General features: G+C 66.8%; 39 protein-coding genes, 1 tRNA gene and 18 pseudogenes (2 of these 58 only partly in view). 25 read left to right on the top strand and 33 right to left on the bottom strand.

The genetic code is table 11. The features are described 5' to 3' along the window. From ACPEE0_RS04805 to ACPEE0_RS04775, 7 genes and pseudogenes are all read right to left on the bottom strand, one after another. Positions 1–35: the start of an SDR family oxidoreductase gene (locus ACPEE0_RS04805; protein ID WP_424574067.1), read on the bottom strand. 736 nt of this gene lie to the left of the window's left edge; 35 of the gene's 771 nt are visible here — the first part of the coding sequence; it begins with the start codon at positions 33–35; its stop codon lies beyond the left edge, outside the window. 25 nt (positions 36–60) lie between these two features. After that, positions 61–1,407, bottom strand: coding sequence for an MFS transporter (locus tag ACPEE0_RS04800; protein ID WP_424574066.1), 1,347 nt, complete (start codon positions 1,405–1,407; stop codon positions 61–63). Beyond that, positions 1,404–1,913 (bottom strand): winged helix-turn-helix transcriptional regulator, encoded by a 510-nt coding sequence (locus ACPEE0_RS04795; RefSeq protein WP_424574065.1) that lies wholly within the window; start codon positions 1,911–1,913, stop codon positions 1,404–1,406. The genes ACPEE0_RS04800 and ACPEE0_RS04795 overlap by 4 nt, the downstream gene beginning before the upstream one ends. 58 nt (positions 1,914–1,971) lie before the next feature. After that, positions 1,972–3,135 carry a cystathionine gamma-synthase gene (locus ACPEE0_RS04790; protein ID WP_424574064.1) on the bottom strand — a complete coding sequence of 388 codons (1,164 nt, stop codon included), beginning with the start codon at positions 3,133–3,135 and terminating at the stop codon, positions 1,972–1,974. A 9-nt stretch (positions 3,136–3,144) separates the two neighbouring features. Then, positions 3,145–4,529: pseudogene (locus ACPEE0_RS04785) on the bottom strand (cystathionine beta-synthase). Positions 4,530–4,563: 34 nt separating this feature from the next. Beyond that, positions 4,564–4,941, bottom strand: coding sequence for a DUF1304 family protein (locus ACPEE0_RS04780; RefSeq protein WP_424574063.1), 378 nt, complete (start codon positions 4,939–4,941; stop codon positions 4,564–4,566). A 31-nt stretch (positions 4,942–4,972) separates the two neighbouring features. Beyond that, entirely contained in the window at positions 4,973–5,404 is a 432-nt protein-coding gene (locus tag ACPEE0_RS04775) for a VOC family protein (protein ID WP_035752183.1), read from the bottom strand. A gap of 166 nt (positions 5,405–5,570) precedes the next feature. On the opposite strand from ACPEE0_RS04775, the pseudogene ACPEE0_RS04770 reads away from it, so the two are divergent. From ACPEE0_RS04770 to ACPEE0_RS04760, 3 genes and pseudogenes are all read left to right on the top strand, one after another. Then, positions 5,571–6,577 (top strand): annotated as a pseudogene (locus ACPEE0_RS04770) (DNA-3-methyladenine glycosylase family protein). 115 nt (positions 6,578–6,692) lie between these two features. Continuing rightward, a pseudogene (locus ACPEE0_RS04765) lies at positions 6,693–7,660 on the top strand (ATP-binding cassette domain-containing protein). Positions 7,661–7,701: 41 nt separating this feature from the next. Further along, complete coding sequence (locus ACPEE0_RS04760; protein WP_354175369.1) at positions 7,702–8,481, top strand: ABC transporter permease; 780 nt, start codon at positions 7,702–7,704, stop codon at positions 8,479–8,481. A 234-nt stretch (positions 8,482–8,715) separates the two neighbouring features. On the opposite strand, the pseudogene ACPEE0_RS04755 reads toward ACPEE0_RS04760, so the two are convergent. Continuing rightward, positions 8,716–10,394: pseudogene (locus ACPEE0_RS04755) on the bottom strand (AMP-binding protein). A gap of 93 nt (positions 10,395–10,487) precedes the next feature. Between ACPEE0_RS04755 and ACPEE0_RS04750 the strand changes: the two are divergent. Beyond that, positions 10,488–10,766 carry a putative quinol monooxygenase gene (locus ACPEE0_RS04750; protein ID WP_009357160.1) on the top strand — a complete coding sequence of 93 codons (279 nt, stop codon included), beginning with the start codon at positions 10,488–10,490 and terminating at the stop codon, positions 10,764–10,766. 60 nt (positions 10,767–10,826) lie between these two features. On the opposite strand, the gene ACPEE0_RS04745 is transcribed toward ACPEE0_RS04750, so the two are convergent. Continuing rightward, positions 10,827–11,252: a thioredoxin family protein gene (locus ACPEE0_RS04745; protein WP_009357161.1), complete on the bottom strand. Its 426-nt coding sequence runs from the start codon at positions 11,250–11,252 to the stop codon at positions 10,827–10,829. A 158-nt stretch (positions 11,253–11,410) separates the two neighbouring features. On the opposite strand from ACPEE0_RS04745, the gene ACPEE0_RS04740 reads away from it, so the two are divergent. After that, positions 11,411–12,334 (top strand): ABC transporter ATP-binding protein, encoded by a 924-nt coding sequence (locus ACPEE0_RS04740; protein WP_424574062.1) that lies wholly within the window; start codon positions 11,411–11,413, stop codon positions 12,332–12,334. Next, positions 12,331–13,131, top strand: coding sequence for an ABC transporter permease subunit (locus ACPEE0_RS04735; protein WP_009357163.1), 801 nt, complete (start codon positions 12,331–12,333; stop codon positions 13,129–13,131). Before ACPEE0_RS04740 ends, ACPEE0_RS04735 begins: the two co-directional genes overlap by 4 nt. Before the next feature lie 31 nt (positions 13,132–13,162). Here the strand turns inward: ACPEE0_RS04735 and ACPEE0_RS04730 are convergent, their stop codons facing one another. Further along, on the bottom strand, positions 13,163–13,714 hold the full coding sequence (locus ACPEE0_RS04730; protein WP_009357164.1) for an acyl-CoA thioesterase: 552 nt from the start codon (positions 13,712–13,714) through the stop codon (positions 13,163–13,165). A 70-nt stretch (positions 13,715–13,784) separates the two neighbouring features. Between ACPEE0_RS04730 and ACPEE0_RS04725 the strand changes: the two are divergent. Both ACPEE0_RS04725 and ACPEE0_RS04720 read left to right on the top strand, forming a co-directional pair. Continuing rightward, positions 13,785–14,518, top strand: a pseudogene (locus tag ACPEE0_RS04725) (potassium channel family protein). 350 nt (positions 14,519–14,868) lie between these two features. Then, a pseudogene (locus ACPEE0_RS04720) lies at positions 14,869–15,847 on the top strand (LysM peptidoglycan-binding domain-containing protein). Positions 15,848–15,928: 81 nt separating this feature from the next. On the opposite strand, the gene ACPEE0_RS04715 reads toward ACPEE0_RS04720, so the two are convergent. Together ACPEE0_RS04715 and ACPEE0_RS04710 are read right to left on the bottom strand one after the other, a co-directional pair. Then, positions 15,929–16,354, bottom strand: a complete 426-nt coding sequence (locus tag ACPEE0_RS04715; protein ID WP_009357167.1) for a CBS domain-containing protein — start codon at positions 16,352–16,354, stop codon at positions 15,929–15,931. A 228-nt stretch (positions 16,355–16,582) separates the two neighbouring features. Continuing rightward, positions 16,583–19,033 carry an Ig-like domain-containing protein gene (locus ACPEE0_RS04710; protein ID WP_083875016.1) on the bottom strand — a complete coding sequence of 817 codons (2,451 nt, stop codon included), beginning with the start codon at positions 19,031–19,033 and terminating at the stop codon, positions 16,583–16,585. 267 nt (positions 19,034–19,300) lie between these two features. Here ACPEE0_RS04710 and ACPEE0_RS04705 point away from each other — a divergent pair, with 267 nt between their 5' ends. Further along, the gene (locus ACPEE0_RS04705) at positions 19,301–19,945 is read left to right on the top strand and encodes a hypothetical protein (protein ID WP_424574061.1); all 645 of its coding nucleotides are present in this window, start codon (positions 19,301–19,303) and stop codon (positions 19,943–19,945) included. A gap of 66 nt (positions 19,946–20,011) precedes the next feature. Here ACPEE0_RS04705 and ACPEE0_RS04700 read toward each other — a convergent pair. Together ACPEE0_RS04700 and ACPEE0_RS04695 are read right to left on the bottom strand one after the other, a co-directional pair. Next, positions 20,012–20,093: transfer RNA gene (locus ACPEE0_RS04700), tRNA-Tyr, on the bottom strand. Positions 20,094–20,261: 168 nt separating this feature from the next. Beyond that, positions 20,262–20,516, bottom strand: a complete 255-nt coding sequence (locus ACPEE0_RS04695) for a hypothetical protein (protein WP_009357170.1) — start codon at positions 20,514–20,516, stop codon at positions 20,262–20,264. Positions 20,517–20,706: 190 nt separating this feature from the next. On the opposite strand from ACPEE0_RS04695, the gene ACPEE0_RS04690 reads away from it, so the two are divergent. Beyond that, positions 20,707–21,198, top strand: a complete 492-nt coding sequence (locus ACPEE0_RS04690) for a YajQ family cyclic di-GMP-binding protein (RefSeq protein ID WP_009357171.1) — start codon at positions 20,707–20,709, stop codon at positions 21,196–21,198. Between the two features lie 140 nt (positions 21,199–21,338). Here ACPEE0_RS04690 and htpX read toward each other — a convergent pair whose 3' ends face one another. After that, entirely contained in the window at positions 21,339–22,208 is an 870-nt protein-coding gene (gene htpX, locus ACPEE0_RS04685) for a zinc metalloprotease HtpX (RefSeq protein ID WP_424574060.1), read from the bottom strand. A gap of 131 nt (positions 22,209–22,339) precedes the next feature. Here htpX and ACPEE0_RS04680 point away from each other — a divergent pair, with 131 nt between their 5' ends. The 3 genes and pseudogenes from ACPEE0_RS04680 (at position 22,340) to ACPEE0_RS04670 (ending at position 25,075) form a co-directional block, all read left to right on the top strand. Beyond that, the gene (locus ACPEE0_RS04680) at positions 22,340–22,825 is read left to right on the top strand and encodes a Fur family transcriptional regulator (protein ID WP_009357172.1); all 486 of its coding nucleotides are present in this window, start codon (positions 22,340–22,342) and stop codon (positions 22,823–22,825) included. Positions 22,826–22,832: 7 nt separating this feature from the next. Next, positions 22,833–24,313 (top strand): annotated as a pseudogene (locus ACPEE0_RS04675) (catalase). 126 nt (positions 24,314–24,439) lie between these two features. After that, entirely contained in the window at positions 24,440–25,075 is a 636-nt protein-coding gene (locus tag ACPEE0_RS04670) for a DUF2461 domain-containing protein (RefSeq protein WP_424574059.1), read from the top strand. A 48-nt stretch (positions 25,076–25,123) separates the two neighbouring features. Here ACPEE0_RS04670 and ACPEE0_RS04665 read toward each other — a convergent pair whose 3' ends face one another. From ACPEE0_RS04665 to ACPEE0_RS04640, 6 genes and pseudogenes are all read right to left on the bottom strand, one after another. After that, positions 25,124–25,726: a TetR/AcrR family transcriptional regulator gene (locus tag ACPEE0_RS04665; RefSeq protein WP_009357174.1), complete on the bottom strand. Its 603-nt coding sequence runs from the start codon at positions 25,724–25,726 to the stop codon at positions 25,124–25,126. Positions 25,727–25,813: 87 nt separating this feature from the next. Further along, positions 25,814–27,378: pseudogene (locus tag ACPEE0_RS04660) on the bottom strand (amino acid permease). 173 nt (positions 27,379–27,551) lie between these two features. After that, on the bottom strand, positions 27,552–27,959 hold the full coding sequence (locus ACPEE0_RS04655) for a DUF779 domain-containing protein (RefSeq protein WP_424574058.1): 408 nt from the start codon (positions 27,957–27,959) through the stop codon (positions 27,552–27,554). Further along, the gene (gene adhP, locus ACPEE0_RS04650) at positions 27,959–28,981 is read right to left on the bottom strand and encodes an alcohol dehydrogenase AdhP (RefSeq protein WP_424574057.1); all 1,023 of its coding nucleotides are present in this window, start codon (positions 28,979–28,981) and stop codon (positions 27,959–27,961) included. Before adhP ends, ACPEE0_RS04655 begins: the two co-directional genes overlap by 1 nt. Before the next feature lie 37 nt (positions 28,982–29,018). Continuing rightward, positions 29,019–30,542: an acetaldehyde dehydrogenase ExaC gene (gene exaC / locus ACPEE0_RS04645; RefSeq protein ID WP_407709867.1), complete on the bottom strand. Its 1,524-nt coding sequence runs from the start codon at positions 30,540–30,542 to the stop codon at positions 29,019–29,021. Positions 30,543–30,678: 136 nt separating this feature from the next. After that, a pseudogene (locus tag ACPEE0_RS04640) lies at positions 30,679–31,694 on the bottom strand (LacI family DNA-binding transcriptional regulator). 166 nt (positions 31,695–31,860) lie between these two features. On the opposite strand from ACPEE0_RS04640, the pseudogene ACPEE0_RS04635 reads away from it, so the two are divergent. Together ACPEE0_RS04635 and ACPEE0_RS04630 are read left to right on the top strand one after the other, a co-directional pair. Beyond that, positions 31,861–32,795, top strand: a pseudogene (locus ACPEE0_RS04635) (dihydrodipicolinate synthase family protein). Positions 32,796–33,048: 253 nt separating this feature from the next. Next, positions 33,049–34,221: an Nramp family divalent metal transporter gene (locus tag ACPEE0_RS04630; protein ID WP_424574056.1), complete on the top strand. Its 1,173-nt coding sequence runs from the start codon at positions 33,049–33,051 to the stop codon at positions 34,219–34,221. Positions 34,222–34,285: 64 nt separating this feature from the next. Here ACPEE0_RS04630 and ACPEE0_RS04625 read toward each other — a convergent pair whose 3' ends face one another. The 3 genes and pseudogenes from ACPEE0_RS04625 to ACPEE0_RS04615 all read right to left on the bottom strand — a co-directional run bounded on the left by ACPEE0_RS04625 (position 34,286) and on the right by ACPEE0_RS04615 (position 38,226). After that, a complete protein-coding gene (locus ACPEE0_RS04625; protein ID WP_424574055.1) occupies positions 34,286–35,623 on the bottom strand; it encodes a GAF domain-containing protein in 1,338 nt (445 codons plus the stop codon). 92 nt (positions 35,624–35,715) lie between these two features. Continuing rightward, a pseudogene (locus ACPEE0_RS04620) lies at positions 35,716–37,145 on the bottom strand (FAD-dependent oxidoreductase). Positions 37,146–37,226: 81 nt separating this feature from the next. Then, positions 37,227–38,226, bottom strand: a pseudogene (locus tag ACPEE0_RS04615) (DNA topoisomerase IB). Positions 38,227–38,330: 104 nt separating this feature from the next. On the opposite strand from ACPEE0_RS04615, the gene rarD reads away from it, so the two are divergent. After that, positions 38,331–39,380, top strand: a complete 1,050-nt coding sequence (rarD, locus tag ACPEE0_RS04610) for an EamA family transporter RarD (RefSeq protein ID WP_424574054.1) — start codon at positions 38,331–38,333, stop codon at positions 39,378–39,380. 83 nt (positions 39,381–39,463) lie between these two features. On the opposite strand, the pseudogene gabT reads toward rarD, so the two are convergent. Both gabT and ACPEE0_RS04600 read right to left on the bottom strand, forming a co-directional pair. After that, positions 39,464–40,833, bottom strand: a pseudogene (gene gabT / locus ACPEE0_RS04605) (4-aminobutyrate--2-oxoglutarate transaminase). 76 nt (positions 40,834–40,909) lie between these two features. Continuing rightward, a pseudogene (locus ACPEE0_RS04600) lies at positions 40,910–42,339 on the bottom strand (gamma-aminobutyraldehyde dehydrogenase). Between the two features lie 156 nt (positions 42,340–42,495). On the opposite strand from ACPEE0_RS04600, the gene ACPEE0_RS04595 reads away from it, so the two are divergent. Continuing rightward, complete coding sequence (locus ACPEE0_RS04595) at positions 42,496–43,932, top strand: PucR family transcriptional regulator (protein ID WP_009357185.1); 1,437 nt, start codon at positions 42,496–42,498, stop codon at positions 43,930–43,932. A 15-nt stretch (positions 43,933–43,947) separates the two neighbouring features. Here the strand turns inward: ACPEE0_RS04595 and ACPEE0_RS04590 are convergent, their stop codons facing one another. The 3 genes and pseudogenes from ACPEE0_RS04590 to ACPEE0_RS04580 form a co-directional block, all read right to left on the bottom strand. After that, the gene (locus ACPEE0_RS04590; RefSeq protein WP_424575328.1) at positions 43,948–44,118 is read right to left on the bottom strand and encodes a hypothetical protein; all 171 of its coding nucleotides are present in this window, start codon (positions 44,116–44,118) and stop codon (positions 43,948–43,950) included. Between the two features lie 39 nt (positions 44,119–44,157). Beyond that, positions 44,158–44,508: pseudogene (locus ACPEE0_RS04585) on the bottom strand (CHAD domain-containing protein); the annotation flags it as partial. Between the two features lie 83 nt (positions 44,509–44,591). Then, positions 44,592–45,485: pseudogene (locus tag ACPEE0_RS04580) on the bottom strand (CHAD domain-containing protein); the annotation flags it as partial. 203 nt (positions 45,486–45,688) lie between these two features. Between ACPEE0_RS04580 and ACPEE0_RS04575 the strand changes: the two are divergent. The 4 genes from ACPEE0_RS04575 (at position 45,689) to ACPEE0_RS04560 (ending at position 50,315) form a co-directional block, all read left to right on the top strand. Next, positions 45,689–47,017: an MFS transporter gene (locus ACPEE0_RS04575; protein WP_424574053.1), complete on the top strand. Its 1,329-nt coding sequence runs from the start codon at positions 45,689–45,691 to the stop codon at positions 47,015–47,017. A gap of 6 nt (positions 47,018–47,023) precedes the next feature. After that, positions 47,024–47,704 (top strand): FadR/GntR family transcriptional regulator, encoded by a 681-nt coding sequence (locus ACPEE0_RS04570; protein ID WP_424574052.1) that lies wholly within the window; start codon positions 47,024–47,026, stop codon positions 47,702–47,704. An 84-nt stretch (positions 47,705–47,788) separates the two neighbouring features. After that, positions 47,789–49,042, top strand: a complete 1,254-nt coding sequence (locus ACPEE0_RS04565) for an AI-2E family transporter (RefSeq protein ID WP_424574051.1) — start codon at positions 47,789–47,791, stop codon at positions 49,040–49,042. A gap of 88 nt (positions 49,043–49,130) precedes the next feature. Continuing rightward, positions 49,131–50,315, top strand: a complete 1,185-nt coding sequence (locus tag ACPEE0_RS04560) for an IS30 family transposase (RefSeq protein WP_424574050.1) — start codon at positions 49,131–49,133, stop codon at positions 50,313–50,315. 159 nt (positions 50,316–50,474) lie between these two features. Here the strand turns inward: ACPEE0_RS04560 and ACPEE0_RS04555 are convergent, their stop codons facing one another. Further along, complete coding sequence (locus ACPEE0_RS04555; protein WP_424574049.1) at positions 50,475–51,011, bottom strand: hypothetical protein; 537 nt, start codon at positions 51,009–51,011, stop codon at positions 50,475–50,477. A 156-nt stretch (positions 51,012–51,167) separates the two neighbouring features. On the opposite strand from ACPEE0_RS04555, the gene ACPEE0_RS04550 reads away from it, so the two are divergent. The 4 genes and pseudogenes from ACPEE0_RS04550 to ACPEE0_RS04535 all read left to right on the top strand — a co-directional run bounded on the left by ACPEE0_RS04550 (position 51,168) and on the right by ACPEE0_RS04535 (position 53,543). Beyond that, entirely contained in the window at positions 51,168–51,458 is a 291-nt protein-coding gene (locus ACPEE0_RS04550) for a hypothetical protein (RefSeq protein ID WP_009357191.1), read from the top strand. Positions 51,459–51,461: 3 nt separating this feature from the next. Beyond that, positions 51,462–52,288 (top strand): annotated as a pseudogene (locus tag ACPEE0_RS04545) (DUF1206 domain-containing protein). A 28-nt stretch (positions 52,289–52,316) separates the two neighbouring features. Beyond that, a complete protein-coding gene (locus ACPEE0_RS04540; protein WP_424574048.1) occupies positions 52,317–52,886 on the top strand; it encodes a hypothetical protein in 570 nt (189 codons plus the stop codon). 216 nt (positions 52,887–53,102) lie between these two features. Continuing rightward, positions 53,103–53,543: an SRPBCC family protein gene (locus ACPEE0_RS04535; RefSeq protein ID WP_424574047.1), complete on the top strand. Its 441-nt coding sequence runs from the start codon at positions 53,103–53,105 to the stop codon at positions 53,541–53,543. Positions 53,544–53,620: 77 nt separating this feature from the next. Here ACPEE0_RS04535 and ACPEE0_RS04530 read toward each other — a convergent pair. From ACPEE0_RS04530 to ACPEE0_RS04520, 3 genes and pseudogenes are all read right to left on the bottom strand, one after another. Then, positions 53,621–55,086, bottom strand: a pseudogene (locus ACPEE0_RS04530) (FAD-dependent oxidoreductase). Between the two features lie 21 nt (positions 55,087–55,107). After that, entirely contained in the window at positions 55,108–56,367 is a 1,260-nt protein-coding gene (gene cobA / locus ACPEE0_RS04525) for a uroporphyrinogen-III C-methyltransferase (protein ID WP_424574046.1), read from the bottom strand. Positions 56,368–56,574: 207 nt separating this feature from the next. Beyond that, positions 56,575–56,950, bottom strand: partial view of a hypothetical protein gene (locus ACPEE0_RS04520; protein WP_424574045.1) — the 3' portion only. Its footprint extends 62 nt past the window's final position; the window shows 376 of its 438 coding nt (coding positions 63–438); its start codon lies off the right edge, out of view; its stop codon occupies positions 56,575–56,577.

Genomic DNA, 56,950 nt, shown 5'->3' with positions numbered 1-56,950 from the left:
GTGCTGCGGGCGGCGCTTTGCTGTGGGGTCTGCATGCAGCCAGCCTAGTAGGCGGCCCTGCTAGGCGGCGGACGGCGCCGCGTCCCGCGCCCCGCTGTTCCGGCGGATGGTTGCGCTGATGACCGCGGCAACAGTGCACATTGCGGCAGCCCCCAGCCAGGCGTAGGTGTAATGGCCGGTGGCGTCGCGCACGGCGCCGGCGGCGAGGGCTGCAGCGGCAGCGCCCAGCTGGTGCGCCGCAAAGACCCAGCCGAACACCACGCTGCCGTCCGCGCCGAAGGTTTCCCGGCAGATGGCGGCGGTGGGCGGAACGGTGGCCACCCAGTCCAGGCCGTAGATCACCACGAACACGATCATGCTCGGCTGCACCTCGGCGCTCAGGAGAAGGGGCAGCACCAGCAGGCCGATGCCCCGGAACTGGTAGTAGACGGCCAGCAGGATGCGCGGGTTGAAGCGGTCCGTGAGCCAGCCGGAGGCGATGGTCCCCACGATGTCGAAGATGCCGACGACGGCGAGCAGGCCCGCGGCGGTGGTTTCCGGCATGCCGTGGTCATGGGCGGAGGGAATGAAGTGGGTGCCGATGAGCCCGTTGGTGGTGGCACCGCAGATAGCGAATCCGGCCACGAGCGCCCAGAACGTCCTGACCCGGCTCGCCCGGCGGAGCACCTGGAGTGCCCGGACGGCGGCATTCGCCCGCGGGCCCGTGGCTGCAGGGGCCTGGGCGGCGCTGCCGGCTTCCGCACCGTACGGCAGGACCCCGGCGTCGGCCGGGAAGTTCTTGAGGAACTTCAGCACGAGCGGGACCACCGCCAGGGCGCCGGCCGCGATCAGGAGCGAGGCCTGCCGCCAGCCGGGATCCTGCGCGAGCACGGCGATGAACGGCAGGAAGACCAGCTGTCCGGCAGCGCTGCCGGCGGTCAGGATGCCGATGACCAGGCCCCGGCTCTTGACGAACCAGGTGTTGGCGATGGTGGCGGCGAACACCAGGGCCATGGATCCCGTGCCCAGCCCGATGAGCAGGCCCCAGGTCAGCAGGATCTGCCAGGACTGGTTGACCAGGACGGTCAGCGCGCTGCCCATGCCGATCAGGACCAGTGCCAGGGCAGTGACCTTCCGGATGCCGAAGCGTTCCATCAGGGCGGCGGCGAACGGTGCGGTCAGGCCAAACAGGACCAGGTTGATGCTGACGGCCGCCGACAGCACCGTGGTGGACCAGCCGAATTCCTGTTGCAGCGGCACCATCAGCACGCCCGGGGCAGCCCGGAATCCTGCCGCCCCCACCAGTGCCAGGAATGCTACGGCGGCGACGATCCAGGCGGGGTGCAGCCGGCGCCGGGACGCGGGCGGCGGAACAGCCGCCGCTTCACGTTCACCAGGAACGGCGGCTTCATCGGATCGTGTGCTCACGCGGCGGCTCCTGCACCGGGCATTGCGGTGGCGAGTTTGATCGGGTGCCCGGACCTGGCCTCGCTGTGCCAGCTGGTGTTGGCGGCAGCCAGCCGCTCCCCGCAGGCGGTGCAGGTATCGGCGGACGTGGTGCGCTGGCCGCAGCCGGAGTGGATGACGTGGAGGTGGGCCTGCTCGGACGGGGCCGCAAGGTGTTTCTCCGACCACAGCGTCACCGCGTTCAGGACCGGCAGGACGTCCTCGCCCATGGCGGTCAGGACGTACTCCTGGCGGGTGCGGCTGCCGTCGTCGTAGGCCCTTTTCTCCAGCAGCCCGGCCTCCACCAGGCCGGCCAGGCGCTTGGTGAGCACCGAGTCCGCCACCTTCAGGCGCGCACGGATGGCGTCAAAGCGGCCGTTGCCGAAGAAGAGCTCGCGGAGGACGAGGATGGTCCAGGGGTCGCCCAGGATGTCCACGCCGCGCGCAATGCTGCAGTTGTGGCCGGACCAGTCGGATCGGAGTGCCATGGAAGGAGCGTAGCTGGCTTTCTTGAAGAAAGCCAGCTACCTGCCTCGTTGCACACCGCTACGGGATGGCGGTGAAGGCCTGCTCCAGGTCCGCGATCAGGTCCTCCACGTCCTCGATGCCGCAGGAGAGCCGGAGCAGGTTCACCGGAACGGCCAGTTCGGTGCCCTTGACCGAGGCATGGGTCATCTCCGACGGGTAGTTCATCAGCGACTCGATGCCGCCCAGCGACTCCGCCAGGATGAACACCTTGGTGGATTCGGCCACCTTCCGGGCCGCGGCCTCACCGCCCTTGAACTGGACGGACACCATGCCGCCGAAGCTGCGCATCTGCCGTTTGGCCAGCTCGTGGCCGGGGTGTGTGGGCAGGCCCGGGTACAGAACGGCCTCCACCTCGGGGCGTTCCTGCAGCCACTCGGCGACGGCCTGGCCGTTGAGGCTGTGCCGGTCCATCCGCACGCCCAGGGTCTTCAGGCCGCGCGTGGTGAGGAAGGCGTCCATGGGCCCGGACACCGCTCCGACGGCGAACTGGATGAAGCCGATCTTTTCGGCCAGCTCCGCATCCTTGACGACGACGGCGCCACCCACCACGTCCGAGTGCCCGCCGATGTACTTGGTGGTGGAGTGGATCACGATATCAGCGCCCAGGGCGAGCGGGGTCTGCAGGTACGGGGACGCGAAGGTGTTGTCGACGACGAGGAGGGCGCCGGCGTCGTGCGCTATCCCGGCGAGCGTGGCGATGTCCGTGATTTTCATCAGCGGGTTGGACGGCGTCTCCACCCACAGCAGGCGGGTCTTGTTCGCGGCGACGGCCTGCCGGACGGCGTCCAGGTTGGCCATGTCCACGGGGGTGTTGCCGATCCCCCACTCGCCCAGCACGCGGCTGATGAGCCGGTAGGTCCCGCCGTAGGCGTCGTTGCCGAGCACGATGTGGTCCCCCGGGCGGGTCAGCGCACGGATGAGTGCGTCCTCCGCGGCGAGGCCTGACCCGAAGCTGTAGGCGTGGGTGCCAAGCTCCAGCGCGGCCAGCTGCTCCTGCAGGGAGTCGCGGGTGGGATTGCCGCCGCGGCCGTACTCGTAGCCGTCGCGGAGGCCGCCGATGCCGTCCTGCGCATACGTGGTGGCGAAGTGCACGGGCGGCACCACGGCACCGGTGCGGGGCTCGAAATCCTGCCCGGCGTGGACGGCGCGGGTGTTGAAACCTTGGTTTGCAGAGGCTGACATGGTGCTCCTTTAGTTGCTGAGGTAGGCGAGGAGGTCGTGGCGGGTCAGGATGCCGATCGGGGCGCCGACGAACGTGACCATGACAGTGTCCACATCCGACAGCAGCTCGCGGGCGGCGCTGATGGTTTCCAGCGAGCCGATCACGGGGAGCTTGGGGCCCATGTGCTCGGAGATCTTGTCCGTCAGCCTGGCTTCGCCGCGGAAGAGCTTGGCGGTCAGGGTTCGCTCGTCCACGGCGCCCAGGACCTCGCCCATGACCACCGGCGGTTCCTGTGACAGGACCGGGATGTGGCTGACGCCGAACTCGTTCATGATGTTGATGACGTCTCGCACGGACTCGTTCGGGTGGATGTGCACCAGGTCCGGCAGTTCGCCGTTCTTGGACTTGATGACCTCGCCCACGGACGTCTCCTCGCCGCCGGACAGGAAGCCGTAGGAGCGCATCCATTGGTCGTTGAAGATCTTGGCAAGGTAGCCGCGGCCCGAGTCCGGCAGGATTACGACGACGACCGCGCTTTCGGGCAGGTCCCGCGCCGCCTGCAGCGCGGCCACCACGGCCATGCCCGAGGATCCGCCCACCAGGAGGCCTTCCTCGCGGGCCAGGCGCCGGGTCATGGCGAAGGAATCGGCGTCGCTGACGGCGATTACCTGGTCAGGGACGGACTTGTCGTAGTTCGCCGGCCACATGTCCTCGCCAACGCCCTCGACGAAGTACGGGCGTCCGGTGCCGCCCGAGTAGACCGAGCCTTCCGGGTCGGCGCCGATGATCCGGACGACGCCGCCGTCGGACTCCGGCCGGCTGGCCGAAACCTCCTTCAGGTAGCGGCCGGTGCCGGTGATGGTCCCGCCGGTGCCGGCACCGATAACGCAGTGCGTGACCCTGCCGTCGGTGTCCCGCCAGATTTCCGGGCCGGTGGTCCGGTAGTGGCTTTCGGGGGCTGCGGGATTCGAGAACTGGTCCGGCTTGTACGCCCGGGGGTTTCCCGGACGATCCGGTCCGAGACACCGTAATAGCTTTGCGGACTGTCCGGGGGCACGGCGGTGGGCGTCACCACGACCTCAGCGCCGTAGGCCTGGAGCACTGCGCGTTTGTCCTCCCCCACCTTGTCCGGCACCACGAATACGCACTTGTAGCCCTTCTGCTGGGCCACCAGCGCCAGGCCGACGCCGGTGTTTCCCGAGGTGGGCTCCACGATGGTCCCGCCGGGCTGGATCTTGCCGTCCCGCTCGGCGTCCTCCACCATCTGGGCGGCGATGCGGTCCTTGATGGATCCGCCCGGGTTCAGGTACTCCAGCTTCACCAGGACTGTGGCTTTGATGCCCTCGGTCACGTGGTTGAGTTTGATGAGCGGGGTATTGCCGATGAGGTCCAGGATGGACTGGGCGTACTTCATAGGTACAAAGCTACCGCTTCCTGCCCGGCCGCTTTCAGGCCGCGAACATCAGCACGAGGATCACCGCGGGAAAAAGCGACTGTCCGATGCCGCTGATCCACAGCCGGGGTTCGCTGACGATCAGCACGATGCCCAGAATGAAGTGCGCGATGCACATCAGGGTCACCGTGGTACAGCCCGCGGTCACCTCGCCGAGGTTGGCGAGCACCACGCCGGCAATGCCGAACAGGCCCCAGACGATGTTGTAGAACCCGACGTTGACCGTCCAGAGCCGGACGGCGGCGGTGTCCTCCGGCTTGATCAGGAAGATGGGGTGGAGGCGCTGGTCCTTGTACCGGAAGGCTTCCAGCAGTCCGACGGTGATCAGGACCAGCCCGGTAATGACAGCCAGCACCTGCACGGGGATACTCATGGCGACGCCTTTCCTGCTGCGTGCCGTGCAGCTAGGCGGGAGCGGCGTCGCCAGTGGCGTCCGGCGCCTGGCCCGCCCCGTCGGCCGGAAGGTTCTCCCAAAGGCCCATCACATTGCCCTCGGTGTCCTTGAAGTAGGCGAAGGAACCCATCCCGGGGATGGTCTCCCGCGGCTTCACAACGGCACCGCCCAGCGACTCCACGGTCTTCAGGGTGGCGTTGATGTCCGCCACGTCCACGGTGATCACCGGCGTCTTCAGGTCAGGATCCCTGGCGAACATGCCGCCGTTGATGGCACCGGGTTCCAGGGGCGCGCCGGTTGATTCGTCCATCGGCGTTGTGAGCACCATGTTGTAGTCCATGCCCGGGACGGGGTCGATCCGCCAGCCAAGGGCCTCCTGGTAGAACTTCTTGGCCCGTTCCTGGTCGTCCGCGGGGATTTCGAAATGCACTACTCCACCCATTGTTTCCTCCTGGTCTTTCGGGCTTCCGTGGGCGGTGTCTTCCGCACCACACGCTGGAGTCTAGTCCTGGTGTCAGTACTGGTTAAGGGCCAATTTCCTGCCCCTGTGATGCCTCCCCGCGGGCTGGAGGCAGGCGGATGTCGCAGGGGCGTGGGACGATGAGGACATGACCATTGCAGAGGCACCTCCCCGGCTGGCAGCCGCCGCGGACGCCTCACTCCGGTGGTATCCGGGCGGTCCTTACAGCATGGCCAGGACGCTCGGGCCGCTCCTGCGCGGCAACAGCGATCCGTCCTTCAGCGTCCAGGGCGGTGCCGTCTGGAATGCGTTCACGACGCCGGAGGGCCCCGTGACGCTGCGGCTCACCTCCGTGGAGGGTACGGCAGGCAGACCCGGCGCGGCCAACGGTGTGGACCCCTTCGTGGATGTCCAGGCCGGGGTTCCGGTGCCGCCGCTGCCGTGAAGGCGGCGCCCCGGCTCCTGGGGGCCGACGACGACTGGCAGGGCTTTGACGAGGCCGGATTCGCCGCCACCCTGCCGCGCATGGTCCGTGAAGCACGGCGCCGGAGCCTGGGGCTGCGCCTTCCCGCCAGTGGCCGGATGGTGGACCAGTTGGTGCCCATCATCCTGGAGCAGAAGGTGACGGTGATCGAGGCGCGGCGGGCGTACCGGTACCTGGTGCACCGGTACGGAACGCCGGCGCCGGCGGCTGGCTCCTCCACACCGGCGGGCCTGGTGGTAGGGCCCACCGCTTCCCAATGGCTGCAGGTTCCCAGCTGGGAGTGGCACAGGGCGGGCGTGGGGCCGCAACGTTCGGCGACTGTCATGCGCGCGCTGCGGTCCGCCGTGGCGCTGGAACGGCTGGCAGCCCTGCCGGCCGCCGAAGCCGGGGCGAAGCTGCAGACCATCCCGGGTATCGGCATCTGGTCCGCAGCCGAGGTGGTACAGCGGACCCACGGGTGCCCCGATTCCATCGCAGTGGGCGACTACCACCTGGCGGCATACGTTGGTGCTGCGCTGACCGGCCGGCGCACCGACGACGCCGGGATGCTCCGGCTGCTGGAACCATGGACCGGGCACCGGCAGCGGGTGGTCCGCATGATCCAAAGCAGCGGCTTCCGCAAACCCACCTTCGGCCCTCGCATGACCATCCAGGACCACCGCCGGCACTGACCCGGAAGTTGGGCCTGCCCCCGGGCGAAAGGCCCGTGGACTGGCACGTCCGGCGGGTATAGCGTGGCGCAAGGGACCCGTACCTGAGCCCCGCATGCATCCTTTGGAGCCGGCGATGATCCATACGGAAAAACTCACCAAGACCTTCCAGGTCAAAAAGGAAACTGTCGAAGCCGTCAAGGGCGTGGACATCGATGTTGCGCCCGGCGAGCTGGTAGCATTCCTGGGTCCGAACGGCGCGGGCAAGTCCACCACGCTGCGGATGCTCACCACCCTGCTCCGGCCCACTTCCGGCTCCGCCACCGTCGCCGGCGTGGACGTGGCCGCCGATCCCGCCGGCGTGCGGGCACGGATCGGCTACATCGGCCAGGGCAACGGCGGCGGGCACAGCTTCCGCGTGATCGACGAACTGGTGATGCAGGGCCGCTTTTACGGCATGAACACCAGTGACGCCACCGCCCGCGCACAGGAACTGCTGCACTCCCTGGACCTCGCAGACCTGGCCAAACGCACGGTCATCAAGCTCTCCGGAGGCCAGCGCCGCCGGATGGACGTGGCACTCGGCCTGATGCATTCCCCAGGCTGCTGTTCCTGGACGAACCGTCCACCGGGATGGATCCGCAGAACCGGGCCAACCTCTGGGACCACATCATGCGGTTGCGCCAGGAACACGGCACCACGATCGTCCTCACCACGCACTACATGGACGAGGCGGACTCGATGTCGGAACGGGTGATTGTCATCGACCACGGCCGGATCATCGCCGACGACACGGCGGCGCGCCTGAAGGCCAACCTCGCCGGTGACCTGCTGGCCGTCGAAGTGGCGGCCGAATCCGCCCCGGGCGTGCGGGGGCTCCTGGGCCGGGCGGCGGCGGGCGGCGAAGTGCAGGAAAATCGGCTCGACGGTGTGGTGACGTTCCGGCTGCGCCTGCCGGAAGGTGCGCGGATCGCGCCGTCCCTCCTGAAGGACATGAACGACGCCGGCGCTCCCGCCCAGTCGATCGAGCTGAAGCCGCCCACCCTGGACGACGTTTTCCTTGAACTGACCGGCCGCAACCTCAGGGAAGGAGCCAACCAGTGAGCACCCAATCACTCCGGGGCACCGTCGGCGCCGGCGACGCCATGAGGACGCCGGGCCTGGGGCGGGTCCTGCGGGATACCAGGTACGTCTTCTGGCGGGAGATGCTGCTGCCGCTTCGCGACCCGTTTTCCCTGATCTTCTCCCTGATCCAGCCGCTGGTGTTCCTCGGCCTGTTCGGCCCGCTGCTCGGTGCTTCCGTGGGAGCCCCGGCCTTCGGCGGCCAATCCACCCTGCAGTGGTTCCTGCCCGGCGTGGTGGTGATGATCGCCCTGTTCGGCACCTCGATGACCGGCTCCAACCTGCAGTATGAGCTGATGACCGGTTCCTACGAGCGGATCCTCGCCACTCCCCTGTCCCGCTCATCGCTGATGATCGGCCGGGCGTTGAAGGAGTGGGCTCCGCTGGTGCTCCAGGGTCTGCTCATCGCCCTGGTCTGCATCCCGTTCGGGTTCGTGTTCCACCCCCTGCACGTGCTGCTGGGCCTGGTGATCCTGGGGATTTTCGGCATCGGCCTGGGCGCGCTCTCCTACTCGCTGGCGCTGGTGTCGCAGAACAAGGAATGGATCTTCTGGGGCGTGCAGCAGACCCTGCTCTTCCCGCTGATGATCCTGTCCGGCATCATGCTGCCCATCGAAGCCGGTCCCGCCTGGATGAAGACCGCCAGCCTTTTCAACCCGCTGACCTACCTGGTGAACGCCGAGCGGGAACTGTTCGCCGGGACCATCGGCGGGCATACGCTGTGGGGACTCGTGGCAGCGGCGGTGACAGCCGCCGTCGGCCTGGCCGTGGGAATCAGGACCATCAGCCGCGACATCCGCTAGGCCCCGACGCGGGGTCACATTCTGCCCAAAAACCGCTGCTATTGGGCAGGAAGTGACCCAGGCCTCGTAGACGGTAAAGGGCAGCTTAAGGAGGCTCTCGGGGAGCGGCTGGGCACGAGCCATGGCATCAAGTCTGCGCCCCTAATCGGCGGGCCGAGGAGTTATCCCACAGGCGTAATGGACGAGGCCCGTACGCGGGGTCATTTTGCGGCCGAAAGTGACCCCGTGTGGCCGTCAGAGTCCCAGCCGCTCCACGGCCTCCTTCCGCATCTGGACCTTCCGGATCTTCCCGGAAACCGTCATGGGGAAGCTGTCCCGCACCTCCACGTAGCGCGGGATCTTGTAGTGGCCAGGTTCCCGCGGCAGAATCCGGCGACGGCATCCGCGTCGAGCGGTTCCTCGCCGGGTTTGAGAATGATGCAGGCCATGAGTTCCTCGCCGTACTTTTCGTCCGGCACCCCGATCACCTGGACATCCTGGATCGCGGGGTGGGTGTAGAGGAACTCCTCGATCTCGCGGGGGTAGATGTTCTCGCCCCCGCGGATCACCATGTCCTTGATCCGCCCCTCGATGACCACATACCCGTCGTCGTCCATCAGCGCCAGGTCCCCGGTGTGCATCCAGCCGTCCGCGTCGATGACCTCCGCTGTCTTCTCCGGCTGGTTCCAGTACCCCGCCATCACCGCATAGCCGCGCGTGCACAGCTCCCCGATTTCACCCCGCTCCAGCACATCGCCCGAGGCAGGATCGATCACCTGGCTTTCCAGCCGCGGCATGGTCCTACCCACCGTCTCCGTCCGGTGCTGCAGCGTGTCCCCCTGCCGGGTCATGGTGGACACCGGCGAGGTTTCGGTCATGCCGTAGCAGATGGCCACATCCTTCATGTGCATGTCCGAGATGACCCGTTTCATGACCTCCACCGGGCACGGCGAACCGGCCATGACGCCGGTGCGCAGCGTGGACAGGTCATAGGTGGCGAAGTCCGGCAGGGCCAGCTCGGCGATGAACATGGTGGGGACGCCGTACAGCGAAGTCCCGCCGAAATCCTGCACGGCCTCCAGGGCTGCCGCCGGCGAGAATCCGCGGCCCGGGATGATGGTGGCGGCGCCGTGGCTGAGGGCGTTCAGGTTCCCGATGACCATGCCGAAGCAGTGGTAGAACGGCACCGGAATCACCACCCGGTCGTGCTCGGTGTAACCCAGCAGTTCCCCGATGGCATAGCCGTTGTTCAGGATGTTGTGGTGCGTCAGGGTGGCACCCTTGGGGAAGCCGGTGGTGCCGGACGTGTACTGCAGGTTGATGGGATCGTGCGGGTCCAGTTCCGCCATCCGGGCCGTCAGGGCGGAATGCGCGACGGCGTCCGCCCCCTTCAGCAGCTCGGCGTACGTCAGTTCCGCCGCACCCAGCGGGGCCACGCCGCCGTCGGGCCCCTCACCGCCGGGCGCGGGAAGGAAGACCAGTTCACGCAGGTCCGGACATCCGGCGAGCGCCTGGCGCGCCATGCCCACGTAGTCGCTGTTCCGGTCCGACGGTGCCGTCACCAGCATCCGCATTCCGCTCTGCTTCACCACGAATTCCAGTTCGTGGCTGCGGTACGCCGGATTGACGTTGACCAGGATGGCACCCGCCTTGGCGGTGGCATACTGCAGCAGCGTCCACTCCGCGCAGTTGGGGCTCCAGATCCCCACCCGCTCGCCCTTGCCTATGCCCAGGGCGAGGAGACCCCGGGCCAGCCGGTCGACGTCGTCGTTGAGCTTCGTGTAGCTCCACCGCCGGGCGTCCGCGCCGGGAACCGGGCCCGCCTCGATCAGGGCGTCGTGGTAGGGAAACCTCGCCACCACCCGCTCGAAGTTGGCGCCGATGGTCTCCCCGAGCAGCGGAACGTCAGTGTCCCCGGCTGTATAAGCACGCATGCTGGCACGCTACCAACAGGTTCGGTGCAAATGAAGCATCCCCGCCCGCGCAACAGAACGGGAGCTGGGGCGCGGGCCGGTATTGTGAAATCCATGAGTGCACCGATCGACCTGCAGGCAACGTTCATCCCCAATGAAGGCGAATTCTTCCGCGTCAAGCTCGCGCTGGAAATCGCCATCGACGAGGTGGTGAACGAGCCGGGCTGCATCCGCTACGAACTGACGGAAGCCACCGAGGAGAAGCTGGTCCTGACCGAACAGTGGGCCTCTGAGGAGGACCTGGAGAAGCACTCCAAGGGCATCGCCGTGCAGGACCTGAACGAATCGTTGAGCGCACTGCTCGCCGAACCCGTCAAGGTGGAGCGCATCTAGCGCAGCCTTAAACAGCGAAGCGGGACCCCTCCGGAGGGGTCCCGCTTCGCTGTTAAAGACTTAGAGGTCCGGGATCTGGGAGCCGTCCTGGGGGCCCGCCGGCTTGCTGGCGGCGGCTGAAGCCTCTTCCCGCTGGCGTGCCACGTGGGCATGGACTTCCTCCATGTCCAGGGCCTTCACCGCGTCCACCACCTGTTCGAGCTGCTGGGCGTTCAGGGCGCCGGGCTGCGAGAACACCAGCACCTTTTCGCGGAAGGCCATCAGGGTGGGGATGGACGTAATGCCGGCCTCGGCGGCCAGCTGCTGCTCGGCCTCCGTGTCCACCTTCGTGAAGAGGACATCCGGGTGCTTCTCGGAAACAGCCGAGTACGTGGGGCCGAACTGCTTGCAGGGCCCGCACCATTCAGCCCAGAAATCGACCAGGACAATATCGTTGCCCTCAATGGTTGACGCGAACTGTTCACCTGTGATGTCAAGGGTAGCCATGTGTCCACGCTACGCGGGATGGCCGCCAAAGTCGCGGCCCGGAGATCCTTGTTCGCTCCCCGCGTCATCGGGAATAACCCGCAGGCCGTCATATACATGCGGCGCGCGGGCACCTAGTCTGGGGGTCATCAGCCACTGCGCGGCACCCAGGAGGGCTCATGGCCACCGCTGTTTCTGCCAGGTCACTCGTGAAGAGATTCGGCCGGAGGGAAGTGCTGCACGGCGTTGATTTCGAGGTGGAGGCCGGTACCGTCTTCGGCGTGATCGGTCCCAATGGGGCCGGCAAGACCACCACCATGCGCTGCCTGCTGGACATCATCCGGCCCACGGCGGGCGAGGTCCGGGTGCTGGGCACCGATCCCCGCGCGGGCGGGCCGGAGCTGCGCCGCCGGATAGGGTATCTTCCGGGTGAACTGTTCCTGGAGGGCCGGGTGACCGGGCGCAAACTGCTGGCCCACTACCAGGCCATCAGCGGCCCGGTTCCCCGTGGCCGGATCAATGAGCTGGCCGACCGGCTGGGCCTGGACCTGGACCGCCACACCCGGAAGCTGTCCAAGGGCAACAAGCAGAAACTGGGGCTGGTGCAGGCCTTCATGCATGAGCCTGAACTCCTGGTCCTGGATCAGCCCACCGGCGGACTGGACCCCCTGGTCCAGCAGGAGTTCCACGCAATGGTCCGCGAGGCGAAACACCGCGGGCAGACCATCTTCCTCAGCTCGCACGTCCTCAGCGAGGTCCAGCAGACTGCAGACACCGTGGCAATTCTCCGCGACGGACGGATCATCACGGTCGAATCGGTCGAAGGGCTGCGTGAAGGGGCTGTCCGCCGCGTCCGCCTCACCACCCACGGCATTGCAGCGCACGACGCCGTTGCGCTGCTGTCCGGGGTACCCGGCGTCGGGCAGGTGCAGGTGCTGGAGGCGGACGGTGCCGTCACGCTCTCGGCTGTGCTGGAGGGCGCCATCCAGCCGCTGATCAGGATGCTGGGCTCGCTGGAGCTGACCGACCTGGTCCTCGACGAGCCGGACCTGGAGGAAGCAGTGCTTAAGATGTACGCCGTGCCGCGGGAGGATGCCCGATGAATGCCACCTTGCCCCTGTTCCGGCGGGCATTCTTCGACACCTGGCGCTCCACCCTGGGCTGGGCAGCCGGGCTGGCCGCCGCGGCGTTCCTGTACCTTCCGCTGTACCCGTCCATCGGCGGCAGCGCCCAGATGCAGGACATGGTCAACGCCCTGCCGGCCGAGATGACCAAAGCCCTGAACTACGACCAGATCGCCACCGGGCCGGGTTACGCCCAGGCCACCCTGTTCGGGCTGCTGGGGTTCCTGCTGATGACCATCGCGTCGGTGGCGTGGGGTGCCGCGGCCGTTGGCGGGGACGAGGAGTCGGGGCAGCTGGAGCTGACGCTTGCCCATGGCGTCCGGCGGGTCCAGGTGGTCCTGGAACGGGCATTGGCATTGTTCCTGCGGGTGGTGCTGCTGTCCGGGCTGGTCTTCGTCCTGGTGCTGGTGCTGAACGAACCGTCCCAGCTGGGGATCGAACCGGCCAACCTGTTCGGCGCAGCCGTCCTCTTCGCGGGCCTGGCCCTGCTCAGCGGCACGGCCGCCCTCTGCGTCGGTGCCGTCACGGGACGGAAGACATACGGCCTCGCCGCGGGCGCTGCAGTGGCGGTCCTCGGTTACGTGTTCAACGCCGTCGGACGGCAAAGCCCGGACGTGGAGTGGCTGCTGAACCTCAGCCCGTACCACTGGGCGTACGGCAATTCCCCCGTGGTGAACGGCGCGGACTGGGCTGCGGCCGGCTGGCTGTGGGGCCTCTCGGCGGCGCTGGTGGCGCTGGCCGCCGTCGCGCTTGAACAACGCGACGTCGGCGCGTAGGCCGTACGCGCGCGGTTCGAAATTGTGGGGATCAGCCCCTGCCCCAGAGATGCGGGGCCGGTGTGCGGCTCCCCGGCAGCGCGCTGGCCGCACGCCAGTCGTGGATCCAGTCCGGCAGGACCAGGTCAGCCGGGGGTTCGCCGAATTCGCGCAGGATCTCCTCCAGTCCCACCGGCCCGGCCTTGGTGACCAGGCGGGTGGCGATGTAGGCACGCGCGTAAATCTCGCCGTCGGCAACCATGCGCTGCTCAAAGTAGATGGCCTTGGCGTCCAGCCCGATGATGCGTGTCTCGATGGTGTACTGCTGCCACAGCTGCAGCGACTTCCGGAAGCTGATGGTCTCGGCGGCCACCACGGGACCCCAGCCGCGGCGGCGCATATGCCTCCACACCCCGCTGCGGACCATCAGGTCGAACCGGCCCAGGTCCATCAGTGACAGGTACATGCCGTTGTTGACGTGCATGGCGATATCGATGTCCGTCGGCAGCACCCGCAGCTGCAGCGAGGCGCTGTCCCACACGGTGAGCGGCTGCCGGCGGGCGGAGGTGAACAGCAGGAGGAGGGTTCTCAGGAGCAGGTGCATTACCCTATGCTACCCGTGAGTAACATAGGGTGCCGGGACCGGGCCGCACAGGCCCGCTAGGATTTCGTCCATGACCCAACAACGCTACCGGGACCTGGCGGAGTGGCCGCTGATGGCAACCGCACTCCTGTTCCTGGCGGCCTACGCCTGGCAGGTCATCGGGCGGGTCGAAGGCAGCGGGGCGATGTGGCTGGAGGCGGTCATGTGGGCGACCTGGGCATCTTCGCCGTGGACTATGCGGCGAACCTGTGGCTCGCGAAGGACCGGTGGAACTGGTTCATCCGCAACCTGCATGAGCTCCTGATCGTAGCGCTGCCGATCTTCCGGCCGTTGCGCCTGCTGCGGCTGGTGACGCTGTTGTCCGTCCTGCACCGGACCATCGGCGAGACCCTGCGGGGCCGCGTGGTCACGTACGTTGCCGGTTCTGCCGCCCTGCTGATTTTCGTCGGTGCACTCGCGGTCCTGGACGTGGAGCAGTCCGCTCCGGACGCCAAGATCGTCACCTTTGGCGATGCGCTGTGGTGGGGAATCACCACCATCACCACGGTGGGCTACGGGGACATGTATCCGGTCACCCCGATCGGCCGGCTGGTGGCAGCCGCCCTCATGATGAGCGGCATCGCAGTCCTTGGCGTGGTGACCGCCTCCATCGCCTCGTGGCTGGTCCAGCGCGTGGAGGATACCGCCGAGACGGTGGCCGAGGCCGTGGAGGAGCCGGTCCGCATTGAAGTGGCGGAGCTGGTGGCAGAGATTGCCGCGCTCCGGCGGGAGATTGCGGAACTCAAGGAGCACCGCGCGCTCTAGGCGCTTCGGGAGCAAGTAGCGGGCACCCGCTGCTGCGAGTAGCAGCTCGGACAACGCCAAGTACCAGCACCGAAAATTCGGGTATTTCCTACTGGTGCCCGGCCCTGTACGCACTTCCTAGACTCGGGATTCCTAGGACCGAACACGCGCTGGCGGGTCCCCCCGGGTTGGCTTCCCGGGGTGTCCGCCTCCTCTCGGAGCCTCCGTATTTTCTGGGTATGCGGACGCCTCCATCCTGCGCCGCCTGCGGCCCGGTGACACGCCGGAGCCGTTGGAGCGCTGCACCTCGATCCGTCCCGCCTGCCGCTGTTCCTGCGTGCCTGGCCGGACCGACCCCGGATGGGCCACCCATGAACCAGCCATACCTCACCACCCCCGAAGCCGAGAGCAGAAGCTTCGCCACTGACGAACCCCGAACCGACCTCACTGCCGTACGCCCGGCCATCAGCAACAGGTTGTGGGCGGGCATGGCAACAGCCGCCGTGGTTGCGGCCGTCGGCGTCGGAGCCCTGGCAGCGCCGCCCGCCTCCGTGACCCAAAGTACGACGGCGGCCGGCCAGGTTGCCGGCGCGGCCTCACCTGCCGAGGCTGCTGCCCCGGCAGTGGATACGGCCAGCCAGGAGCCTGCTGTTGCCGTCCCGGCAGAGGAAGCCCCGGCGGCTTCAGCACCAGCACCCGTGGAACCTGCACCTGCCGAACCGGCACCACCACCCGCACCGGAACCTGCGCCCGCCCCTGCCGACCAAAACCTCTACACGGTGGTTGCCGGCGACACGGTGGGCAGCATCGCAGCCAGGCATGGCGTGGACACCAATGCCATGCTCGCCGCCAACGGGCTGGGCCCTTACAGCATCATCGTCCCGGGTCAGACGCTCGTGCTGACCGGCCCGCCAGTGGCAGCCCCGGCGGCCGCCGCACCCGCGGCCGTCGCTGTCGCGGCACCGGCTCCTGCACCCGCTCCGGTTGCGGCACCCGCTCCGCCCTGGTTCCCGCAGCACCCGCAGTCCGGACCATCTACGTGGCCGGCGCCGGTGGCCAGGCCATGGTGGATGCCTGCATCGGCCCCATCCACTACACCCCCGGCGATGCGTACTCGCTGTTCATCACAGAGCATGATTTCTGCGGCGGCTGGGCCCGCTTCTCCGGGATCGGGGTCGGCGAGACCGTGAGCATCCCCGGCTACGGCACCTACACGGTGACGGCCAGGGCCAGGTTCCGAACCCGGGCACCACTAACGACGTGCTGAACGTCTTCGGCGGCTTCCCCCGGGCCATCCTGCAGACCTGTATCCCGGGCACCAGCCAGATGCTCCTGATCGCGCTGAACTGACCTTTTCATAAGCTTGTCCGCGGGTCCGAGCCTTCAAAGGCTGGATCCGCGGACAAGGGCAGGTTGCTGCAGCGTTTGGCGCTACACGTGATGCCGCTCTGAAATGTGCTCCACCAGTTCGCCAACCCGCTGTTCGGAGTAATTGCGGGCGATGTCGCCCTGGCTGATGATGCCGACCATCCTGTGGTCGGAGATCACCGGCAGGCGCCGGACCTGGTGCCGTTCCATCATGTCAATGGCTTCGTCCACGTTGGCGTCGGCATCTACCCAGTAGGGCGTTCCGGTTTCCAGTTCGCGGGCCATCATGTCAGCCGGGTTGCGCCCGGCGGCGACGCACTTTAGCACAATGTCGCGATCGGTGATCATGCCCTTCAACCTGCCGTCATCACCGCAGATCGGCAGCGAGCCGCAGTCAAGGTCCATCATCATCCGGGCCGCGTCCACCAGGGTCTGGTTTTCGGTAATACATCGTGCATCCGTGGTCATGAATTCACGTACAGCACTCATTGAATCCTCCTTCATCGATGGATTTATCGACGCAAGGCATCGGGGCACCAGCGCCGATATCGCCAGCCTACGCCGGGCCGGTGCAGGTGTCGATGGCGGATTTTGTCTCTTGACAGCCACTTGGTTGTCCCCCTCGGACGGGCCACTCCCCTCATCGTTTCAGGGGGAGTTGACCGTCATTCGGGGGATTTCGCGGGCACGGAGAAGCCTCCGGAACAGCGACTTAGGCTAGTGGTACGTGAGCACCAGCTTGGGTGCATATGCGGTTTCCCTCGAGTTGAGGTCAAGGCCGTCACTGCTGTTGGCGTCCATCCCTAGCGAAAGCTGTTGGCCGAGCTCGCTGGCTATAGCGCTGGCCGTCAGGGCAATGCTGTAGTTCGTGTTGGTTGTTGTGGGGCCGAGCGTGCCAATGCCGGAACCGAGAGTCGGACGGGCGCTATACGTGATCCCCGTTTCCGTCCAGCTGTCGTCAGCGATGAGCTTGACGTTCTGCGTACCCGTGGACCCACTGCCGGCGCTGCGCAGCTGAAGCGTGGCGCTCTCCAACGTCTTCCCGGCAAGCCCTGTCAGGTCAAACTTGAAGTACGCAACCTCCACGGGGCTGTTGTCGGAGCCCAGCATCGCGCCCGCGCCGAAGTTCGTTGTCGGCGCCCCGCTGGAAACGTAGGTGTCAGCCGTGGCCGTGAGGGTGGTGGTCTGGGATGTGCTGCCACCCGCCGGAGCCGTGGTGAAGGTCCAGGTCTTGGCCGATGCCAGCGCGTTGCCGGCAAGGTCCTTCGCTCCAGTGGAGATCGTCGCGGTGTAAGTCGTGGCGGCTGCCAGATCGGCGGCCGGATTCAGGGTTGCAACGTTGCCCGTGCTATCCAAAACCACACTGGCCGACACCGCATTGGTGCCATTCTTCAACGTGAATGAGGGCGTAACCGTCGATCCATTCATCGCTTCCGAGAACGTCGCGGTCACGTTCGTCGCCACTGCCACGCCGGTCGCACCATCGCCCGGAGTAGTAGCCGTGACGGTCGGAGGAGTCGCATCAGCAGTAAACGTCCAGGTCTTGGCTGATGCTAAAGCATTGCCGGCAAGATCCTTCGCTCCGGTGGAAATTGTCGCAGTGTAGATTGTCCCGGCCGTCAGGTTCCCGGCCGGATCGAGGGTGGCAACTTTGCTTGTGCCGTCCAAAGATACAGCGCCCGGCACCACGGTCGTGCCATTTTTCAATGTGAACGTGGAGGACGTCAACGTTGATGAATCCATCGCTTCCGAAAACGTTCCCGTGACGTTCGCCGTCGCTGCTACACCGGTCGCGCCGTCAGCCGGAGAAGTACTCGTCAGGGTCGGAGCCGTGGTATCACTGCCGCCGCTTCCGCCCGTAGGGTCGTAGTAGTGCCAGTACCGGCTGGTGGAACTCACATCGGCGAGCAGCAATACCCCACTGTTGGCCGTGCCGCGTGCCGAACTGTTGAGGTTCTGCTTGGTCGAGGTTACGTTGTGAACGTACTGGTCCGCGTCCACGATGCGGGGAATCTTCTGCGCGGTTCCAATGCTGCTGATATCGCTCAACGGCGTGGACTTCTCATATATCGCGCCACCGGAACTCGTGCAGACTCCGGCGTTGGTGGTTCCGCTTGGCTTTGGATAAGTGGCAAATGTCCGGATTCTCTCCGAGGCCTCGTCGATCAGAACGATCACCCGGTTCGGGCATTCCGCCACCGTCGCGATCGTGTGCTTGCTCCAGGCTGATGTTGCAGGATCCAGGGCCAGGAGTTGGATGAGCGGCTGGGACGACGATGTAAACGAGGTCTTAATGGCGGCGAAGACTTTATCGGACGAAGAGTCCAGCCATTTAAGGTTCATATGGTCGTCACCGCTGCGTACCCCGTCAACGGCCGCCACCGGATTGGACCAGGTCGTGTTAGCCGCCCCATCGGCGTGGACACTCCAGTACATACCGTCGGTAGCGTCACCAACCTGGCGGCTCCACATCACGCCGACCTTGTTTCCGCCGAAGGCAATGACCGACGAGGTGTCGTCGATGGACACGTTGCTCAGTGACGCAGGATGAGGGAAAGGCGTGCCCCACGTCTTTCCATCCGTGCCAGTGACGTTCATGTAGATCCGGTTGCCCTGCTGCCAGGTGGCCCAGAGCCTGCCAGACGATTGCTCCTTGTCGATGGTCAGGGCCTCGACGCGGTAGTTGTTGATCTGTGAGGAGCCCAGGCGTGTGTACGTCTTCGTGCTCGGGTTGTAGCTGAAACGGTGAAGCGTGGTCGGGTAGTTCGGCTGGGCGGCCACGCCGTCGTTGACGAAGCGGTAGCTCGCCACATAGAGGGTGGTTCCGTCCCAGAGCACGTCGTGATGGGTGCTCGCACGCGTATCCGTAGTCACGTTTTTACTGGTCCATTGGCTGGTGGAGGCGTTGAACTGGAAGATCTCGAAGTCTTGGCTGGCGGTATCCCACAAGTTTCCCCACCAGATCCCGTCGTGGAACCACAAATTGCTTGTCGACCGCTTCGTCCCCGTCGGCGTTCCCGTCCCCGAATGGGAGGGGCCTTCCACTCCGACATCACCGGTCGCCGCCGATGCCGGAAGCGGCACCACCAGGGCAGCAAGGGCGAGCAGCAAGGCTGTCAGGAATCCGTGGAGCCGAAATGTCCTGCGGCCGCCATCGAGGCCGCTCATGGGAAAGGGCGTAGTGTACATCTCGATTGCTCCCCGGAATAGCACAATTATCCTCAAGTTCGTCCAGTGTCTGCCGCTGGAAAGTGGAAAGCAAGCCCTAATCGCGGCTACGTAACCCCCCCTATTTTTTGGCGGCAGGAGCCCCTGGAACAGCCTCCCGGACCCATCCTTCACGCCGCCAGGATTCAAGGGGCGGACCGTCCTGGAACCGTGGCCTGGCAGCAAGGTGTGGCATAGAGTGTGGCTACCATTTTCATTGGGGAAACGATGAAGCCTCATAGCCTGCTGCCGGTCCTCGTCCTGGTGCTTGCTTCCTGCACGGCGCCCGTACCGGCGCGGGATGGTCCCTCCTTGGGACCTGCCAGCGGAACAGTAGCCGCGCCGTCATCCCAGGAAGCCCGGGCACCCCTTCCCTACCGGGCGACGACCGGAACGGGTGCCGAGATCAGCTTCTTGCTCCCCACTTCTGCCGCTGACCCCGCGGTCGCGGCAATCGAGGCGTACCGGGTGAAGGCTGGAGCTGCCCCCGTGTCATATCTTGTGGCGGAGGTGGACAACAGCAACGGGACTGTCCCCGTGAACCTCTACTCGGTCAGCGTCTTCGATGCAGGGGGACACCGGTTCACGTTCTCCAGCGTGGCGGATGCCATCCACAGCTGGGGACCAACGTACAGCTACGATTTCGGCTGGCGAATGGGCGATGGCAGTGCCGTTGACGAGGCTGCGGCCGGCACACTCAAGCGCGAGGCTACCGGGCTGCACAGCGCCAACGTAAACACCACCGTGGATGTGGCCGGGCAAACCCGGGTCGTCCTGGCGTCTTACGACGCCCGGCTGCCTGCCGGGTTCGTTCGAGTGATAGTACAGCCGTTCGGCATGGACGTTGAAGTGGAGGCCGCACCGGCGTCCTGACTCCCGGGGCCCGAGAACAAAAAAAGACCCGCCCGGATCTTGTACAAGATCCGGGCGGGTCCGTTGTGGCAGATGAGGGATTCGAACCCCCGTAGGCGTTGCCAGCTGATTTACAGTCAGCCCCCTTTGGCCGCTCGGGTAATCTGCCGAACTTCTCAAAAGAAGACCCGGGATGCAGTCTTCAGAACGTCCGTTTCCGGGCCGTTCCGCTTCCAGTAACCGCGGGCAAGACAACTTTACAGAACTTCTGCCCAAGAATCGAATCGGGCCACGGCAAGGTCCTCGATCCCCGGAATCACGCGGAAATTCGAGGCAATCACGCCTCGCCCAGGATCCTCCCGGCAAGCTTGGCCTCGAACTTCAAGGCCTGCTCCTCGGTGATCTGGTTCAGCTGGACCGCGCGCTGCAGGTCCGCGTGGACTCCTTCCAGCCGGGAGGACGCATCGGCCACCGGGCTGAAGATGACTGACGCTGCCACGGCGGCCGCTGCTACCGATGTTGCCGCCGTCGCCACCGCCCCGGCCGCGGCTGTAGTTGTTCTGGTGACGTAGGTGGCGGCCTTGCGGTGCATTGGTGTTTCCCTTTCGAACTGCTGTCCAACACGTACAACTTTTTCCGGCACTCCTTGGTTCCCTCCTGACGTCCGCTGAGAGGGAACTGTGAATCGTGCCGCCCGCCTGGCGCCGCATCCGTATTAGGCTTGAATGCAGTGATCCCAAGCCCTGTTTGTGCGCAGGGCCCCCACCCCTAGAAGGAGAGTCATGGCAGGCGAGTCAACGTTCGACGTCGTAAGCAAGGTGGACAAGCAGGAGGTCGCCAACGCCCTCAACCAGTCCCAGAAGGAAATTGCCCAGCGCTACGACTTCAAAGGTGTTGGCGCCGAAATCGACTTCAGCGGCGAAAAGATCCTCATGAAGGCCAACTCGGAAGAACGCGTCAAGGCTGTCTTGGATGTTTTCCAGTCGAAGCTGATCAAGCGCGGCATCTCGCTGAAGTCCCTGGACAGCGGCGAGCCCTACGCCTCCGGCAAGGAATACCGCCTGGAAGCCTCCATCAAGGAAGGCATCGCCCAGGACCTGGCGAAGAAGATCAACAAGCTGATCCGCGACGAAGGCCCCAAGTCGGTCAAGTCCCAGATCCAGGGCGACGAACTCCGCGTCTCCTCCAAGTCCCGTGACGACCTGCAGGCCACCATGGCACTGCTGAAGGACTTTGACGAAGCCGACCTGCAGTTCGTGAACTTCCGCAGCTGACGGCCGTTCGGCGTCGTTCTTCGACGCGCAAAGGATTTGCCGCTACGGAAAGAGGCCGGCGCACCCGGAAGACGGGGTGCGCCGGCCTCTTTGCGTGTCGAGGAGGGATCACCGCGTCACAGCCCGACGGCGGCACCGGGCTACCGCAGCGGGCCGCCGGCCATCCGCTCCAGCCGGGCAATCCGGTCGCGCATGGGCGGGTGCGTCGCGAACATCCTGGTGATCGCGCCGCCCCGGAACGGGTTGGCAATCATCAGGTGGGATGCGTTGACCAGCCGCTGGTCCTGCGGCAGCGGTGCGATGCTGACCCCGCGCTCGATCTTGGCCAGGGCCGAGGCGAGCGCCAGTGGATCGCCGGTCAGCTGCGAGCCGTCCTCGTCGGCGTCGTACTCCCTGGTGCGCGAGATGGCCATCTGGATCAGCGACGCCGCGAACGGTGCCAGCAGTGCCATAGCGATCATGGCCAGCGGGTTGGCGTTGCGACGGTCGCCGCCGCCGAAGAACAGCAGCATCTGGCCCACCGAGGTGATGACACCGGCGACGGCGGCCGCCACCGATGAGGTGAGGATGTCCCGGTTGTAGACGTGCATAAGTTCGTGGCCCAGGACGCCGCGGAGCTCGCGGGCGTCCAGGAGCTGCAGGATCCCCTCTGTGCAGCAGACCGCCGCGTTCTGGGGGTTGCGGCCGGTGGCGAAGGCGTTCGGGTTCATGGTGGGTGAAATGTAGATGCGTGGCATGGGCTGGTTGGCCCGCGCGGAGAGATCCCGGACGATCTGGTACAGCTGCGGGGCCTGCGCTTCGCTGGCGGGGTATGCCTGCATGGACCGGATGGCAATCTTGTCGCTGTTCCAGTAGCCGTAAGCCGTAGTGCCGACACCGACGAGCGCCATGATCCAGATGGGCGCCGAACTGCGCATGCTTGTGCCGATCAGGGCGCCCAGCCCGAGCAGCACGGCCCAGAGCACTCCGAACAGCGCCGCAGTCTTGAGCCCGTTGTGATGCCGATGCACGTCCATTCCCCTTCGATTTTTTGGCCGTTACAGCTAAGAACTGGACGGCCGTCCCTATAGTTCCAGTCTTCTTCTCCGAGGTTAGCCAACCCTTATTGTGAGATATTCATAATAAGTGCTTCAATGGAGCCATGACGGAACACCACGACGGCCACGAGGACTGGGCTGGAGCCCTGCGCGCCCACGGCCGCCGGGTGACCAAGCAGCGGCTTGCCGTCCTGGCCGCCGTCGAACGCCACCCTCACTCCCCTGCCGAAAGCATCCTTGCCGCTGCCCGGGCGGAGCTCCCCGAGCTGACCGCGCAGTCGGTATACGTGGTGCTCGGGGACCTCACGGACCTGCACATGCTCCGGCGTTTCGAACCCCCGCACTCCCCCGCACTGTATGAAACCCGTGTGGGCGACAACCACCACCACGCCATCTGCATCAGCTGCGGCCGCGTGGAGGACGTGGATTGCGCCGTCGGACATGCGCCGTGCCTCACGCCCCACTGGGATGAGAACGCCAAGCCGATGACCATCCAGATCGCAGACGTCATGTACCAGGGCATCTGCCAGGACTGCCAGCAGTCCCAACAGCTTCCTTCCAATCGTCCCTCGCAAGTAACAGAGAAATAGGAGAATAATGACTGTCGTTTCGACAACCCAGTCTGGTGCCCCCGTCACATCCGACGCGCACTCCAAGTCAGTTGGTGCCGATGGTGCCATCATCCTGACTGACCACTACCTGGTGGAAAAGCTCGCCCAGTTCAACCGCGAGCGGGTTCCGGAGCGTGTGGTGCACGCCAAGGGCGGCGGTGCATTCGGCACGTTCAAGACCACCGAGGATGTCTCGAAGTACACCAAGGCCGCGTTCCTGCAGCCGGGCGTCGAGACCGAGATGCTGATCCGCTTCTCCTCCGTTGCCGGCGAGAACGGCTCCCCGGACACCTGGCGCGACCCCCGCGGTTTCGCCGTGAAGTTCTACACCTCCGAGGGCAACTACGACCTCGTGGGCAACAACACCCCGGTGTTCTTCATCCGCGACGGCATCAAGTTCCCGGACTTCATCCACTCCCAGAAGCGCCTGCCCGGCACCCACCTGCGCGACGCCGACATGCAGTGGGACTTCTGGACCCTGTCCCCGAGTCCGCCCACCAGGTCACCTGGCTGATGGGTGACCGCGGCCTGCCCGCCTCATGGCGCGAGATGCAGGGCTACGGCTCGCACACCTACCAGTGGATCAACGCTGAAGGCGAGCGGTTCTGGGTCAAGTACCACTTCCACTCCAACCAGGGCGTGAAGAACATGACGTCCGAGCAGGCCGAAGCACTGGCCGGCTCCGACGCCGACTTCTACATCCGCGACCTGCACGAGAACATCGAAGCCGGCAACCTGCCGTCCTGGGACCTCCACGTCCAGGTCATGCCCTACGAGGACGCCAAGACCTACCGCTTCAACCCGTTCGACCTGACCAAGGTCTGGCCGCACGCCGACTACCCGCTGATCAAGGTGGGCACCATGGAGCTGAACCGGAACCCGGAGAACTACTTCGCGCAGATCGAGCAGGCCACCTTCGCGCCGTCGAACTTCGTGCCGGGCATCGCCGCTTCCCCGGACAAGATGCTGCAGGCCCGCATCTTCTCCTACGCGGACGCACACCGCTACCGCGTGGGCACCAACCACGCCCAGATCCCGGTGAACCAGCCCAAGAGCCAGGTCAACAACTACAGCCAGGACGGCGCCGGTCGCTACCTGTTCAACGCCCCGTCCGTTCCGGTCTACGCCCCGAACACGTTCGGTGGCCCGGCTGCCGTTGAGCCGCAGAACCCGGCAGGCGGCTGGGAGAACGATGGCGAACTGACCCTCGCCGCGCACTCCCTGCACTCCGAGGACAGCGACTTCGTCCAGGCCGGCACCCTGTACCGCGAGGTCTACGACGAAGCCGCAAAGGCCCGCTTCCTCGAGACCATCACCGGTGCCGTGGGCGGCGTCAAGCGCTCCGACATCAAGGAACGCGCCATCCAGTACTGGACCAACGTTGACGCCGAACTCGGCGCCAAGCTGCGCGCCAACCTCGGCGCAGCACCCCTCTCCGACGCTGAGGCAGCCAACAAGATCGGCTGATCCACCGCTCGCTGAGCATTGAAACCACCCCGTCGCGGATGTCCGCGGCGGGGTGGTTTTTTGCGCTGTCCACATAGCCGAAGGGGTCTCTGGCCGCCGGCCTGGGCGCTCCCTGAGGATCGCTCTATGACAACTTTCCAGGGCATACCTGCCGCCGCTTTCGGCTTCTATGCCGAACTGCAGGAGAACAACAACCGGGAGTGGTGGCTGGAGCACAAGGACAGCTACCACTCGCTGGTCCGGGACCCGCTCGCCTCGCTCCTGGCTGAGCTCGAGCCCCGCTTCGGGCCGGGCCGCCTGTTCCGTCCCAACCGGGACATCCGGTTTTCATTGGACAAGTCCCCCTACAAAACAGCCCAGGGCGCATTCGCCTCCGTGCAGGAAGGCGTGGGCGATTACCTCCAGGTCAGCGCGGAGGGCCTGCTGGTGGGCGGCGGCTACCACTCCCACTCTCCCGCCCAGCTGGCGAGGTACCGGAACGCCGTGGACGCGTCAGGCACCGGAGAGTCGCTGCGGCACATAGTGGACGGCGTCGCCGCTGCGGGCTTTGCGGTGGAAGGGGAGAAACTCAAGACGGTGCCCCGGGGCTATGACCGCGACCATCCGCGGGCCGAACTCCTCAAGCACAAATCACTCGCGGCGAGCGTGGACCTCGGCCGGCCCGCCTGGCTGGGTACCCCTGCCGCCGTCGGCGAAATCTCCGGGCTGTGGGACCAGCTGCGCCCCTTGGTTGACTGGGTGGGCCGCCACGCCGCGCCCTAGCAGCCGGTCGCGTTCCGGCTTTTGCCGGACGGGCCCGGGCAGGCCCGGTCAGGCTTCCTGAACTGCGGCCAGGCGTGTTTCGAGGTTGTTGAAGAAGACCGAGAGCATCAGTTCGAACGCCTTGGTGGCCGCCTCCGGTTCATTCATGACCACAAAGTCGAACTGCAGCCCGTAAAAGGTTGAGGTGAAGAGCCGAGCGTCGGTGTCCGCATATTCCTCCGGGATGCCCTGCACCACCAGCCAGTCACGCGTCTTGTGATGGAGCATCCGGAAGTGTTCCTGCGAGGTGCCGCGGGGTTCTGCCGCCACGATGTCCTGGGCAGTGGCCTCGAATTCGAGCCGGGTCAGGTGGCGGTTCCGCTGGGCCATGGTCCACTGCCAGGACTCAAGCAGGAATTCGCGCCAGGCTGCCCGGTCAATGTCGCGGACATCGGTGTTCCGCATCCGGTCCAGGCGGGACTCGATGGACACCACGATGTCATTGATCAGCTGCTCCCGGTTTCCAAAGTGGTAGACCAGCACGTAGGCACTCATGCCCAGCCCTTCCGCGAGGCTCCGGAAGGTCAGCTCCGCCAGGGTCTTGTCCATCAGGTAGTCGAGGATGGCGCCCAGCAGCTCGGCTTTTCGTTCGGTTCGTGTCGGGCGTGCCATAAATCCATCCTACGAGCCGGCGCCGCTCCGGTGCCGGGCATGGAAATGCCCGCCCGGGTCAGGCCCGGGCGGGCATCAGCAGGGCTGTCAGGCCCGCGAGTACTCGTCTTCGCTATCGGAATCGCGCCGGTCCGCATCACTGTCGGCAGCCGCGGTGCCGTTGACAGCGCTGCTGGCCGCGCCGAAGCGTTCGTTGAGGCGCGAGTGGCGCTGGCCGTAGGCAAAGTAGATCGCCAGCCCGATGGCCAGCCAGATGGCGAAGAAGATCCAGGTCTCCACAGCCAGGTTGGTCATCAGGTAGAGGCAGAGCACCGCCGAAACGACCGGCAGGACCTTCCCGAACGGGACGCGGAAGGCGGGCTTCAGGTCCGGCCGCTTCTTGCGCAGCACCAGGATGCCCAGGCTGACCACAACGAAGGCTGAGAGCGTGCCGATGTTGATCATTTCCTCGAGCAGGTCCACATTGGTCAGCCCGGCCACCAAGGCAACCGCGGCGCCGCAGATGATCTGGAGCCGGACCGGCGTCGCACGCTTCTCGCTGGTCTTGGACAGGGCCCGGGCAGGAGGCCGTCGCGGCTCATGGCCAGGACCACGCGGGACAGGCCCATCAGCAGCACCATGATCACGGTGGTCAGGCCCACCAGGGAACCGAACGCGATGATCTTCGCGGCGGAGGTGTCGCCCACGGCTTCGAACGCGGTGGTAAGGGTGGGGTTCTCCGCCTCGGCCAGCTGGGTATAGGACACCATGCCGGTCAGTGCCAGCGACACCAGGATGTAGAGCAGGGTCACCAGGGCCAGTCCGCCGAAGATTCCGCGCGGAAGGGTCTTCTGCGGGTTCTTTACTTCCTCGGCCGAGGTGGCCACCACGTCAAAACCGATGAAGGCAAAGAACACCAGGGCCGCGCCGGCGAAGATTCCCAGGGTGCCGTACTGGGCCGGGGCCGCGCCCGTGAGGAAGCCGAAGAACGACTGCTTCAGGACGTCCGCGGCACCGGTGCCGCCCGTGGGCTCGGCCGCGGGGATGAACGGGGCGTAGTTTTCGAACTTCACGTAGGTGAAGCCCACCACGATCACGAACAGGACGACGCCGATCTTAATGAGCGTGAAGATGTTTCCCACCCGGGCGGACAGCTTGGTGCCCAGCACCAGCAGCACCGTGAAGACGGCAACAATGAGGAACGCGCCCCAGTACAGGTCGACGCCGCCCAGCGAGACGGCCGGCGGGATGTCGGCGCCCATGAGGGCGAACACCTTGCTGAGGTAGATGCCCCAGTATTTGGCGATCACGGCAGCGGCGGTGAAGAGCTCCAGGATCAGGTTCCAGCCGATGATCCAGGCAAGGAGTTCGCCCATGGTGGCGTAGGTGAAAACGTAGGCGGAACCCGCCACGGGGATGGCGGTGGCGAATTCGGCGTAGCACATGATCGCCAGCGCGCAGGTGATGGCGGCGACGGCGAAGGACACGGTGACGGCGGGGCCGGAGAAGTTGGCTGCGGCCTTGGCGCCCACCGAGAAGATACCGGCGCCGACAGCAACGGCGACGCCCATGATCATGAGGTCCCAGGTGCTGAGGGAGCGCTTGAGCTTGCGTCCGGGCTCATCGGCGTCGGCTATCGACTGCTCGATGGATTTGGTCCGGAGAAGGTTCATAGGGGATCACAATCCTGATTTCGGATGGAAACAGACTTATCCACGATAGTGTCCATCCACTGGACGGTCCCAATTGTTCCGAATGGTGAGACGCCGGTTTTACCGAACTTTATTCCGGGAAAGCACTGGGGCCCTTCGGATGAAGAGCCCCAAGTGCTTTTGAACCGAACCGCTCAGGTGGGCCAGTCCATCAGCGTGGACCGGATCAGGAAGCGTTTGCCCTCGGGCGCCTCCACCGAGAAGCCGCTCCCCCTGCCGTTGACCACGTCCACGGTCAGGTGGGTGTGGCTCCAGTAGTTGAACTGCTCCCGGGACATCCAGAACTCCAGCGGCTGCGGCTCCAGCCCGGCGGACAGGTCGAACAGCCCGAGCAGGACGTCGGAGTCGCCGGTCAGGAAGTCGCCCGCGGGATAGCACATGGGCGAGGATCCGTCGCAGCATCCGCCGGACTGGTGGAACATGAGCGGCCCGTGCCGGAGCCACAGCGAGCGGAGCAGGTCCGCGGCCTCCGGCGTGAGCGCCACCCGGGAGAAGTCCTCCCCGGGCAGCGTCACGGCGGCGTGGAGCCGGTCCGGTGCCATCAGAACCTCAGGACCACGCGGCCGTCGATCTTGGCGTGCTTCATCTCGTCGAACACCGCGTTGACCTCGGAAAGCTCCCGGACTGAAACCGTGGGATGGATCTTGCCCTGGGCGTAGAAGTCCAGAGCCTCCTCCAGGTCCTGCCGCGTGCCCACTATGGAGCCGCGCACGGTGAGTCCCTTGAGCACAATCTCGAAGATCGGTGCCGGAAAGTCTCCCGGCGGCAGGCCGTTGAACACGATGGTTCCGCCGCGGCGGGCCATGCCGATGGCCTGGCCGAACGCCGACGGGTGCACCGCAGTGACCAGGACTCCATGGCAACCTCCGGTTTCGCGCTGGATCACTTCAACCGGATCCTCGTGCAGGGCGTTGACGGCCAGTTCGGCACCGTGGGCCTTGGCGAGGGCCAGCTTGTCGTCGGCGATGTCGACGGCGGCCACCCGCAGTCCCATCGCCACGGCGTACTGGACCGCAATGTGGCCCAGGCCGCCGATGCCCGAGATGGTCACCCACTGGCCCGGTTTGGCTTCGGTCATTTTCAGGCCCTTGTAGACCGTGACACCGGCGCAGAGCACCGGCGCCACCTCGACGGGGTCGGATCCCGCCGGTATGCGGGCGGCAAAGCGCGAGTCCACCAGCATGTACTCGCCGAAGGAGCCGTCCACGCTGTAGCCGCCGTTCTTCTGCGCCTCGCACAGGGTTTCCCAGCCGGTACGGCAGTACTGGCAGTCGCCGCAGGCGGACCACAGCCAGGCGTTGCCCACCAGGTCGCCCACGGCGAGGTCGGTGACGCCCTCGCCGAGGGCCACGACTTCGCCCACGCCCTCGTGGCCGGGAACGAAGGGCGGCGCGGGCTTGACCGGCCAGTCCCCCTCGGCCGCGTGGAGGTCCGTGTGGCAGACGCCGGTGGTGAGCACCTTGACCAGGGCTTCTCCCGGGCCGGGGGTGGGTACAGCGATGTCCTGGACCTGGAGGTCCTTGCCGAATTCGTTTACTACTGCTGCCTGCATTGTCGTCGTCATTGGCGAAATCCTTGCGTCGTTGTAGCGGAAGTGGTGTCTAGAAGAAGCCGAGCTTGTTCTCGTTGTAGCTGACCAGCAGGTTCTTGGTCTGCTGGTAGTGGTCCAGCATCATGGCGTGGTTTTCGCGTCCGATGCCCGAGGACTTGTAGCCGCCGAACGCGGCGCCCGCCGGGTAGGCGTGGTAGTTGTTGACCCAGACGCGGCCGGCCTGGATTTCGCGGCCCGCCCGGTAGGCAATGTTGCCGTTGCGGGACCAGACGCCGGCGCCGAGTCCGTAGAGGGTGTCGTTGGCGATGCCCATGGCGTCGTTGTAGTCGCTGAACTTCGTCACCGAGACAACGGGCCCGAAGATTTCCTCCTGGAAGATCCGCATCCGGTTGTGGCCCTCGAACACGGTGGGCTGGACGTAGTAGCCGCCGGCCAGGTCACCGGGCAGTTCGGCACGCCCGCCGCCGGTGAGCACTTTGGCGCCCTCCTGCTTTCCGATGTCGATGTAGGAGAGGATCTTCTCCAGCTGGTCATTGGAGGCCTGGGCGCCCACCTGCGTGTCCGTGTCCAGCGGGTTGCCCTGCACCATCTTCTCCACCCGGGCCACGGCGTCGGCCATGAAGGAGTCGTAGATGTCCTCCTGGACCAGGGCACGGGACGGGCAGGTGCACACCTCGCCCTGGTTGAAGGCAAACAGCGCGAAGCCTTCCTGGGCCTTGTCGTAGAAGGCGTCGTTGTCCTGTGCGACGTCATTGAAGAAGATGTTGGGGCTCTTGCCGCCGAGTTCGAGCGTGACGGGGATCAGGTTCTGGCTGGCGTACTGGCTGATCAGCCGGCCCGTGGTGGTTTCGCCGGTGAAGGCGATCTTGCGGATGCGGGGGCTGGAGGCCAGCGGCTTGCCGGCCTCGACGCCGAAGCCGTTGACCACGTTGACCACGCCGGCAGGCAGCAGGTCGCCGATGAGTTCCATCAGCACCAGGATGGACGACGGCGTCTGCTCGGCGGGCTTGAGCACGACGGCGTTGCCGGCCGCAAGTGCCGGGGCCAGCTTCCAGACGGCCATCAGGATGGGGAAGTTCCAGGGGATGATCTGGCCGACGACGCCGAGCGGCTCGTGGAAGTGGTAGGCGGTGGTGTCGTCGTCGAGCTGGGAAAGCGTGCCCTCCTGGGCGCGGACGGCGGACGCGAAGTAGCGGAAGTGGTCGGCGGCGAGCGGAAGATCGGCGTTGAGGGTCTCGCGGACGGGTTTGCCGTTGTCCCACGTTTCGGCGACGGCGAGCATCTCCAGGTTCTCGTCGATCCGGTCCGCGATCTTGTTCAGGATCGCGGCGCGCTCCGCCACGGAGGTCCTGCCCCAGGACGGGGCCGCCTTGTGGGCCGCATCGAGGGCGAGGTCGATGTCCTCGGAGGTACCGCGGGCCACTTCACAGAAGGCCTTTCCCGTCACCGGGGTGATGTTCTCGAAGTACTGGCCCTTGACAGGGGCAACCCACTCGCCGCCAATCCAGTTCTCGTAGCGGTCCTTGAAGGTGACCTTCGATCCCTCGGTTCCGGGCTGTGCGTAAACGGTCATTGTGCTAGCTCCTTTGCTGTGCAGAAGGCGGCCCGGTTCGGGCGCTTGCCGTTGGTGCCAGCGTAGGAGTGTGCAGGTTGCAGTCAGGTTGCAGCGGGCGTGATGCAGCTCACCCGGCGGTGAAGCAGTGCCGCCGTCAGTCGCGCGCCTTGGGCGGACCGCTTGATTCCCGCGGAATGAGTGTGGGCATCGACTTCCTGACCCGGGGCTCCTGCCCGGGTCGATGATCAGGTCGATAGCCGTTCGTGCAATCTGGTCCAGGTGGACGTGGACGGACGTCAGGGGGGTGGGAAGCCGGGAAGCCAGCGGGGTGTCGTTGTAACCCACGAGAGCCAGGTCCTCCCCGATCCGCACATTCCTGCGATGGGCGGAGGCCATGATTCCCATGGCGATGTTGTCGTTTGCGGCGAACACGGCCGAGGGCCGGGAATCCGGGCCCAGGAGGGATTCCCCTGCAGAAAACCCGTCCTCGATACCGTAACCGGCAGCGATGAGCCATCCATCCCGGGGGGTGATTCCTGCTTCGCCCAGGGCTTTCCGTGCACCTGCGAGGCGGGCGGTGCCGGTGGAGGTGAAGGACGGGCCCGTAACGACGGCGATGTCCCGGTGCCCGAGGTCGATGAGGTGGCGGACCGCGAGGTAGCCGCCCACTTCGTCATCTCCGAGCGCGGAGGGGCTGACGCCGTCGGTGCGGAGGACCAGCGCATGGACAACGTTGCGCTCCCGAAGGAGGCGTGGAAGCTCGTCATCCAACCGGGCGGTGGCGAGGATCAGTCCGTCCACGTTCCGGTCGAGCAGCGTCTCGGCTGCCCGCCGTTCGTCGCCGGGGTCGTCGCCGCTGGTGGCCACCATCGCGAAATAGCCCCGGGAGGAGGCTGCCCGCTCCAGTTCCTCGAACATGAGCGCCATGACTGTGTCGCTCAGACGGGGAACGAGCACACCCAGGGTCCGCGTTTCACCGCGCCGGAGGCTGGAGGCAAATGAGTTCCTCCGGTAGCCGAGTTCCTCGGCGACCTTCCGGACGTGTGCTGCTGCAGCGGACCGGGACGCCGACCGTTCATCCAACGCCCGACTGGCCGTAGAGATGCTGACACCACTGGCGGCGGCGACATCCTTCAGCGTGACGATCGCACCGGGGGCGGCCCGTTCCATGGCAGTTCTCCTCTTCAGCGGGGGCGTAAGAAACACTCTATTCCTCCTTTTTGCAAACGTTCCCTTGACAGTGACGTGCGACACGATGCAATATTGAAAACGTTCCCGCAAACGTTCCCATCCTCGTGGGACTACCGACCATCAACGAAGACAAGAGGTAGCTGTAATGACACTCGATCTCCGCGGACTCAGCCCCGCACCTGTCACCCCGTTCACCGAAGATGGCGCTGTCGACTTCGCTGCGATTCAGCGCCTGGGTTCGTGGCTCGGATCGATTGACGGCGTGAAGAGCCTCGTCGTCCTGGGCCACGCCGGTGAAGGCACGTTCCTTACCGAAGAGGAGCAGCTGGACGTTATCCGGGCGTTCGTGGCGTCGACTGACGGCCGGGTGCCGGTCGTCGCGGGCATCACGAAGGAGGGCAACAAGACCGCGGCCCTCGAGGCGAAGAAGGCCGTCGAAGCCGGCGCGTCCGCCGGTCTCGTCTACCCCTCGCACGGCTGGCTGCGCTTCGGTACCAGGACGGAGCGCCCCAGTCGCGCTACAAGGAAATTTATGAAGAGTCCGGCCTGCCGCTGATCCTGTTCCAGTACCCCGACAACACCAAGGCGAGCTACAACCTCGACACACAACTGGAGATCGCCGGCCAGGAGGGCGTCTTTGCCACAAAGAACGGCGTCCGGAACATGCGCCGGTGGTACACCGAGATCCCCGCCCTGCGCGCCGCACACCCCGAACTGCAAATCCTGTCCTGCCACGACGAGTACCTGCTGCCGACAATGTTCGACGTCGACGGCCTGCTCGTCGGCTACGGCAACATTGCCCCCGAACTCCTCGTCGAACTGATCGAGGCCGGCAAGGCACAGGACTACAAGCGTGCCCACGCCATTCATGAGCGGCTGCTCCCGGTGACCAAGAACGTTTACCACCGCGGGTCCCACATGGAAGGCACCGTCGCCTTGAAGTGGGGCCTCGTGAACCGCGGCATCCTGGACCACGCCACAGTGCGCACCCCGCTCCTGCCCCTGCCTGAGGGCGCCGATATCGAAATTGCGGAAGCATTCGCCGCCGCAAACCTCGGCAAGGTCACCGTCAGCGCCTGACCACACCCTTTACGGGTCCTCACGGGTGGCGGACCATTGGCCCGCCACCCGTGCCCCAGCTTTCCACTCTCCATCCCGGTCAAGGACGACCCCCAGCAATGTCGCTGTATAAGGAGGACTCGCCGATGCGCGAGCAGCAGAATAAGACCATCACCCATCCCGCAACCAGGGAAGAACAGATGGCAGCCCCGCAAGGAACCAGGCCCCCGAAACAACCAGAACGCACCGCACCTTCCTGCAGTACCTGGCCCTCATGGGCCCTGCCTTCGTAGTGGGCGCCTGGCAGTTCGGACCGGGTAACCTCACCACCGCCGTACAGGCCGGCAGCCGCTTCGACTACAGCCTGGTCTGGGTCATCGCGGTCTCAACGGTCCTGATGATCTTCTTCACCGACATGAGCGTCCGGCTCGGCATCACAACCCCCACCTCCCTGATCACGTCCATCAAGGAACACCTCGGCAAATGGGTGGGCGTCCTCGCCGGCTTCGGCGTCTTCGGGATCACCCTCATGTTCTCCGTCGGCAACGCCGTCGGGTCCGGCCTTGGCCTGTCGCTGATCTTCGGCGGCTCCCCGGTCCTGTGGACTGTCGTCTGCACCGCAGCCGTCGGCTTCGTCCTGGCCTTCAGGAACGTCTACGGCATCGTCGAAAAAGCACTCCTCGCCATCGTCGTCCTCATGGGCATCGCCTTCATCGCCAGCACCGTCGTCGCCCAGCCCGACTGGTACCGGGCCATGGAAGGCATGGCTCCACAACTGCCCGCCGGCAGCGAAATCCTGATTGTGGCGCTCGTGGGCACCAACTTCTCCATCAACGCCGCGTTCTACACCTCCTACGGCATCAAGGAACACCGCCGCACCCGCGCCGACTACCGCGACATCACCCTCGTGGACACCATCCCCGGCATCGTTGCACCCGGCATCATGACCGCCCTGGTCATCATGGTGGCCGCCGCCGTGCTCGGAAAAACCGGTGCCGAAGCCGGAACCATCAACGCCCTCGCCTCCATCTTCACCCCGCTGGCCGGTCCCGTCGGAGCCATGCTCTTCGCCCTGGGCCTTTCCGGCGCAGCCTTCTCATCCATGATCGCCAACGCAACCGCCGGCGGAACGATGCTCTCGGACGCCATGGGCCGCGGCGCCAAAGCCGGATCACCCGCCGCGCGCATCGTCACCGGCATCATCCTGGCTTTCGGACTGATCATCACGTTGTCGTTCCAGTCCTCTCCCGTGGGACTGATCGTCATCGCCCAGTCCCTGACAGTCCTCATCGCACCCCTGCTCGGCGTCCTGATCGTCGTCATGGCCAACAAGACCGCGGTCATGGGAGACCTTCGCAACAAGTGGTGGCAGAACCTCTTCGGAGCCATCGGCCTCATCGCCATCATCGCCTCCTCCATCCGACTCATCACCACCCTTATCGGCTGAGGCTCAACAGCATAAGACGAGCAGTGCCCCCGCCTGGAAGGCGGGGGCACTGCCCTTTCCCTGCTCAGGCGCGGAGTTCGGCTTCCAGCCTCTCCAGGTCCGCGACGACGGCGGCCCGCTTGGGTGAGCGGGCGGGAAGGAGGCGGAGCGCGGCACGGCGGACGCCGACGTCGTCCCTCGCCTCGGGAAGGTCCGCGTACTTCAGGAGGGACTCGGCGCTGCCGTCGGTAAGGACCGCTTCCCGCAGCAGCGACGAGACCCGGTTCCGGAGCTCGATGATGCCGGGCGCCTCCGACCGCGGAAGGACGGCGCCGCGATAGATCTCCAGCGCGATGCGGTGGGCGCCGCGCTGGAGGCAGCTCAACACCTGGCCGCTGTCCGGCACCAGATCCAGCGGAAGGCGGTAGGGCCGGGAACCGGGGACGGCATCCGGATGGAGCTGCTGGAGGACCTTGCGCAGGCGGACCATCTCGGCGCGGAGCGTAATGGTGGAGCCGTCACCCGGATAGAGCAGGGCGCTCAGTTCCTCCGCGGAGAGCCCGTCCGGGTGGGTGCTGAGCAACGCAAGAATCTCGCTGTGCCGGGCGGACAGCACCACCGTCCTGCCCTCGAGGCTGAGCAGCGCCTGGTCGCGGCCCAGCAGCTGCAGGCTGTTCCTGTACAGGCTGCCTTCCTTGCCTCCCGCCCGCGGTGCGCGGGACGCGGAAGCTGCAGTGCGCCGTCGTGCCGGCCTGCTCGCAAGATCCGCGGCAAGCTGCAGCCGCTCGACGCGCAACTGCGCCTGGGCGGCGGCAACCGTTGCCTCCACGAGGGACAGGGTGTGCGGCGCCACGGCCGTGTCTGTCCCGGTGATATCCACGACGCCCAGCACGGCGCCGGAATCCGGATCGTGGAAGGGGACGGCGGTGCAGCTCCACGGGTGGACCGCCCGCTGGTAGTGCTCGGCCCCGGCGATCTGGATCCCCCGGCCCAGCGCAAGCGCGGTACCCGGTGCGCTGGTGCCCACCGTGGCCTCGGACCAGTCGGCGCCGGCCACGAACATCATCCCCTCGGCGCGGCGCTGCAGGACAGGGTCGCCCTCCACCCAGAGCAGCCGGCCCACCTCGTCACCCACCGCCACCAGCAGGCCGCTGTCATGGCTGGGCTGGACGAGGAGTTTGTTGATCACCGGCATGATGGCCGCCAGCGGGTGCTGGTTCCGGTAGTCCTCCAGCTCCTCGCGGTCCATCGCCAGCGGGGCCGCAGGATTGTCCGGGTTCGCCTTGAAGCCAGCGGACCGCTGCCAGGACTCACGGATCAGGCTGCGCAGGCCGGCCGGATCCTGGAGGGCGCCGCCGTCGAGCTGTTCATGGGCGGCCAAAGCGCTGAGCTGCAGCGGGCCGGGCTGAATCAGGTTCTTCATCGAACTCCTGTACTGCCTGCAGGCGCGGCGTCACGGTGCCGGCCAAGGGGTGGTCGCAATTCTAACCCCGCGGCCCCTCCCCGGGTCAGGAGTTAGGCGCGGGAGATGCGGATCATCTCCTCGCGCGGGACCACCTTGATCCGTTCGCGGACCACATGGTCGAGGCCCTCCGGCCCGGTCCATGCGGCACCCAGTCCGGCCTCGTGGGCATCAAGCTTGTTCCAGCCCTCCCACGTGGTGTACTCGATGCCGCGCTCTTCGAGCAGATCGATGATGGCCTGCGGGTCCGGGTTTTCGGCCGGCGGAAGACTGAGCCGGTCCTCCAGGAGGAAACCGATGGTCTCCAGGGCGTCGCCCTTGGTGTGGCCGATAAGGCCCACCGGCCCGCGTTTGATCCAGCCGGTGGCGTAGATGCCCGGAACCGGGTTGCCGTCCCGTCCAGGACGCGGCCGCCTTCGTTGGGGATGACGCCGCGTTTGGCGTCGTACTCCAGCTCGTCCAGGGCCGAACCGTGGTAGCCGATGGCCCGGTAGACGGCCTGGACCGGGTATTCGATGTACTCGCCGGTGCCCTTGGCATTGCCCGTGCCGTCAAGCTGCATCCGCTCGAACTTGATGCCGCCCACCTTGCCCGTGCCGTCGTCGAGCACCTCCACCGGGCTGTGCAGGAAGTGCAGGTGAAGGCGCCGGGAGGACGGATTCTCGGACTCCGCGTGCTCTTCCACCAGCCAGTTGGTGAGGGTGTTCACCATGGTCTTGATCTGGTTGTTGCTGCGGATGGCTTCGTCGGAGGCGTCGTCGAATTCGAAATCCTCCGGGTAGAGCACAATGTCCACGTCGTTCATGTGGCTGAGCTCGCGCAGTTCCAGCGGGGTGAACTTGACCTGGGCGGGGCCGCGGCGGCCGAACACGTGGACGTCGGTGACCGGAGAGGACTTCAGCCCCCGGTAGACGTTGTCCGGGATCTCGGTGCTGAGCAGTTCCTCCGGATGCTTGACCAGCATGCGGGCCACGTCCAGGGCCACGTTCCCGTTGCCGATCACGGCGATCTCCCGGGCGTCCAGCGGCCATTCGCGGGGAACGTCCGGGTGCCCGTCGTACCAGGAGACGAAGTCCGCGCCGCCGAAGGAGCCCTGCAGTTCAATCCCCGGGATGTTCAGGTCCGCGTCCTTGACCGCGCCGGTGGAGAAGATTACGGCGTCATCGAAGGCCCGGAAATCGTGCAGGGTGAGGTCCCGGCCGTACGTGACGTTGCCCAGGAAGCGGATGTCGCCGCGGTCCAGGACCTTGTGCAGGGCGTTGACGATGCCTTTAATCCGGGGATGGTCCGGGGCGACGCCGTACCGGATCAGGCCGTAGGGTGCCGGGTAGGCCTCGAAAAGGTCGATGCTCACCTCGAAGTCGCCGTCCTTGACCCCGCTGGACTTGGTGAGGATGTCCGCAGCGTAGACTCCTGCCGGCCCTGCGCCCACAATGGCGACGCGGAGTGGACGGGTGGAAGCTGATTCGCTGGAGTTGGACACCTGGAGCCCTTCTGAACTGGTCCGTCACTGCACAATGGGGATGCGCCGGTTGAAGTAGCGCACAGTCCCCTATTCTAGGCCTCAGCCGCTCTTCGCCAGCGGGACCACGTTGCCTTCGCGGTAAAGCAGCGCCCGCAGCTCCGCCTCCGCGGAGTCCGTCCGCTTGGGATCAATGGTTTCGCCGTCGTTGTAGTGGTCCACCACACGCGGGTCCACATAGCTCTTCCGGGCGATCGACGGCGTGTTCCCCAGTACCTCGGCAGCGTCCATCATGGCGCGGCTGACGGCCCGCTTCCGTTTGGCCACGGTGCGTTGGGGGCCGGTGCGGGCCAGGCTCACGGCTGCCGCCACCGTACCGCGCAGGGTCCGGAAGTCCTTGGCCGTGAAGTCCGATCCCGTCCGCTCCTTCACGTACGCGTTGATCTCGGCGCTCGTCACCGGATGCCAGGTCCGGCCGTTCTTGTAGGCCAGGAGCCGGGCATTGGGTCCCCGGCGCTTGAGCAGCCGCAGCAGGACGGCGAGGTCGGGGTCCCGGATTTCCGATTCCCAGTCCTTGCCGCTCTTAGCGGGGAACCGGAGCAGGATCTTGTCCTTCCGCACCTGGACGTGGGCGCACAAAAGGGTCGCCAGGCCGCGGCTGCCGTTTTCGTTCGTGTACCGCTCGGACCCCACGCGCAACGAGCCGCTGTCCAGCATCCGGAACGCCCCGGCGAGGACGCGGTCAGGAGTGAATCCTTCACTGCGCAGGTCCATGGTCACCCGCCGGCGTGCGGCCGGCAGGGACTCCGCCAGCTGCAGGGACCGGTCAAACTTCAGCCGGTCTTTCCGCGCACGCCACTCCGGATGGTAGATGTACTGGCGCCTGCCCACGGCGTCCACCCCGGTGGCCTGGATGTGCCCGTTCTCGAACGGGGCAATCGCAGACGTCGGTCCAGGCCGGGGGTATTCCGATACTCTCCAGCCGTTCCCGGACCGGGCCCGGCGGAACGGTGGACCCGTGCAGGTCCCGGTAGCTGAAGCCTTTTCCTGCCGGGATCCGCCGGTACCCGCGGCCCGAGGCGTTGCTGCGCCGGAGCCTCATGGGGCGGCCTCCGGCAGTTCGGCACAAGTCATGAAAGCAAGCCTACTGACTATTTTGGCTTTTCCGGGCCGGGCGCTTGGAATACCTTGCCGGAGGCTGATGTTATGGGTGTCGTGCCAATCCCCGATGGAGTCCCGTCCACAAGCCTTCCGGCCCCCGCCGCCACAGCCCCGGCCCGGCCGTCCTCGGCGGGCCCGGGAGGGCGCGACCGCCCGGGAGCACCAAAGGCAGTGGATAAGGACACGACGGCGGGAATCCTCTTCGGCATCGGCGCCTACGGCCTGTGGGGGCTGCTCCCCCTGTACTTCTTCGTGCTCCAGCCGGCCGGCGCCGTCGAAATCGTTGCCAACCGGGTGGTGTGGTCCCTGCTGTTCTGCGCCCTGCTGATCACCGTGACGCGGGCGTGGCCGGCCCTGGTGGCGGCCTTCCGGAACCGTGCAGTGTTCGGCAGCCTCGCCGTCGCGGCCCTCCTGATCGCCGTGAACTGGCTGACCTACACCTACGGCGTGACCACCAACCAGGCCGTGGAAACCTCGCTGGGGTACTTCATCAACCCGCTCGTCTCGGTCCTCCTCGGCGTGCTGGTCCTCAAGGAGAGGCTGCGCCCGCTGCAGTGGGCCGCCGTCGGCATCGGTTTCGTGGCGGTGGGCGTGCTCACCTACTCCTACGGCAAGCTGCCGTGGATTGCGCTGACGCTGGCCTTCAGCTTCGGCCTCTACGGCTTCGTGAAGAACCGTGTGGGCTCCAGGGTGGACGCTGTCACCAGCCTCAGCGTGGAAACCATGGTGCTGGCTCCTTTCGCGGCGGCCACGATGGTTTACCTCGGCGTGGCCGGGGCCGCCACCCTCACAACCGAGGGCCCCGGCCATTTCTGGCTGCTGCTGGCCTCCGGCGTGATCACCGCCGTTCCGCTGCTCTTCTTCGGCGCCTCCGCCCGCCGGCTGCCGATGACCACCATCGGCCTGCTGCAATATTTCGCCCCCGTGCTGCAGTTCTTGGTGGCACTGCTCGTGTTCCGCGAGGCCATGACCGTGGAAAGCTGGATCGGTTTCGGTGTGGTGTGGCTGGCCCTCCTGGTGCTGACGGTGGACATGCTGCGCAACGCCCGCAGGAATTCCGCGGCCCGCAAGGCAGCCCTCCGCACCGCCGCGTAGGCCCATCGTTTAACCGAGGAAGGCGGGCCCGGTTCGCAAGAACTGGGCCCGCCTTCCCGGCGTTGCCGGAGGAGTCGTTCCGGTTAAGCGTTCGCCTTGATGGCGGCGGCCAGGACGTCCAGGCCGTCGTTCAGGAGCTCGTCGGTGATGACCAGCGGCGGGAGCAGCCGGATGACGTTGCCGTAGGTGCCGCAGGTGAGGATGATGACGCCTTCCTTCAGGCAGGCGGCGGCAACAGCCTTGGTCAGCTCCGGGTTCGGTTCCTTCGAGCCGGCCTGGACCAGTTCGATGGCCAGCATGGCGCCGCGACCGCGGACGTCGCCGATCACGGCTGTTCCGGCGTCGGCGAGTTCAGCCTGCAGCTCGCGGAGGCGGCCGGTGGCGAGGGCTTCGATGTGGCGGGCGCGGCCGGCCAGGTCGTATTCCTCCATGGAACCGATGGATGCCAGCGCTGCGGCACAGGCCACCGGGTTGCCGCCGTAGGTGCCGCCCAGGCCGCCGGGGTGGACGGCGTCGAGCAGGTCGGCGCGGCCGGTGATGGCGGACAGCGGCATGCCGCCGGCGATGCCCTTGGCCATGGTCATGATGTCCGGGACGATGCCCTCGTGGTTGACGGCGAACCATTCGCCGGTGCGGCAGAATCCGGACTGGACCTCGTCAGCGATGAAGACGATGCCCTTTTCCTTGGCCCAGGCGGCCAGCGCCGGCAGGAAGCCTTCGGCCGGGACGATGAAGCCGCCTTCACCCTGGATGGGCTCGATGATGATCGCGGCAACCTGGTCCCCGCCGATCTGCTTCTCGATCATGGTGATGGCGCGCTTGGCTGCCTCGGCACCCGTGATGGCGGGGTTTTCCTCGCGGTACGGGTAGCTCATGGGCATGCGGTAGACCTCGGGCGCGAACGGGCCGAAGTTGGTCTTGTACGGCATGGCCTTGGCGGTCAGCGCCATGGTGAGGTTGGTGCGGCCGTGGTAGGCGTGGTCGAAGGCCACGACGGCGTCGCGCCCGGTGGCGAGGCGTGCCACCTTGATGGCGTTCTCCACGGCTTCGGCACCGGAGTTGAAGAGCACGGTGCGCTTTTCGTGGTCGCCTGGGTAAGCCGGTTCAGCTGCTCGGCGACGGCCACGTAGCCCTCGTAGGGGGTCACCATGAAGCAGGTGTGGGTGAAGTGTTCCACGGCTTCCTTGACGGCACCGACGACGGCGGGATCGGACGCGCCCACGCTGGTGACCGCGATGCCCGAGCCGAGGTCAATGAAGGAGTTGCCGTCCACGTCGTGGATGATGCCGCCGTCCGCGTCCGCCACGTAGACGGGCACGCTGGAGGCGACGCCCGCTGCGACGACGGACTTGCGGCGTTCGGTCAGGGCTGCGGACTTGGGTCCGGGGAAGTCAGCCTGGACGCGGCGCTTCTGCTCCAGCCGGTAGGTGATTTCTGATGCTGTTGCGGTCATTGGAGTTCTTTCTTTACTGGTGGTTGAGCTTGTCGAAACCCCGGGGCTGCGACAAGCTCAACCAACGGGAATGTGGCTAGGCGTCGAGAGCACTCATGACGTGCTTGATGCGGGTGTAGTCCTCCACGCCGTACATGGAGAGGTCCTTGCCGTAGCCGGACTGCTTGAAGCCGCCGTGGGGCATTTCGGCGGTGAGGAGGATGTGCGTGTTGATCCAGACGGCGCCGAAGTCCAGGTCGCGGCTGAGGCGCATGGCGGTGCCGTGGTTGCTGGTCCAGACGCTGGAGGCCAGGGCGTATTCCACGTCGTTGGCCAGTTCAACGGCTTCTTCCTCGGTGCTGAACTTCTGCACGGTGATGACGGGGCCGAAGGTCTCCTTCTGGACCACGTCGTCGGTCTGCTTCGCACCGGTGATGATGGTGGGCTCGAAGAAGTAGCCCTTCTCCCCGCCCGGTGGCCGCCGGTTTCGATCCGGCAGTTGGCCGGAAGGTTTTCCACCACGGACGTCACGGCGTTGAAGTGGTTGACGTTGTTCAGCGGGCCGAAGTAGTTGTCCTCGTCGTTCTGCGAACCGGTGTGCAGGGTCCGGGTGTGCTCCACCATGGCGGCCACGACGTCGTCGTGCACCGAGTCCTCCACCAGCACGCGGGTGATGGCGGTGCAGTCCTGGCCGGCATTGAAGAAGGCGAACTCGGCGATTGCCGCGGCGCTCTTCTTGATGTCGGCGTCCTTGAAGACGATTGCGGGAGCCTTGCCGCCCAGTTCCAGGTGGGCGCGCTTGAGGCCCTTTGCGGCACCGGATGCCACGGCGATGCCGGCCCGGACGGAACCGGTGATGGAGACCAGGCCGGGGACCTTGTGCTCCACCATCATGGCGCCGGTTTCACCAGTGCCCAGGATGACGTTCAGGACGCCGGCGGGGAAGATGTCCTTGGCGAGGCGGGCCAGGACGAGGGTGGACTCCGGGGTGGTGTCCGACGGCTTGAGGACAACGGTGTTGCCGGCGGCGAGCGCGGGCCCGATCTTCCAGATGGCCATCAGGAACGGGTAGTTCCACGGTGCCACCTGCGCCACCACGCCGATGGGCTCGCGGCGGACGTAGGAGGTGTGGCCCTCGAAGTACTCGCCGGCGGACTTGCCCTCAAGGATGCGGGCAGCCCCGGCGAAGAAGCGAAGCTGGTCGGCGCCGGCCGCCACTTCCTCGGAGGCGATCAGGGAGCGCACCTGGCCGGTGTTGCGGTGCTGGGCTTCAACCAGTTCATCGCTGTTGGCCTCCACGGCGTCGGCGAGCTTGAGCAGCATGAGCTGGCGCTGGCCCGGGGTGACGTGCTTCCAGGTCTTGAAGGCATTCTGTGCCGCGGTCATGGCGGCATCCACGTCGGCCTGCACCGAGATGGGTGATTGCGCCACCACTTCCCCGTTGGTGGGGTTGATGATGTCCAGCCGGCCGGTGCCGGCAGGCGTGACGAACTCCCCGTTGATGAAGTTCTGCAAGGTTTGGACCACGGTGTGCAACCTCTTCTCTGAGCGGCCATCAGCGGCAGGCGGATGGATGGAACTGGTTTGAGCCTATGCCAGCGCCCCATTGCAGTGAATAGCCACCTGCACACCCTTCCGCGCGGTGTTTAGTGCGGTTGTCCAGCGCCCGTTTATCCTTGATCCATGGCCATTTCCCTCGCTGCCCTGCTGGGCGTGAACTCCCTCAAGCTGTCCAAGGTGGGGGTCGCCGAGACCACCTGGCATCAGGACATCAACTGGGTGGCCGTCACGGAGCTGGAGGATCCGCAGCGGTTCCTCAACGGCGGCGAGCTGATCCTGACCACGGGCCTGCGGCTGAAGTCCGCGCCTGAGCAGCGGCGTTTTGTCCGCCAGGTGCAGCGGGCGGGCGCAGTGGGGATCGGGTTCGGCGTCGGGCTGTCGCATGAGGCGGTGCCGCCTGCGTTGCTGGCCGAGGCCAACCGGTGGGCCCTGCCCGTGGTGGAAGTCCCCTACGAGACGCCCTTCATCGCCATCACCAAACTCGTGGCCGATGCCCAGTCGGCGGACCACTACGCCAAGCTGGAGCGCCTGATCGCGGGCCACCAGGTCCTGGCCCGCGCCCTGCTGACCGGCGGCGGGCTGGCCGAACTCCTCAAGCAGCTCGGCAGCATGCTGCGCACCGACATCGCGCTGACCCAGTTCACGGCGCAGCTGTACAACAGCAGCAGCGCAGCCCCGTCCGCGGATTCCTGGTCCACTTATCCGATCCCCACCGGCCGGCGGGATGCCTGCACCCTCTGGGTCCGGCAGCCGTTCGAGGACTCCGGCATCATCGGCTACGCCCAGAACCTGATCAGCGTGGAGCTGAACAACATGGTCAAGCAGCGCCAGGCCCAGCGCGCCCTGTGCGGCCAGGTGCTCGAGGACGTCATCCACGGCGCCCTGGAGACAAGCGAAGCCCAGCGCCGCCTGGCCGGCGTGGGCATCAACAGCACCCGGAAGAACGTGGTGCTGCTGGCCGTCTCCGCCGCGCACAACAAAGCCCTGGGCAGCACCGCAGTGCCGCGCGAGCTCGAAAACTCGGTTGCCGCCGTCGTGGGCAAGGATTTGGTGCTGGTAGTGAATGACGACGGCGGGGCGGCGCCCGCTTTGGCGCGGAAGCTCAGCGACCACCTGGCGGAGGCGGGCATCCACGCCACCATCGGCATCGGCGGGGCTTACACGAAACCCAACGGACTGCGCTGGAGCTATTTCGAGGCGCGGGACGCGGCAAGCCACGGCCTGCCGGTCAATGAGCCGGAACGGCTGAGCCTGACGTCGCTGCTCCTGGCCAGCGAGGATGTGCCGCTGGCGGACATGGCGCATGAGTCCCTGAACCCGCTCCGGGCGTTCGACGCCGCCCACGGCGCGGAGCTGATGACCACGCTGGAAAGCTACCTGAACAACAACGGTTCGGTGGCCGCCGTGGCCGAGCAGTTGACGCTGCACCGCAACACGGTCCGGTACCGGCTGGCGCAGATCACCGAGCTGACCGGATACGACCCCGCGGTGACCCCGGACCGGGTGCAGCTGTGGCTGGCGCTGGCAGTGGCCCGGCTGTCCGCGCGGCAGGGCAAGTAGGCCCCGCCGCGAGCCTCAGATAACCCCGCGGCGGAGCAGGTCCCGGGACTTCTTGCGGGCCTTCCGGTACTTGGCCTGGGCGGCGGACATGAGCTTCTCCTGCCGCTGCAGCAGAGCTGCGTAGGCCTCGCTGACGGCTGCCCGGTCCCGGTCCGAGGCCATGCCCGCCAGCAGGTCGCGGGCCATCACGGCGTCGTGGTAATCGCCCAGGATCTTCTGTTGCCGGTGGGCCGCCTTCGCCACCTTGTTGGCCCGCTTCCCTTTGATGAGGGCGGCCGACTCCGCCACGTGCCGGAGCTTCTTGGCATCCTTGCGCACCCGGTGGAGGGCGTTTTCATGGTCAATGCCGCGGCGGGCGTGGGAGGCCGCGCGGTGCGAGCGCCGGAGCCTTTTCGCCGCCTTGTCCACCGCCTTGGCCGCCACGCGGCGTCCCGGCGGCACGGTTTCCGTGCGGACGGGCGGGTTGTCGCGGAACTCCTCCAGGCTGTCCAGCAGCCGGAAGTAGCGCTCGGTCCGCATGGCCTCCTGGAGCCGCCGGTAGCCGGCGTCGTACGTGGCGCCGGCTTGGCGCTCCAACCGGTCCCGGGCGGCGTCCGGGCCCGGCCCCTGTCCAGGTCGTCAAGGTGTCCGCGGAGCCGGGCCAGCAGTACCTCGGCGTCCCGCGGCTCGCCGAGGAGCTGGCCCAGCCATTTGAGCTCGTCCCGCAACCGGCGCACCGGCACGGCCCTGTACAGCTTGCGGTAGGCGGCCAGGACGGAGCGGAGCCGGCGGGTAGCCGAGCGCATGTCATGGACTGCCTCCGGCTCTTCAAGCCTGATGGCAGCGTCCTGGTCCAGGAGTTCCTTGATCTGGGCGGCGGCATAAACGGTAACGACGGCGGCAGCCGGCGACTTCTTGCCGGCCGGCAGGGCGGGGATGGCTTCGTCGGGGGCGGCATCGGCGTCCTGGTCCCCGTCCGGTGTGCCATGCGCCGGCGCGCCAAGCGCCTTGGCCAGCTTCGAGGCGTGGCCCGCCGGGCGGGCTCCGGCCCCCACAAGCAGCTGCTCGGCGGGGGCGAAAAGGCTGGCGTCGCCGTTGACGAGTTCCAGCTCCCATTCCCGCCACTGCTGCTTGTTCCCGCCCCCGCCGCCGTCCGGGCCTGGCAGACGTTCCGCCGTGACCCGGTCGTCCGCAAGGTCGGCAAGATGGACACCGTCCTCGCCATAGAGGGCGTGGGTTGTCCGCCTGGTGCGCAGCTTGGCCACCGGGACCACCTCCGCTCCGCGCAGGTATGCCTGGACACGGGCGAGGAGGGTGTCCGGCACCACGCCGGCCTGGCCCAACGGGGCGTGCACCTCGCGGCGCTGCTGGGGTTCGGCATCCCCGGTCCCGGCCGCTTCTTCGGGCGGCAGCTTCAGGTGCCAGCCCGCATCGCCGCCGCCGGTCCGCCGGCGGAGGGTGATGCGGCGGGCGGCGAGCGCATGGTCTGCGGTATCGAAATACACGGCTTCCAGCTTGGCCGTCTGCGGCTCGCCCACGCGTGCGACACCCGGCAGGCCATCCAGCGGCGGCACCGTGGCGTCGCTGCCGACGTCGTATTTCTTCTCAACCTCGAGTCCCTGGGAAGCCTCCACAGCCGTCCTTCCACGTCCGCTGCATTGCGTAGTCCGGGTGGTTCCGCACCCGGCTTAGGCAGTCTATGGCCTGCCGGCGGAAGCCCGGGAGAGCTTGCCCACAAAACCCTAGACATCAAACGTCTAACCTTTAGGCTGGGTATATGTCCGCCACTCCACCCGCTTCCGCCGTTGCCTCCACCCCCTGCCCCGCTCCCGCCCCGCAAGCCCCTGCCCGGCCTGCTGCTTCCACAGGGGTCACGGCGGTTTCCGCGGCAGCCGTGGCATCGCCGGCGCCAGCGGAACAGGCCCGGCCCCGCTCCGCCGTCGTCTTCGGTGTCATCGCGCTGGTGCTGATCGGACTGAACCTGCGCGCGGGCATCACCGGGGCGTCGGCACTGCTGCACGACCTGCAGGCAGTACTCGGATATGGCGCACTGGTGGCGGCCGTCATTCCCTCCATCCCCACGCTCTGTTTTGCCCTGGCCGGCGCCGGGACGTCCTGGCTGACCGGGCGGCTGGGGGTGGAGAAGGCCATCCTCCTGGCCCTGGCCATGCTCGCCGGCGGACTCCTGTTGCGGGGCATTCCGGCCACCGGGATGCTGCTGGCCGGCAGCGTGCTCGGCATGTCCGGGCTGGCGGTCTGCAACGTGGCCATGCCGTCCTTCATCCGGGAACACTTCGCTTCCCGGACCTCACTGATGACCGGCCTGTACACGGTGACCATGACCACCGGGGCAACCGTGACCTCCGTGGCGGTGGTCCCGCTGGCCCAGTCCCTGGGTTCACCGTCCGCCGCCGTCGGAGCAATCGGGTTCACCGCCGTCGCCGCTTTCCTGGGCTTCCTGCCGGTGGCGCTGCACGCCCACCGCAACAGCCGGCGCGCCACCGGCGGACGGGTGGCACCGTGGCCGCTGCTGCGCACCCGCAAGGGCCTGCTCCTGACTGCGATCTTCACCCTCCAGGCCCTGCTCGCCTACGCCCTGATGAGCTGGTACCCGTACATGCTCACCACGCTGGGCCTCAGCGCCTCGGACAGCGGCCTGATGTTCGGGCTGATGCAGCTCGTCTCGGTGCCGGCGGGCATGGTCCTGATCGCCATCGGATCCCGGCCCAGGATGCTGCGCCCGGCGTTCTACCTGGTCAGCATCGTCATGGTCCTGGGCCTGGTGGCCCTCCTCGCGCTGCCGGTGCAGCTTGCCTTCGTCTCAGCCATCCTGGTCGGCTTCGGCCTGGGGATCTTCCCGCTGGTGATGGTGATGATCAGCCGCAGCGGCTCGAGCACTGCCGAGACCACCGCCCTGTCCACCCTGGCCCAGTCCACCGGCTACCTGCTGGCGACCGTGGGCCCCTTCGGCATGGGGCTGCTGCACGGCGCCACCGGCAGCTGGACCTTGCCCCTCTCACTGCTCCTGGCCCTGGCGCTGGTCCAGGTTGTGGTGGCGCACCTGATCACCGGTCCGGCAATGACCGGCAAGCAAAGGATAAAGTAGGACGCCATGGCACTGAGCCCCTCCACCCGCGCGCCGCTGGCCGATGAAGTGACCGCCAAACTGCGGTCCATGGTGCACTCCGGCGAGTGGCCGCTGAACCAGCGCATCCCGTCCGAAACCGAGCTGATCGCCGGGCTGGGCGTTTCCCGCGGGACGCTGCGCGAGGCCATCAAGGCCCTGGCCCACAGCGGCATGCTGGAAGTGCGCCGCGGCGACGGCACCTACGTCCGCGCCACCAGCGAGATCTCCGGTGCCGCGCGCCGGATGTACCAGGACCACACCGAGCAGCACATCCTGGAGGTCCGGCTGGGGCTGGACACCCAGGCGGCGCGGCTCGCGGCCCGGAACGCCACCGCCGACGATGTCAGGGCCCTGCGCGGGCTGCTCGCCACCCGGGACCAGGCCTGGCACGCGGGAGACTATGACACCTGGGCGCGGGCCGACTGGGGCTTCCATGAACGGGTGGCGCAGGCCTCCGGCAATCCCCTGCTGCATGAGCTCTACATCAGTTTCGGGCCCGCGCTCCACCGTGACCTCCTGACCCAGCAGGGCCGGCCCGGGTTCGAGGGGCTGCCGCTGGAGGGCCACGAAGTCCTGCTGCAGGCCATCGAGCGGCACGACGAAGAGGCCGCCGTCGCCACCGTGAACAGAAACCTGAACTCCTGCGCAGAGTGGCTCGGCGCCTAGTCGGTCAGTAGGCTTACTATCTGACGTAGGTAGTAAGCCTGCCCTGCACCCGCGGGCTGGCGCCGCCGATGATGAGGAGTTCCCATGGCGCGATCAACACGCCTGACCGAACACGAGCTGGGCAACGAGCCCCCGCAGCAGAAACCGGGCACGGAGGCCGTGCCCGCAGCCGAAGGTGCACCACGGCAGGGCCAGGCCCTTGGAAAAGCCGCCCTGCAGCGCGGTGCGAAACAGCGCGAGACCAAGCCGGCGGGCGCCCTCTGGGCTGACGGCCTGGGACGGGTGGGCATCCGCTCCGCCCAGATCCTGCTGATCCTGACCGTGGCAGTGGTGTCCGTCTACGCACTCATGCAGATCAAGCTCCTGGTGATTCCGGTGCTGATCGCACTGATCCTGGCCGCGGCCATCGGCCCGTTCGTCAACATGCTCCGGCGCCGTGGAATGCGGGGCGGGCTGGCCACCGGCATCGCGTTCATCGGGCTCCTCCTGGTGCTGGGCGGGGTCTTCACCGTGATCTACTTCTCAATCCGGAACCAGTGGGGTGAACTGGCGGCCCAGGCTTCCTCCGGGCTGGACGAACTGGAGAACTTCCTCCGCACCGGCCCCATTCCCATCGACCAGGCGCAGCTGGAGCAGGCGCGGCAGGGGCTCATCGAGTTTGCCACCAGCAGCCAGGTCCGCTCCGGAGCGATCACCGGGCTTTCCGTGGTCACGGAATTCATCGCCGGCACCCTCCTGATGGTGGTTATCCTGTTCTTCTTCCTCAAGGACGGCGCCAAGATCTGGAACTTCCTGCTCCGCCCCTTCACCGGCCAGCGCGAAGCCAAGCTGCGCCGGGTGGGCAGCCGCACCCTCGAGGTCCTGGGCGGCTACGTCCGGGGCACCGCCATCGTGGCCCTCGTGGACGCCGTGGCCATCGGCGCCGCACTGCTGATCCTGCAGGTTCCGCTGGCTTTCCCGCTGGCCATTATCGTGTTCATCACCGCGTTCATTCCCCTGGTGGGCGCAACGGTGGCCGGGATCCTGGCCGCCCTGGTGGCCCTCGTGGCGAACGGGCCCGTGGTGGCGCTGATCGTGGTGGCAGTGGTGGTCGCGGTCAACCAGCTGGAGGGCGACCTGCTGCAGCCCATCGTTATGGGCAACGCGCTGCAGCTGCACGCGCTGGTCATCCTGATGGCGCTGACCGCCGGAACCATCCTGGCCGGCATCGTCGGTGCGGTGCTGTCCGTCCCGCTGGCCGCCGTCATCTGGGCCATCATCCAGGTGTGGACGGCCGAGGACCCGAACCTGCAGGACATGAACCCCGACCTGCCGGCGGCGGGCACCAAACCCATCTAGCAACCCTCGAGTTTTCGGGCAGATATGGCGGCTTGAAGTGCGGCGGATTCATATGGTGGTTGCAACGCTTTGATTGATGGAGCGTTTGATGCCGAAGTTGTTTCCTGTCCATGTCCGTGATGATTTTCTCGATCTGGTGTGTGCCGGTTTGTCGGTCAGTGCTGCTGCCCGGCGTGTCGGGGCCTCGCGCGGCACGGCGAAGAAGTGGTGGGCCGAGTCTGGTCAGATGACGCTGAGCATTTCGGCCCATGGTGGCCTGGCAGATCCTGGCCCGTCCGCGGAGCTTCCCTGCGGGCGGGCACTAACCGAGGCGGAGCGGGGGATGATCCAGATGGGCCGGCAGGCCGGGATGAGCTACGCGAAGATCGGTGAGGCGATCGGGCGGGACAAGTCCGTAATCTGGCGTGAGGTCAACCGCAACTGTGATGCCGAGGGCAGGTACAACGCTCAAGTCGCGCATACCAGAGCCCATCAGGCCCGGCGCCGGCCCAAGCCCTTCAAGCTCATCGAAGACGAGGATCTGTGCCGGCTGATCGGAGTGTGGATGGATGACGGGTGGAGCCCGAAGCTGATCTCTTCGATGCTGGCGTTTTACTTTGCCGATGACCAGACTATGCAGGTGAGCCACGAGACGATTTACCAGGCCCTGTACGTCCAGACCCGCGGGAAACTGCGGGCAGACCTGGCCGAAAATCTCAGCCTCAAACGCAAACAACGCGTTCCCCACACCAGCGACCGGCTCAAGAACAGCCCCTACAAGGAGGCTTTCAAGATCAGCGAACGCCCCGCCGAAGCCCAGGACCGGGCCGTCCCGGGACACTGGGAAGGAGACCTGATCATCGGATGCAACGGGACCGCGATCGGCACCCTGGTCGAACGCTCCACCCGGTTCACGATCCTGCTCCACCTGCCCGGGGACCACACCGCCGAGACGGTCGCCGCGGCGATGATCCAGGAGATGGGAAAGCTCCCGGAGCACCTGCGCCGCTCGATCACCTGGGACCGCGGCACCGAGCTCGCCGACTACGCCAAGATCCAGACCGCCCTCGAGACCACGCTCTACTTCTGCGACCCCCACTCGCCCTGGCAGCGAGGCACAAACGAGAACACCAACCGGCTCCTGCGGTTCTGGTTCGAGAAAGGCTCCGACCTCTCCGCCCACACCCCCGACGACCTTGACCGCATCGCAGCCAAGCTCAACCGCCGCCCCCGGCCAACCCTGAACCTCGACACCCCAGCCAACCGGCTAAACCAGCTGCTGCACGCGGCCTAACCACCCCACGTTGCTCCCACCACTTGACTTTGCGTGCGTTTTGGCCGCCGTATCTGGACAAAAACTCCGGCAGGCAGACGCACGACGGCGGTCCGGCACCCAGGTGCCGGACCGCCGTCGTACGTGCCGCCTTGCCGCCGCCCGGGCGGCCAAAGCGTGCTAAGAGCGAAGACCCGCGAACACGTTCTTGGGACGCTGCATCTCGCCGTGCTTGGCGCCGAGGACCACCACCAGGCCGGCGAAAGCGGGGATGACCCACTGGAGCGCCTTGAGCTGCTGCTGGGCCGCCTTCAGTTCATCCGAAGCACCCGGGCGGGGCTCCGTTGCACCCTCGGACCCCTCGTCGGCGAGCTTCTCAACTTTCTTGCCCAGCATGCCCGAGTACAGGGTCACGGCCGCGCCCACAAGGGTCACGGCAGTCTTGACGACGGTGTCCCGTGCAACGCCTTCCTGCTTGGCGATCCGGCCCTTGTTCTCCCAGGCGATGGCAAGGTCAGCCACCAGGTGCGAGGTGAACGCCACCGTCTGGATGGGCGCCCACTTCATCCAGCCGGCGCTGGAGAGCCGGGTGCGCTCCGAGGGGTCCCTGGCTTCCGCCGCTGCACCGTTCAGGCCGATGGCGCCCATCAGGGAACCGCCGAACCACGCCGCTGCCGTCAGATCGTGTACCGACCGGGCAATGAGATTTCCTGCCATGATGTGCATTCCTAACGTAGAACTGGCTTCGGGATGCCGCTGTTGCGGACTTCGATTTCCGTGTCCCCTCAAGGTCATGGTCCGCCTATGGTAAGCACACTTACTAATGTTACGAAAGCCCGTCTTTCAGCCGGAGGAACGCGTAATATCGTGGCCATGGGAATCACAGGAACATTGTTCGGCTGGGCCTTCGGGGACCCGGCGCGGGAAGACGACGGCACCTACGTGGACGGGCTCCAGCGCGAGGCGCTGCGCAACGCCCGCGAGACGGCGGAAGCCAAGGGCGTCAGCGCCGTGGCAGGTTCGGAAGTGTTCACTGTGTTGAGCGGCGACGATTCACTGGTGGAGCTGGACAACGCCCCCGGCCGGCTGGTGGTCCGCTGCACCATCCACGTGGAGGGACCGGGTGCGGAGAAGCTGCGTGCCGAAGGGCCCATGAACGGCTGACCCATGTCGGACGGGGAATCCACGCTGAGCCAGGCGGCGGACGCCGTCGAGGAGGCTTCCAACCACAAAGCCCTGGATGTCCTGGCGCGCGCCGGGTTCGCTGTCATGGCGGTGCTCCATGTCATTGTCGGGGCCATCGCCGTCGCCGTGGCGTTCGGGCAGCCGGGCGAGCCGGACGCCACCGGCGCCATCGAGCAGCTCGCCGCGAACCCCTGGGGCCCGGCGGTGATGTGGGCCTGCGTTGCCGCCTGCGCTGGCCTGTCCCTGTGGCAGGCCAGCGAGGCCACGCTGCGGATGCGGGGCAAGCCGCGCAAGGAACGGCTTGCCAAATTGATCTCCTCCGGCTTCCTGGCCATCGCTTACGGCAGCGTGGGGCTGAGCTTTGCCGGCTTCGCCGTGGGCATGCGCGGTGATTCCGGGGACAGCGCCAGGGATTTCAGCGCCTCACTGATGGCAATCCCGCTGGGACTGTGGGTACTGGTTGCCCTGGGCCTGACGATCATCGGGATCGGCATCTACTTCGTGTTCAAGGGCGCGCGGCGCGGGTTCAAGGAGGAGCTCTTCCACTTTGACGGGACGCGCCGCGGCCGACTGATCGACAGCCTTGGCGTGATTGGACACATCGCCAAAGGCATCGCCCTGAACCTCACCGGGCTCCTGTTCGTGATTGCCGCCGCCAAGCACCGTCCCGAGGAATCCACCGGGCTGGACGGCGGCCTGAAGGCCCTCCGCGACCACCCTTTCGGACCGTCCCTCCTGTTGCCATCGGGGCCGGCTTCATCGCCTACGGCATCTTCGCGCTGATCCGCTCCCGCTTTGGGCGCATGTAGTTTCCCCGGTTTTGGGTAGGAAGGAAGCATGACGCACCTGACAACGGACCAGACGGCCGACGACGGCGCCCGCGGCCTGGGCGGCGCCGTCACCGACGTGGCCGGCCAGTCCTTCGCCGGCCTGTTCCGGCTGCTCAAGGTGGTCCGCCCGGACCGCCCGATCCACCCGAAGGGACTGGGCCTCACCGGCGAACTGGCCCGGACCGGGAATCCCATCGAACCCAGCGGCCTGGACTGGCTGGATTCGCCGGGTACGGACACCGTGGAGGCGAGGTTCTCCCGGTCAGTCGGCCTTCCCCAGGCACTGCCGGACATCCTGGGGCTGGCGGTTCGGGCCAGCCCTTCCGCTGGTGGAGAGCCTGGCGGGTTTCCGGGCAGCGGCAGTGCTGATCTCCTGTTCGCCTCCACCGGCTGGCGCCTACCAGGCCGGTTCCTCCTGCAGCCCCGGCTGGATGTGGACGGCGCCACCATGACCACGCTTATGCCGTACCGGGGACGGAAAGGGCCGGTGCTGCTCGGCCTGCGGACCATCAGCCTTCCGCCGGGTCGCTGTCCTCGGGCGAATGGGTACTTGGCCTGTTCTGGGCTCGGCCCCTGAGGCGCTGGCGGCAGTGCGGCGAGCTCCGGCTCCATGCGGGGACCCGGCCCGGCGACACCGGACTGCGCTTCAACCCGCTGGAAAACGTGCCGCCCGGGGCGCAGACCTACGCCTGGACCAGGCGGCTGCGGGAGCATTCCTACCGCGCCGCGCAGCGGAAGGCGCCGGCCGCCGTCGGACGCCCCCGAACCCGGCTCCGCTACAGGAAGGAAGACCATGTCCACCGTGTCCCAGCTGTTTAACTCCCCCGCAGCCGACGTGTGGCGCGTCCTCTCCGACGGCTGGCTGTATTCCGGCTGGGTGGTGGGAGCGTCCAGGATCCGGGCCGTGGATGACGCGTGGCCCCGGACCGGCGCGCGGCTCCACCACTCCGTGGGCGCCTGGCCGTTCGTGATCAACGACAGCAGCAAGGTGGTGAACTCCGAGCCCAGCCGGCTGCTGGAACTGGTGGCGCGCGGCTGGCCGATGGGTGAGGCCAAGGTGGTAATCACCCTTGAGGACCGGGGTGCGCAGTGCCAGGTGACCCTCGTCGAGGACGCCATCAAGGGACCCGGCAGGCTGATGCCCAAGTTCCTGCGAGACGCCATGATCGGCGTCCGGAACCGCGAAACCCTCCGCCGCCTTGAGCTGATGGCGGCCGGCGGCGCCGGGCGGTAAGGGCTTAACAAACGAGGTCATCCCGCGCCCGGAACCCTTCCGGGCCGGGCGCGGGATGACCCCGCTTCAGTGGTGTGTCAGACCTGGGCGGCAACGCCGTCGCGGGAGATGTCCACCATGTCCTCGCGCGGCACCACCTTGATGCGCTCGCGCTTTACCTCGACGCCGTGCGAGCCGCCGGCCTCGGTGGCAGCGGCGCCCAGGGCGAGCTCGTGGGCGTCGAGCGCCAGCCAGCCTTCCCAGCTGGTGAACTTCACGCCGCGGGCGTCCAGGAGGTCCACGACGGCGTCCTCGGCGGGAACGCTGGCAACCGGAAGGTTCTCGCGGTCCTCGAGCAGGTAGGTCACGGTCTCCAGGGCATCGCCCTTGGTGTGGCCGATCAGGCCCACCGGGCCGCGCTTGATCCAGCCGGTGGCGTAGACGCCAGGCACGTGGCTGCCGGAGGCGTCCAGGACGCGGCCGCCGTCGTTCGGGATGACGCCCTTCTTGTGGTCGAACTCGATCTCCGGCAGGGCGGAACCGAAGTAGCCGATGGCGCGGTACACGGCCTGGACCGGGTAGTCGACGAACTCGCCGGTGCCGCGGGCGTTGCCCGTGCCGTCCAGTTCGGTGCGCTCGAACTTGATGCCGGCAACCTTGCCCGGCGTCTCGGGGTCGTCGTAGATCTCCACCGGGCTGTGCAGGAAGTGCAGGTGCAGGCGGCGGGAAGCCTTGAGCTCGGAGAGGTCCTCGGGCTGCTCGGCGATCCAGTTGGTGAGCGTGCCCACCATGGTCTTGGTCTGGTTGTTGGTCTGGATCTGGCGGTCCGATTCCTCGTCGAACTCGAAGTCCTCCGGGTACAGGATGATGTCCACGTCCTTGGAGTGGACAGCTCGCGCAGCTCCAGCGGGGTGAACTTGACCTGGGCCGGGCCGCGGCGGCCGAAGACGTGCACGTCGGTGACGGGCGAGGACTTCAGGCCGGCGTAGACGTTGTCCGGGATCTCGGTGCTGAGCAGGTCGTCAGCGTGCTTGGACAGGACTCGTGCAACGTCCAGGGCCACGTTGCCGTTGCCGATGACGGCGATCTCCTTGGCGTCCAGCGGCCATTCGCGCGGGACGTCCGGGTGGCCGTCGTACCAGGAGACGAAGTCGGCGCCGCCGTAGGAGCCGTCCAGCTCGATGCCGGGGATGTTCAGGTCCGCGTCCTTGATGGCGCCGGTGGCGAAGATGACGGCGTCGTAGTGGGTGCGCAGGTCCTCGATGGTGAGGTCCGTGCCGTAGTCCACGTTGCCGAAGAAGCGGATGTCGCCGCGGTCCAGGACCTTGTGCAGGGCGTTGACGATGCCCTTGATGCGGGGGTGGTCCGGGGCAACGCCGTAGCGGATCAGGCCGTAGGGTGCCGGGTAGCGGTCAAAGAGGTCGATGCTCACGGTCAGCTCGCCGCTCTTGATGGCTTCGCTCTTGGTGAGGATGTCCGCGGCGTAGACGCCGGCGGGGCCGGAGCCCACGACGGCAACGCGCAGCGGACGTTCGGCAGAACCTACGGAGGTGCTTGATGACACGGCTGTGTTCCTTTTGTTCGGCTAGGAGGTGAGGACTCGGGGCTTGTTCGGGGTGGTGGTGCTGTAGTCAGCGGTTTTGAAGTGCGACGGCGCGAACGGGCTCACGCGCACCACGTCACCGATGACAATCACTGCGGGATTCGCGACGCCGGCGGCCTCGGCCTGGTCAGCGATGGAACCAAGCGTGCCAATCGTCACGCGCTGGTCCGGCAGGTATCCGTTCTCCACAATACCAACCGGGGTGCCGGCGGGCAGGCCGGCTTCGCCCAGCGCGGACGCCGATTCGCGGAGCTGGCCGACGCCCATGAGCAGGACGATGGTGTGGTCTGCGCGGGCCGGAACCTCTGACAGTTCCTCGTGGCCGGTGACCACGCTGAAGCCCTTGGCGAGGCCCCGGTGCGTGACCGGGATGCCTGCGGCAGCCGGAACCGAGATCGCGGAGGTGACGCCGGAAACGACCTCCACCTCGACGCCGTGCTGCCGGCAGTACTCGGCTTCCTCGCCGCCGCGGCCCAGGACGTACGGGTCACCGCCCTTGAGCCGGACCACGCGGTGGCCCTGCAGGGCCTCGTCCACGAGGATCCGGTTGATCTCGGCCTGCGGCACAGGGTGGTGGCCGGGCGTCTTGCCGACCTCGATGACGCGGACGTCGGGGGCCAGTTCGTTGAGGAGTTCGCGGGGGCCGAGGCGGTCGGCAACCACTACATCGGCCTGGCCCAGGAGGCGGCGGCCGCGGACGGTGATGAGGCCGGTGTCGCCGGGGCCGCCGCCCACGAGGGCTACCCAGCCGGTGGCGGCGGGACGGCGGCGGCGCAGCGGAAGGTCACCGGTTTCAAGGGCCGTGGCCACGGCGTCGCGGACGGCCATGGCCCGGCGCGGGTCTCCCCCGGCGTTCACGGCGATCTTGACGTCATCCACTTCGGCTACGGCGGGCGTCCAGGCGGCGGAAGCTTCATGGTCGGAGGCGTTGACGCACCAGATGCGCTGCGCCTCGGCGTCGGCAGATACCAAGGCGTCCACGGCGGAATCGCCGGTCGCCGTCTGGACGAACCAGGCGCCGTCGACGTCTTTGGAGTCATACGGGCGCGCCGCCCAGGTGAGCAGGCCGGCGTCGGCCATGTCCTGGAGCGCGGGTGAGGCAACGGGAGCCACCACCGTGACCACGGCGCCGGCGTCGAGCAGGCCCTTGGCGCGGCGGGCAGCAACGGGGCCGCCGCCCACCACCAGCACGGGACGGCCGAGGAGCCGCAGCGCTGTGGGGTAGATATCCTGAATTGCCATGAATCAACGGTAGGGCCGCGTCACAATCGCCCACAAAGGCCGAGCAACACCAGTTCACGCAAGGTAACGCTGCGTCACAAACCCGGCCGGCCGCCGTCGGCCTCCCCTCGACGGCCGTGGGGCACATTGGCACGCACCCGCCCTTGTCCGCAGCTCAATCCCGGGCGTGTCCGTGTCAAAGTGCCCCTGTTTGACCCTTGACACCGGTCAGTCCGCGCGGCGTTCGGCACCAAAGCCGGCCACGGCCCGGAACAGGGCCACCAGCCCGACGATGAAGCCGATGACCTGGCCCACGATGCCCAGCACCAGCAGGGTCCGTACGACGACGGGCCAGCCGGACCAGGTGCCGCTGAAGTCGAAGGGAAAGACTTCCCACAGCTGGACCATCGCGGGCACGCCGAGGGCCAGGACGGCCAGGTTGCCCAGGGCGTTGACCATGCGGGACGGGACCAGGAGGAAGACCAGGTGCGCCAGCATGGTTGCGACCAGCACCAGGGTCACCGCACTGAGGACGCGGGACGTGTCGGGAGTCAGGAACGGCACGGTCTGCCAGCCCGGCCACATGTGGATGGCCCACAGCAGG

This window comes from Arthrobacter sp. SD76 (genome assembly GCF_049726125.1).
GTDB classification, from domain to species: Bacteria; Actinomycetota; Actinomycetes; order Actinomycetales; family Micrococcaceae; genus Arthrobacter; species Arthrobacter nitrophenolicus.
This window is presented reverse-complemented; position numbering and strand designations above follow the sequence as displayed.

Bases quoted from the DNA above. Each gene is read 5' to 3' on its own strand.
- ACPEE0_RS04760 (WP_354175369.1), top strand. From the start codon at position 7,702: ATGAGGACGCCGGGCCTGGGGCGGGTCCTGCGGGATACCAGGTACGTC.
- ACPEE0_RS04565 (WP_424574051.1), top strand. From the start codon at position 47,789: ATGGCGCGATCAACACGCCTGACCGAACACGAGCTGGGCAACGAGCCC.
- ACPEE0_RS04560 (WP_424574050.1), top strand. From the start codon at position 49,131: ATGCCGAAGTTGTTTCCTGTCCATGTCCGTGATGATTTTCTCGATCTG.
- ACPEE0_RS04780 (WP_424574063.1), bottom strand. From the start codon at position 4,941: ATGAGTATCCCCGTGCAGGTGCTGGCTGTCATTACCGGGCTGGTCCTG.
- ACPEE0_RS04595 (WP_009357185.1), top strand. From the start codon at position 42,496: ATGGCCATTTCCCTCGCTGCCCTGCTGGGCGTGAACTCCCTCAAGCTG.
- exaC (WP_407709867.1), bottom strand. From the start codon at position 30,542: ATGACCGTTTACGCACAGCCCGGAACCGAGGGATCGAAGGTCACCTTC.
- ACPEE0_RS04795 (WP_424574065.1), bottom strand. From the start codon at position 1,913: ATGGCACTCCGATCCGACTGGTCCGGCCACAACTGCAGCATTGCGCGC.
- ACPEE0_RS04710 (WP_083875016.1), bottom strand. From the start codon at position 19,033: ATGAGCGGCCTCGATGGCGGCCGCAGGACATTTCGGCTCCACGGATTC.
- ACPEE0_RS04535 (WP_424574047.1), top strand. From the start codon at position 53,103: ATGTCCACCGTGTCCCAGCTGTTTAACTCCCCCGCAGCCGACGTGTGG.
- ACPEE0_RS04550 (WP_009357191.1), top strand. From the start codon at position 51,168: ATGGGAATCACAGGAACATTGTTCGGCTGGGCCTTCGGGGACCCGGCG.
- ACPEE0_RS04740 (WP_424574062.1), top strand. From the start codon at position 11,411: ATGGCCACCGCTGTTTCTGCCAGGTCACTCGTGAAGAGATTCGGCCGG.
- ACPEE0_RS04705 (WP_424574061.1), top strand. From the start codon at position 19,301: ATGAAGCCTCATAGCCTGCTGCCGGTCCTCGTCCTGGTGCTTGCTTCC.
- cobA (WP_424574046.1), bottom strand. From the start codon at position 56,367: ATGGCAATTCAGGATATCTACCCCACAGCGCTGCGGCTCCTCGGCCGT.
- rarD (WP_424574054.1), top strand. From the start codon at position 38,331: ATGGGTGTCGTGCCAATCCCCGATGGAGTCCCGTCCACAAGCCTTCCG.
- ACPEE0_RS04690 (WP_009357171.1), top strand. From the start codon at position 20,707: ATGGCAGGCGAGTCAACGTTCGACGTCGTAAGCAAGGTGGACAAGCAG.
- ACPEE0_RS04715 (WP_009357167.1), bottom strand. From the start codon at position 16,354: ATGAGTGCTGTACGTGAATTCATGACCACGGATGCACGATGTATTACC.
- ACPEE0_RS04630 (WP_424574056.1), top strand. From the start codon at position 33,049: ATGGGCCCTGCCTTCGTAGTGGGCGCCTGGCAGTTCGGACCGGGTAAC.
- ACPEE0_RS04575 (WP_424574053.1), top strand. From the start codon at position 45,689: ATGTCCGCCACTCCACCCGCTTCCGCCGTTGCCTCCACCCCCTGCCCC.
- ACPEE0_RS04655 (WP_424574058.1), bottom strand. From the start codon at position 27,959: ATGGCACCGGACCGGCTCCACGCCGCCGTGACGCTGCCCGGGGAGGAC.
- ACPEE0_RS04790 (WP_424574064.1), bottom strand. From the start codon at position 3,135: ATGTCAGCCTCTGCAAACCAAGGTTTCAACACCCGCGCCGTCCACGCC.
- ACPEE0_RS04745 (WP_009357161.1), bottom strand. From the start codon at position 11,252: ATGGCTACCCTTGACATCACAGGTGAACAGTTCGCGTCAACCATTGAG.
- ACPEE0_RS04555 (WP_424574049.1), bottom strand. From the start codon at position 51,011: ATGGCAGGAAATCTCATTGCCCGGTCGGTACACGATCTGACGGCAGCG.
- ACPEE0_RS04735 (WP_009357163.1), top strand. From the start codon at position 12,331: ATGAATGCCACCTTGCCCCTGTTCCGGCGGGCATTCTTCGACACCTGG.
- adhP (WP_424574057.1), bottom strand. From the start codon at position 28,981: ATGACGACGACAATGCAGGCAGCAGTAGTAAACGAATTCGGCAAGGAC.
- ACPEE0_RS04730 (WP_009357164.1), bottom strand. From the start codon at position 13,714: ATGCACCTGCTCCTGAGAACCCTCCTCCTGCTGTTCACCTCCGCCCGC.
- ACPEE0_RS04695 (WP_009357170.1), bottom strand. From the start codon at position 20,516: ATGCACCGCAAGGCCGCCACCTACGTCACCAGAACAACTACAGCCGCG.
- ACPEE0_RS04750 (WP_009357160.1), top strand. From the start codon at position 10,488: ATGAGTGCACCGATCGACCTGCAGGCAACGTTCATCCCCAATGAAGGC.
- ACPEE0_RS04625 (WP_424574055.1), bottom strand. From the start codon at position 35,623: ATGAAGAACCTGATTCAGCCCGGCCCGCTGCAGCTCAGCGCTTTGGCC.
- ACPEE0_RS04670 (WP_424574059.1), top strand. From the start codon at position 24,440: ATGACAACTTTCCAGGGCATACCTGCCGCCGCTTTCGGCTTCTATGCC.
- ACPEE0_RS04570 (WP_424574052.1), top strand. From the start codon at position 47,024: ATGGCACTGAGCCCCTCCACCCGCGCGCCGCTGGCCGATGAAGTGACC.
- ACPEE0_RS04590 (WP_424575328.1), bottom strand. From the start codon at position 44,118: ATGGCCCGCGACCTGCTGGCGGGCATGGCCTCGGACCGGGACCGGGCA.
- ACPEE0_RS04775 (WP_035752183.1), bottom strand. From the start codon at position 5,404: ATGGGTGGAGTAGTGCATTTCGAAATCCCCGCGGACGACCAGGAACGG.
- ACPEE0_RS04540 (WP_424574048.1), top strand. From the start codon at position 52,317: ATGACGCACCTGACAACGGACCAGACGGCCGACGACGGCGCCCGCGGC.
- ACPEE0_RS04680 (WP_009357172.1), top strand. From the start codon at position 22,340: ATGACGGAACACCACGACGGCCACGAGGACTGGGCTGGAGCCCTGCGC.
- ACPEE0_RS04665 (WP_009357174.1), bottom strand. From the start codon at position 25,726: ATGGCACGCCCGACACGAACCGAACGAAAAGCCGAGCTGCTGGGCGCC.